The organism is Erwinia sp. 1181_3, from assembly GCF_052824965.1.
In genome coordinates, this window is record NZ_VTDE01000009.1 from 115,344 (window position 1) to 164,668 (window position 49,325).

Annotated in this window: 39 protein-coding genes and 1 riboswitch (1 of these 40 only partly in view); of the genes, 9 read left to right on the forward strand and 30 right to left on the reverse strand. The window is 54.0% G+C overall.

The features are described from left to right. A protein-coding gene (locus FY046_RS18925) for a transporter substrate-binding domain-containing protein (RefSeq protein WP_133846977.1) crosses the window boundary here: on the forward strand, window positions 1–47 show its 3' end. The gene continues 709 nt to the left of window position 1, outside the view; only the last 47 of its 756 coding nucleotides appear in the window; its start codon lies beyond the left edge, outside the window; the stop codon is at window positions 45–47. A 79-nt stretch (window positions 48–126) separates the two neighbouring features. Here FY046_RS18925 and ssb1 read toward each other — a convergent pair whose 3' ends face one another. Beyond that, window positions 127–687: a single-stranded DNA-binding protein SSB1 gene (gene ssb1 / locus FY046_RS18930; RefSeq protein WP_133846976.1), complete on the reverse strand. Its 561-nt coding sequence runs from the start codon at window positions 685–687 to the stop codon at window positions 127–129. Between the two features lie 251 nt (window positions 688–938). Between ssb1 and uvrA the strand changes: the two genes are divergently transcribed. Together uvrA and FY046_RS18940 are read left to right on the forward strand one after the other, a co-directional pair. Beyond that, window positions 939–3,767, forward strand: coding sequence for an excinuclease ABC subunit UvrA (gene uvrA, locus FY046_RS18935; protein WP_133846975.1), 2,829 nt, complete (start codon window positions 939–941; stop codon window positions 3,765–3,767). Window positions 3,768–4,230: 463 nt separating this feature from the next. Then, a complete protein-coding gene (locus FY046_RS18940; protein ID WP_133846974.1) occupies window positions 4,231–5,283 on the forward strand; it encodes an NAD(P)-dependent alcohol dehydrogenase in 1,053 nt (350 codons plus the stop codon). Window positions 5,284–5,336: 53 nt separating this feature from the next. Here FY046_RS18940 and FY046_RS18945 read toward each other — a convergent pair whose 3' ends face one another. From FY046_RS18945 to dnaB, 7 genes are all read right to left on the reverse strand, one after another. Beyond that, window positions 5,337–8,186 carry an autotransporter outer membrane beta-barrel domain-containing protein gene (locus FY046_RS18945; protein ID WP_446186375.1) on the reverse strand — a complete coding sequence of 950 codons (2,850 nt, stop codon included), beginning with the start codon at window positions 8,184–8,186 and terminating at the stop codon, window positions 5,337–5,339. Window positions 8,187–8,766: 580 nt separating this feature from the next. Continuing rightward, a complete protein-coding gene (locus FY046_RS18950; RefSeq protein WP_133846972.1) occupies window positions 8,767–9,084 on the reverse strand; it encodes an MmcQ/YjbR family DNA-binding protein in 318 nt (105 codons plus the stop codon). Between the two features lie 2 nt (window positions 9,085–9,086). Then, window positions 9,087–9,506 carry a secondary thiamine-phosphate synthase enzyme YjbQ gene (locus FY046_RS18955; protein WP_133846971.1) on the reverse strand — a complete coding sequence of 140 codons (420 nt, stop codon included), beginning with the start codon at window positions 9,504–9,506 and terminating at the stop codon, window positions 9,087–9,089. A gap of 114 nt (window positions 9,507–9,620) precedes the next feature. Beyond that, window positions 9,621–10,814: an amino acid aminotransferase gene (locus FY046_RS18960; RefSeq protein ID WP_171149316.1), complete on the reverse strand. Its 1,194-nt coding sequence runs from the start codon at window positions 10,812–10,814 to the stop codon at window positions 9,621–9,623. A gap of 74 nt (window positions 10,815–10,888) precedes the next feature. Beyond that, on the reverse strand, window positions 10,889–11,506 hold the full coding sequence (locus FY046_RS18965; protein WP_133846970.1) for a YitT family protein: 618 nt from the start codon (window positions 11,504–11,506) through the stop codon (window positions 10,889–10,891). A gap of 255 nt (window positions 11,507–11,761) precedes the next feature. Continuing rightward, on the reverse strand, window positions 11,762–12,241 hold the full coding sequence (locus tag FY046_RS18970; protein WP_133846969.1) for an Lrp/AsnC family transcriptional regulator: 480 nt from the start codon (window positions 12,239–12,241) through the stop codon (window positions 11,762–11,764). A 179-nt stretch (window positions 12,242–12,420) separates the two neighbouring features. Beyond that, the gene (gene dnaB / locus FY046_RS18975; RefSeq protein WP_133846968.1) at window positions 12,421–13,836 is read right to left on the reverse strand and encodes a replicative DNA helicase; all 1,416 of its coding nucleotides are present in this window, start codon (window positions 13,834–13,836) and stop codon (window positions 12,421–12,423) included. A gap of 101 nt (window positions 13,837–13,937) precedes the next feature. On the opposite strand from dnaB, the gene FY046_RS18980 reads away from it, so the two are divergent. Then, window positions 13,938–14,918, forward strand: coding sequence for a quinone oxidoreductase (locus FY046_RS18980; protein WP_171149318.1), 981 nt, complete (start codon window positions 13,938–13,940; stop codon window positions 14,916–14,918). 239 nt (window positions 14,919–15,157) lie between these two features. Here the strand turns inward: FY046_RS18980 and pspG are convergent, their stop codons facing one another. The 4 genes from pspG to FY046_RS19000 all read right to left on the reverse strand — a co-directional run bounded on the left by pspG (window position 15,158) and on the right by FY046_RS19000 (window position 18,448). Continuing rightward, window positions 15,158–15,391: an envelope stress response protein PspG gene (pspG, locus tag FY046_RS18985; protein WP_133846966.1), complete on the reverse strand. Its 234-nt coding sequence runs from the start codon at window positions 15,389–15,391 to the stop codon at window positions 15,158–15,160. A gap of 157 nt (window positions 15,392–15,548) precedes the next feature. After that, window positions 15,549–16,544, reverse strand: coding sequence for a tRNA dihydrouridine(20/20a) synthase DusA (gene dusA, locus FY046_RS18990; protein ID WP_171149319.1), 996 nt, complete (start codon window positions 16,542–16,544; stop codon window positions 15,549–15,551). Window positions 16,545–16,734: 190 nt separating this feature from the next. Next, window positions 16,735–17,025, reverse strand: coding sequence for a hypothetical protein (locus tag FY046_RS18995; protein ID WP_238337024.1), 291 nt, complete (start codon window positions 17,023–17,025; stop codon window positions 16,735–16,737). A gap of 181 nt (window positions 17,026–17,206) precedes the next feature. Beyond that, window positions 17,207–18,448, reverse strand: coding sequence for a conjugal transfer protein TraF (locus tag FY046_RS19000; protein ID WP_446186376.1), 1,242 nt, complete (start codon window positions 18,446–18,448; stop codon window positions 17,207–17,209). Between the two features lie 461 nt (window positions 18,449–18,909). Here FY046_RS19000 and zur point away from each other — a divergent pair, with 461 nt between their 5' ends. After that, complete coding sequence (gene zur, locus FY046_RS19005) at window positions 18,910–19,419, forward strand: zinc uptake transcriptional repressor Zur (protein WP_133846982.1); 510 nt, start codon at window positions 18,910–18,912, stop codon at window positions 19,417–19,419. Between the two features lie 86 nt (window positions 19,420–19,505). On the opposite strand, the gene FY046_RS19010 is transcribed toward zur, so the two are convergent. The 4 genes from FY046_RS19010 to FY046_RS19025 all read right to left on the reverse strand — a co-directional run bounded on the left by FY046_RS19010 (window position 19,506) and on the right by FY046_RS19025 (window position 22,419). Further along, on the reverse strand, window positions 19,506–19,715 hold the full coding sequence (locus tag FY046_RS19010; RefSeq protein ID WP_133846962.1) for a CsbD family protein: 210 nt from the start codon (window positions 19,713–19,715) through the stop codon (window positions 19,506–19,508). Between the two features lie 215 nt (window positions 19,716–19,930). Then, entirely contained in the window at window positions 19,931–21,253 is a 1,323-nt protein-coding gene (dinF, locus tag FY046_RS19015) for an MATE family efflux transporter DinF (RefSeq protein ID WP_446186377.1), read from the reverse strand. 82 nt (window positions 21,254–21,335) lie between these two features. Continuing rightward, window positions 21,336–21,944 (reverse strand): transcriptional repressor LexA, encoded by a 609-nt coding sequence (gene lexA, locus FY046_RS19020; protein ID WP_062748337.1) that lies wholly within the window; start codon window positions 21,942–21,944, stop codon window positions 21,336–21,338. Window positions 21,945–22,050: 106 nt separating this feature from the next. Continuing rightward, the gene (locus FY046_RS19025) at window positions 22,051–22,419 is read right to left on the reverse strand and encodes a diacylglycerol kinase (protein WP_133846960.1); all 369 of its coding nucleotides are present in this window, start codon (window positions 22,417–22,419) and stop codon (window positions 22,051–22,053) included. Between the two features lie 127 nt (window positions 22,420–22,546). Between FY046_RS19025 and plsB the strand changes: the two genes are divergently transcribed. Further along, window positions 22,547–24,970, forward strand: a complete 2,424-nt coding sequence (gene plsB / locus FY046_RS19030; RefSeq protein ID WP_133846981.1) for a glycerol-3-phosphate 1-O-acyltransferase PlsB — start codon at window positions 22,547–22,549, stop codon at window positions 24,968–24,970. Window positions 24,971–25,018: 48 nt separating this feature from the next. Here the strand turns inward: plsB and ubiA are convergent, their stop codons facing one another. The 8 genes from ubiA to pgi all read right to left on the reverse strand — a co-directional run bounded on the left by ubiA (window position 25,019) and on the right by pgi (window position 33,242). After that, on the reverse strand, window positions 25,019–25,867 hold the full coding sequence (ubiA, locus tag FY046_RS19035; RefSeq protein WP_192933176.1) for a 4-hydroxybenzoate octaprenyltransferase: 849 nt from the start codon (window positions 25,865–25,867) through the stop codon (window positions 25,019–25,021). Window positions 25,868–25,886: 19 nt separating this feature from the next. After that, window positions 25,887–26,414, reverse strand: a complete 528-nt coding sequence (gene ubiC / locus FY046_RS19040) for a chorismate lyase (protein ID WP_159336736.1) — start codon at window positions 26,412–26,414, stop codon at window positions 25,887–25,889. Window positions 26,415–26,519: 105 nt separating this feature from the next. Next, window positions 26,520–26,936 carry a phosphate-starvation-inducible protein PsiE gene (gene psiE / locus FY046_RS19045; RefSeq protein ID WP_062748345.1) on the reverse strand — a complete coding sequence of 139 codons (417 nt, stop codon included), beginning with the start codon at window positions 26,934–26,936 and terminating at the stop codon, window positions 26,520–26,522. A 174-nt stretch (window positions 26,937–27,110) separates the two neighbouring features. Beyond that, window positions 27,111–29,204 (reverse strand): YjbH domain-containing protein, encoded by a 2,094-nt coding sequence (locus FY046_RS19050; protein WP_133846957.1) that lies wholly within the window; start codon window positions 29,202–29,204, stop codon window positions 27,111–27,113. Next, window positions 29,204–29,959, reverse strand: a complete 756-nt coding sequence (locus FY046_RS19055; protein ID WP_446186378.1) for a capsule biosynthesis GfcC D2 domain-containing protein — start codon at window positions 29,957–29,959, stop codon at window positions 29,204–29,206. The genes FY046_RS19050 and FY046_RS19055 overlap by 1 nt, the downstream gene beginning before the upstream one ends. After that, window positions 29,956–30,603: a YjbF family lipoprotein gene (locus tag FY046_RS19060; protein WP_446186379.1), complete on the reverse strand. Its 648-nt coding sequence runs from the start codon at window positions 30,601–30,603 to the stop codon at window positions 29,956–29,958. Before FY046_RS19060 ends, FY046_RS19055 begins: the two co-directional genes overlap by 4 nt. Window positions 30,604–30,680: 77 nt before the next feature. After that, window positions 30,681–30,950, reverse strand: a complete 270-nt coding sequence (gene yjbE, locus FY046_RS19065) for an exopolysaccharide production protein YjbE (protein ID WP_133846954.1) — start codon at window positions 30,948–30,950, stop codon at window positions 30,681–30,683. 648 nt (window positions 30,951–31,598) lie between these two features. Beyond that, the gene (pgi, locus tag FY046_RS19070) at window positions 31,599–33,242 is read right to left on the reverse strand and encodes a glucose-6-phosphate isomerase (protein ID WP_133846953.1); all 1,644 of its coding nucleotides are present in this window, start codon (window positions 33,240–33,242) and stop codon (window positions 31,599–31,601) included. Window positions 33,243–33,613: 371 nt separating this feature from the next. Continuing rightward, window positions 33,614–33,803: riboswitch (Lysine riboswitch) on the forward strand. A 92-nt stretch (window positions 33,804–33,895) separates the two neighbouring features. Here pgi and lysC point away from each other — a divergent pair. Beyond that, a complete protein-coding gene (gene lysC, locus FY046_RS19075) occupies window positions 33,896–35,248 on the forward strand; it encodes a lysine-sensitive aspartokinase 3 (protein WP_159336734.1) in 1,353 nt (450 codons plus the stop codon). 248 nt (window positions 35,249–35,496) lie between these two features. Then, entirely contained in the window at window positions 35,497–36,414 is a 918-nt protein-coding gene (gene panS / locus FY046_RS19080; RefSeq protein ID WP_133846951.1) for a ketopantoate/pantoate/pantothenate transporter PanS, read from the forward strand. A gap of 53 nt (window positions 36,415–36,467) precedes the next feature. On the opposite strand, the gene FY046_RS19085 is transcribed toward panS, so the two are convergent. Further along, window positions 36,468–38,117 (reverse strand): Na/Pi cotransporter family protein, encoded by a 1,650-nt coding sequence (locus tag FY046_RS19085; RefSeq protein ID WP_133846950.1) that lies wholly within the window; start codon window positions 38,115–38,117, stop codon window positions 36,468–36,470. Between the two features lie 126 nt (window positions 38,118–38,243). Continuing rightward, the gene (metH, locus tag FY046_RS19090; protein ID WP_133846949.1) at window positions 38,244–41,927 is read right to left on the reverse strand and encodes a methionine synthase; all 3,684 of its coding nucleotides are present in this window, start codon (window positions 41,925–41,927) and stop codon (window positions 38,244–38,246) included. 185 nt (window positions 41,928–42,112) lie between these two features. Here metH and iclR point away from each other — a divergent pair, with 185 nt between their 5' ends. Continuing rightward, window positions 42,113–42,946: a glyoxylate bypass operon transcriptional repressor IclR gene (gene iclR / locus FY046_RS19095; RefSeq protein ID WP_133846948.1), complete on the forward strand. Its 834-nt coding sequence runs from the start codon at window positions 42,113–42,115 to the stop codon at window positions 42,944–42,946. On the opposite strand, the gene aceK is transcribed toward iclR, so the two are convergent. The 4 genes from aceK to metA all read right to left on the reverse strand — a co-directional run bounded on the left by aceK (window position 42,943) and on the right by metA (window position 49,075). Beyond that, window positions 42,943–44,682, reverse strand: a complete 1,740-nt coding sequence (gene aceK / locus FY046_RS19100) for a bifunctional isocitrate dehydrogenase kinase/phosphatase (RefSeq protein WP_133846947.1) — start codon at window positions 44,680–44,682, stop codon at window positions 42,943–42,945. The two genes, iclR and aceK, sit on opposite strands and share 4 nt — an antisense overlap. Window positions 44,683–44,906: 224 nt before the next feature. After that, window positions 44,907–46,211, reverse strand: a complete 1,305-nt coding sequence (aceA, locus tag FY046_RS19105; protein WP_133846946.1) for an isocitrate lyase — start codon at window positions 46,209–46,211, stop codon at window positions 44,907–44,909. 21 nt (window positions 46,212–46,232) lie between these two features. Next, window positions 46,233–47,831: a malate synthase A gene (gene aceB / locus FY046_RS19110; protein WP_167864284.1), complete on the reverse strand. Its 1,599-nt coding sequence runs from the start codon at window positions 47,829–47,831 to the stop codon at window positions 46,233–46,235. 314 nt (window positions 47,832–48,145) lie between these two features. Further along, window positions 48,146–49,075 carry a homoserine O-acetyltransferase MetA gene (gene metA, locus FY046_RS19115; RefSeq protein ID WP_133846944.1) on the reverse strand — a complete coding sequence of 310 codons (930 nt, stop codon included), beginning with the start codon at window positions 49,073–49,075 and terminating at the stop codon, window positions 48,146–48,148. Window positions 49,076–49,325 lie beyond the last annotated feature (250 nt).

The following is a 49,325-nucleotide window of genomic DNA, read 5'->3' on the forward strand; positions in this document are numbered from 1 at the left end:
CCCGCGCCACCGGTGAGTATCCCGCCATCGTCGCCCACTGGATGTGACGAATGCGCTGATTGCGTGCATAAAAAAAGAGGCCATCAGGCCTCTTTTTTTATGCTTTAAGCAACATACATTCCGTATTTAGAAAGGAATGTCGTCGTCAAAGTCCATTGGGGGTTCATTGTTGGCAGGCGCACTGTTCTGCTGTGGTGCCTGCTGCGGGCGAGACTGCTGCGCGCCGCCGCTGAACTGGTTGCCGCCCGGTGCGCCGCCCTGTGGCTGCTGTGGCTGGCCCCAGCCGTTGTTGCTGCCGCCGCCCTGACCGCCACCTGCTGGTGCGCCGCCGCCCTGAGCACGACCGCCCAGCATCTGCATGGTGCCGCCAACGTTAACCACGACTTCGGTGGTGTACTTCTCAACGCCAGCCTGGTCAGTCCATTTACGGGTCTGCAGTGCGCCTTCGATATAAACCTGAGAACCCTTACGCAGGTATTCACCCGCCACTTCGGCCAGTTTTCCGAACAGCACAACACGGTGCCACTCAGTCTTCTCTTTGGTTTCACCGGTTTGCTTGTCACGCCAGCTTTCGGAGGTGGCCAGAGTAATGTTGGCAACGGCACCGCCATTTGGCATGTAGCGAACTTCCGGGTCCTGACCCAGATTTCCGACTAAAATTACTTTGTTTACGCCTCTGCTGGCCATGTTGCTGTCTCCGGTTAAATGTTCTGACTTAAGTCTAAGCGCAAAATTCTATCATGGCATACCCCCAGATCCTACATTTAGGAGATGCCTCGAAAAACACCGCTGTTCGTTGCAGTATTACATCGCTCTGTATGGCATTCTACGCCAAAACACTGGTTATCCATTCAGGTTTTTTTGTGCCATACTAACGCGTTTCTTTCTGGCCGTGCCGGGCAGGCATGGTGAGGTTTGTGCTAATCCGGGAATTGTGAATGGATAAGATCGAAGTACGGGGTGCCCGCACCCACAATTTGAAAAACATTAACCTGACCATCCCGCGCGACAAACTGATCGTCGTTACGGGCCTGTCAGGCTCTGGCAAGTCCTCGCTGGCGTTTGATACGCTGTACGCAGAAGGGCAACGCCGCTATGTCGAGTCGCTATCGGCCTATGCGCGCCAGTTCCTTTCCTTGATGGAAAAACCAGACGTCGACCATATCGAAGGGCTGTCACCGGCGATTTCGATTGAACAAAAATCGACCTCGCACAACCCGCGTTCCACCGTCGGCACCATCACCGAAATTCATGACTATCTGCGCCTGCTGTTTGCTCGCGTGGGTGAGCCTCGCTGCCCGGACCACGATGTCACGCTGGCAGCACAAACCGTCAGTCAGATGGTCGATAATGTGCTGGCGCAGCCTGAAGGCCGCCGTCTGATGCTGCTGGCACCGATCGTGAAAGATCGTAAGGGTGAACACACCAAAACGCTGGAAAACCTGGCAAGCCAGGGCTACATCCGTGCGCGTATCGACGGTGAAGTCTGCGATCTGTCCGATCCGCCGAAGCTGGAACTGCAGAAGAAACACACCATTGAAGTGGTGGTTGACCGCTTTAAGGTGCGTGACGATCTGGCCCAGCGCCTGGCAGAGTCGTTTGAAACTGCGCTCGAACTGTCCGGTGGTAGTGCGGTCGTCGCGGATATGGATGACACCAGCGCCGAAGAACTGCTGTTCTCAGCCAACTTTGCCTGCCCGATTTGTGGCTACAGTATGAATGAGCTGGAACCGCGCCTGTTCTCCTTCAACAACCCGGCCGGGGCTTGCCCGACCTGTGACGGGCTGGGCGTTCAGCAGTATTTTGATCCTGACCGCGTGGTGCAGAACCCTGAGCTGTCACTGGCGGGTGGTGCCATTCGCGGCTGGGATCGCCGTAACTTCTACTATTTCCAGATGCTGCGCTCGCTGGCTGAGCATCTGGAATTTGATATCGAAGCGCCGTTCAGCTCGCTCAGCGACTACAACCGCAAAGTGATCCTGTACGGCTCAGGCAAAGAGAACATCGAATTTAAGTACGTCAACGACCGGGGCGATACCTCGGTGCGCCGCCATCCGTTCGAAGGCGTACTGCACAATATGGAACGCCGCTATAAAGAGACGGAATCGTCCGCGGTGCGCGAAGAACTGGCGAAATATATCAGCAACCGCTCCTGTACCAGCTGCGGCGGTACACGTCTGCGTCGTGAAGCACGCCACGTCTTCCTGGAGAACACCACGCTACCGACCATCTCAGATATGAGCATCGGCCATGCGATGGAGTTTTTCCAGAATATGAAACTCAGCGGCCAGCGCGCGCAAATCGCTGAGAAAGTGCTGAAAGAGATTGGCGACCGCCTGAAGTTCCTGGTGAACGTTGGCCTGAACTATCTGTCGATGTCGCGTTCGGCGGAAACCCTCTCCGGCGGTGAAGCGCAGCGTATCCGTCTTGCCAGCCAGATCGGTGCGGGCCTGGTGGGCGTGATGTACGTGCTGGATGAGCCCTCTATCGGCCTGCATCAGCGTGACAACGAGCGTCTGCTGGAAACCCTGGTGCATCTGCGCAATCTGGGCAATACCGTGATTGTGGTTGAGCACGATGAAGATGCCATCCGCGCGGCCGACCATGTGATTGATATCGGCCCCGGTGCCGGGGTGCATGGCGGACAGATCGTCGCAGAAGGGACGGTGGATGACATCATGGCGGTGGAGTCGTCCCTGACCGGGCAGTACCTCAGCGGCAAGCGTGGCATCGCCATCCCGAAACAGCGCGTTAAGGGCGATCCGGCGAAGGTGCTGAAGCTGACCGGCGCCAGCGGTAACAACCTGAAGGACGTCACACTGACACTGCCTGTCGGGCTGTTTACCTGCGTGACCGGCGTGTCCGGCTCCGGGAAATCGACGCTGATCAACGATACTCTGTTCCCGATTGCCCAGCGCCAGTTGAACGGCGCCACTATTGCCGAAGCTGCACCGTACCGTGATATCTCTGGGATGGAGCATTTCGATAAGGTGATCGACATCGATCAAAGCCCTATCGGGCGTACGCCGCGTTCAAACCCGGCCACCTATACCGGGATCTTCACCCCAGTGCGTGAACTGTTTGCCGGGGTGCCGGAGTCACGTACACGCGGCTATACGCCGGGGCGCTTCAGCTTTAACGTGCGCGGTGGGCGCTGTGAAGCCTGTCAGGGTGATGGCGTGATCAAGGTGGAGATGCACTTCCTGCCGGATATCTACGTGCCCTGTGACCAGTGCAAAGGCAAACGCTATAACCGTGAAACACTGGAAGTGAAATACAAGGGTAAGAGCATTCACGAAGTGCTGGAGATGACCATTGAAGAAGCCCGTGAGTTTTTCGATGCCGTTCCTGCGCTGGCGCGTAAGCTGCAAACCCTGATGGATGTCGGCCTGTCCTATATTCGTCTCGGGCAGTCGGCCACCACGCTCTCCGGTGGTGAAGCGCAGCGCGTGAAGCTGGCGCGTGAGCTGTCGAAACGCGGCACAGGTCAGACGCTGTACATCCTTGATGAACCCACCACCGGCCTGCACTTTGCCGATATAGAGCAACTGCTGGAAGTGCTGCACCAGCTGCGCGACCAGGGCAACACCATCGTGGTGATTGAGCACAACCTTGATGTGATCAAAACCGCTGACTGGATTGTTGACCTCGGGCCGGAAGGCGGCAGCGGTGGCGGCGAGATCCTCGTGTCCGGTACGCCGGAAACAGTGGCAGAGTGCGAACGTTCGCACACCGCGCGCTTCCTGAAGCCGCTGTTACAGCGTTAATTATTTGGGCGAGGCATCGGACAATGCATCGGGCGAGGCGTGCCTCGCCCCTACGATTACGATTACGATTACGGTTTTACGGTTTTACGGTTTTACGGTTTTACGGTTTTACGGTTTTACGGTTTTACGGTTGTACGGTTTTACGGTTGTACGGTTGTACGGTTGTACGGTTGTACGGTTGTACGGTTGTACGGTTGTACGGTTGTACGGTTTTCGTAGGGGTCGGGCATGCCCGACCCGCTATCACGAACGGTATTTTTCTCCGTGGTTTGCTGCATTTTTCTTACAATCGCCACAAAATCTTGCAGAAACAGGCAAGACTTAGCGAGTTTTGGATATACCCCCTTCACCATTATCTGACTATGCTTAACCTTCATCATTTTGCGGAGAAGGTGACGCTATTCCACTGCCTGCTCCCACCCTCACGGCCACTGCGCCACATCATCAATAACTGGAGAGACCAATGAATATTACGCATGCTTATGCCGCCCAGGACGCGAAATCGAAACTGGCTCCGTTTGAGTTTCAGCCACGCGAACTGCGTGAACATGATGTGCAGATCGAGGTGTTGTTCTGCGGCGTTTGCCACTCTGACCTGCACCAGGCACGCAACGAATGGCGCAACACCATTTTCCCGGTCGTGCCAGGCCATGAGATTGTGGGTCGCGTGACGGCAGTCGGCGCACACGGCCATAAATACAAGGTGGGCGATCTGGTTGGCGTGGGCTGTATGGTCGACAGTTGTCGTACCTGTGACAGCTGTAAAGAGGACCTGGAGCAGTACTGCGAAGAAGGCTTTGTTGGCACCTATAACGGCGAAGACCGCATCAACGGCGATATCACCTTTGGGGGTTATTCCACCCAAGTAGTAGTGCATGAAGACTTCGTACTGCGCGTGCCTGAAAATCTCGATCCGGCCGGTGCCGCGCCACTGCTGTGTGCCGGGATCACCACCTTCTCGCCACTGCACCACTGGGGCGTGGGCCCGGGTAAAAAAGTCGGTATCGTAGGCCTGGGCGGCCTCGGCCATATGGGCGTAAAAATTGCGCATGCCATGGGCGCGCACGTCGTACTGTTCACCACCTCGCCATCTAAAATTGAAGACGGTAAGCGCCTGGGCGCAGATGAAGTCGTGATCTCGAAAGATGCCGACCAGATGGCGCAACATGCCAACAGTTTTGACTTCATTCTTAACACGGTTGCTGCACAGCATGATCTGAACCCGTTTATCACCCTGCTGCGCCGCGATGGCACCATGACGCTGGTCGGTGCGCCGGAACATGATCATCCGTCACCGCAGGTGTTTAATCTGATCTTTAAACGCCGCAGCATTGCGGGTTCACTGATTGGCGGGATTAAAGAGACTCAGGAGATGCTGGATTTCTGCGGTAAGCACAACATCACCTCCGATATTGAGATGATCAATATTAATCAGATCAACGAAGCCTATGAGCGTATGCTGAAAAGCGATGTGAAGTACCGTTTCGTGATTGATATCGATACATTGCGCGCGTAACCAGAAGACAAAGCGGGCGGCCCTGTTCAGGGCCGCCCGCTTAATGTTGACGATTAGAAATTGTATTTCACGCCAACCATTGCGGCATTATCGTTGTAACCCGCATCGCCCATCTGCACGCCAATGTTCCCCCACAGATTCAGACGTGGGTTCACTTTCCCTTCCAGCCCAACTTTCACTTCCGCCAGGTTGGTTGCGCCGTTCTGGCTGACACGAACGTCATCCATTTTGGTCGCAAAGTTGCGTGTGTTATGCAGCCAGTTCACCTGAAGGAAAGGCTGGAACTCGCGCTGCTTATTGTTATCAATAGCACTGTGACCTTTCAGGTAGGTTTTCACCCCCAGACGCGTCAACAGGTTGCCGTCGCCCTCACCTTTCACCTTCGTACCATTCGCTTCCTGAACGTTATTTGCCTTTACACCCATCCAGACAACCTGAGCCTGAGGTTGAATAAACCATTCATTGAGCGATCCCTGGCTCCCAGAGAACTGGCCGAGTTTCCAGGTGTAGCCGCCTTCCAGTGAAGCTGAAACCCCATGGGATTTATAGCTTTCGGTCGCCAGTTCTTCACCTTTAACGTCGTTATCAAACCAGCCATACTGCAGCCAGGTATCCAGGTGCGCACCGGTATGGTTTTCAGTATTGCCATACCAGGTCGCATAACCGCCCACGCTGTAACCATTAACGGAACCTTTTGAACGGTAACCGCTGTGCTGGTTTCGGGTGGTGCTGTGGCTGTCACCATAGCCAGCCATAATGCCAACATGCCAGCGGTCTAGCCCATCCGTACTCCAGCGGGCAACATCACCACCGATCTGCGCCACATAGCGATTGCTCTGGGTTTTCAACTGTCCACTGTCGTCGTGCCATGAATTATGTCCGCCAACCTGGCGTAACCACATGCTGGTGACTTCCTTCTGGCCCGTTAGCGCATCAATGAACTGTGTTTCACCCAACCTGTCATGCAGGGTCAGAAGGAACAGGGTGTTTGCTGTTGCCAGGTTAGCCGTGTAGCTTCCACCTTCAGGGCGAATGACTGAGGGGCGCAGAGTATGACCTGGGTTTGGATCAGTTGGATCTGTTGGATCTGTTGGATCGGGAACCACTGGAGTGAGCAGACTGGTCAGATACCAGTTTTCGCCTTTCTGAACGAGGTCGTAATCATAGGCTCCTGCAACCATACGCCCCGATTTCTCGAAAGTCCCTGTCGAGGTTCCACCCACCTCAACAATTTCAATACCTTCCACGGTCTGTGCGCCCTGGCCGCCAAGGTTATTGATCGTGACGCTGGTTGTTCCTGCCAGTACATCTCCGCCGACAATCAGCTTATTGGTTTGTGAGCTGTCATCACCCAGTACGCTGTTCATCACCAGCGATCCACCGTCACCGGCGTAATCGCCCGTTATCGTCAAGGTGTCAAACTTGCTTTGATCGGAGAAAGTAATCGTACCGTTATTGGTCAACTGGCCGACATCGGAATTGTTGTTCATGTTCCATTCGCTGCTGGCATCGAGCGACAGCGAGGTGGCTTTCGTGACGGCACCGTTGAGCACAGACGCGGAGGACAGATCGACCGCCACGATATTGCCAATATTACTCACCACAATATCGCCATTTAAGGTGCTGCCTGTGGCATTGAAAGTGAGATTACTGTACGCATTATTGGCTTTATTATCTGCAACGGTTAATGCCTGCCCGTTACCGCCGGTCAGCACGGAATTTTTCACATTCATCACCGCGCTGGCGGTATCAAACTCAATTGCCTGAGCCTGCCGGGCATCGATAGTCACCGTATCCAGCAAAACAGAGTTGTCTCCAGCCCCCAAACCGCCGACATACATCCCACTCGCCAGCTCACCTGCGGTGGAAATATCGCTGTTACGGATATCCAGCGTACTTCCGCTGCTCGATATGCCGTAACTCTGCTTACCCATCGTTTTAATCTGTACATCATCAGCAGTAATTGCTGCGCCTTCGCCTACATCAATGGCTGAAGAAGAATCACCATAGGTATCAACGGTACTTCTCAGCAGCACACCTTCGGCACTCTGTTGGACATCCAACGCCACAGAAGCTTCACCCCGGGTGGTTATTGCCAGATTCTCACCCCGAATGTTGTCTTCAGTGTAAAGGGCATGACTTCCGCCCCCCTCTGTCTCAATCTTGCTATTAGTCAGAACCATGGTTCCGCTTTCAGCTTTAACGCCCATGGAAACATCACCTTTGGTGGTGATAGTCACATCATTCAGGGTAGCCGTGGGGTTTAACCCATGTATCCACACGGCAGAACTTTCCTCCTCTTCGGTGGAAAAACTTCCACCATCAGCGATGACGCTAGCCTCTGAAGTCACCTCTAACGCATAGTTATTCGTCCCCTGAGTACTGGCCGACACGTTATTCAGGGTAAGTACACCCGAGGAGGCATTGATCGCAGTGCCTTTGTTGGTGCTAATGGTACCGGTATTAATCTCCGCGCTGTTCCCCTTGAACACCAGCCCCTTCGCAGTGTCATCGCCTGTAATGTTAAGGTCTTTCAATACAACCTCTGCACCAGCGCCCAGCATCAGCCCGGTACTGCCACTCCCCGACACATTGACAATTAAGTCCTGCGCATTAAATTTGCCGTTTTGAACCGATACCCCCGAACTCCTCGCCCCCGTGCTATTAAGCGTGACACCGTTTGCCGTGAGATCTCCGCCATTCGTCACTGCAAGGATGTTTTTACTGAGGGAGCCGTTCGAATATATTTCATTCTCAATGAGGCGCGCCTCATTATTGGTCACCAGAATCGCTGTATCTTCCGCCCAAACAGGCATGCAAGGAGCAAAAATTAAAGGCACGACACACATTGGAGTTTTCAGTAACTTCCCAATATTCCATTTCTTATTCAAATCAACATCCATTATCAATTCCTTTTAAGCCAACCATTACAAATATAAAGTCGTATTGCGATGCACCACACCCCGCATAAAAATCATCATTATCAAGACCTTTGCGATTTAACACTGCAGCCAGCCCTTCGCGCCACAATAATATTTATTAATATATTGTGGTGAAAAATTGAGAGTTTTTAATGGGTTCGCTACCTTTGCCTTCAGTTTTAACCGCGATGTTTTAGCATGTTCATCGTAAAAATGATGTTAGTGTTTTTCTTATTTTTTCCTGGAAATGAAAAAAAACAATGTGTGCTCGTAGCAGAAAAATATTTTTTACAATCAATAAATGAATGAAATTAAATAGATAACAAGCCATAAAACACAATCGTCACCGCCCTTGTTAACATAATTTAACAAGGGTGAGATACGTTTTAATTTAGATATGTATTAGAAAAATAAAATAGCAATGCATTAAATTACGATATTTTTATTCCTCTGTCCTTTAATATAACGTTGATGTGTCGCTAATGAGCATCTCGTTTAGTGGAAATATTCGGTAAAGCAGGATAACGACCAGCCCGCACCAGGCATTCTGGCCGTTTCATCTTTATTTCTGCACCTGTTGATAAGACGCATCCACCAGGTAGTAAATTTGTGAATCTTTCAGTGATCCGTCCAGCAACACGGCGTTCCAGTGTGAGGGATTCAGATGCTCGCAGGGCTGCACATCACTGTGCTGCTCTCGAATAAGATCGGCCAAGGCAGGGGTGCTTTTCAGCGCCACCGCAGGACGTCCACCCACATCGTAGAGCATGGCAAACAGCACTCCTTTGGCTTTGATCTGTGTAGCCTGCCACTCATCGTGTTCACTTTGCTCTGCACCGTTTTTCGCCATGCAGTATGACAACAGCTCAGATATCTTCATGCTTAATCATCCCCCTGTAGGGTTGCCACGATACGTCGGGCACCACCGCGAATCCGGTGTTCACCCAGGTAAATTCCCTGCCATGTCCCCAGCATCAGCCGACCACGGCTGATCGGCAGCAACAGTGAGGTGCCCAGCAGCGAGGACTTAATATGGGCAGGCATATCATCCGCACCTTCATAGTCGTGCTGGTAGGGCGCATTGTCCGGCACCGAACGCAGAAAATGTTGCTCCATATCGGTTCTCACCGTGGGATCGCAGTTTTCGTTCAGCGTCAGGGAAGCAGATGTATGCTGCAACAGCAGATGCAGCAGCCCGGTCTGCACATCACTTAATCGACGTAGTTCACCGAGGATCTCATCCGTTATCAGATGAAAGCCACGCGGTTTTTCGTTCAGAGTGAGCGTTTGCTGATACCACATAGTAGGACTCCTTAACGCAATAGATGCGTTAAGTGTGCAGCAAGTGGCGAAAAGGTAAACCTGAAAAGTGAAAAAGCAGGAATAGCTGGCCGGGAGAGTCCCGGCCAGAAATGATTACATAACAGCAGCCATCGCTTCCGCAACCTGACGCACATTGTTGTGGTTCAGGCCAGCGATGCAGATACGTCCGCTGGCAATCAGGTACACGCCAAACTCATTACGCAGGCGGTCGACCTGTGCTGCGCTCAGGCCGGTGTAGCTGAACATGCCGCGCTGCTTCAGCAAGTAGTCAAAGTTTTTACCCGGGACGGCGAGGGTCAGCCCTTCCACTAGCGCCTGGCGCATTTCCAGAATACGCACGCGCATCGCTTCTACTTCTGCCAGCCAACTGGCTTTCAGCTCAGGGTTATTCAGCACGCAGGAGACGACCTGCGCACCAAAGTTTGGTGGGCTGGAGTAGTTACGGCGCACAGTCGCTTTGAGCTGGCCAAGCACACGAGCGGCTTCATCCGCATCATCACAGACGATGGACAGGCCGCCCACGCGTTCGCCATACAGGGAGAAGATTTTAGAGAATGAGTTACTGACCAGCGCAGGCAGGCCCGCCGCGGCGATAGCGCGGATAGCATAGGCATCGTCTTCCATGCCAGCACCGAAGCCCTGATAGGCGATATCCAGGAACGGGATCAGCTCGCGTGCTTTCAGCACAGCGGTCACTTCATCCCACTGTGCGTTGGTCAGATCAGCCCCGGTTGGGTTATGGCAGCACGGATGCAGCAACACAATGCTCTGGGCAGGCAAGGTGTTCAGTTTTTCCAGCAACGCAGCGAACTTCACACCATTGCTTTCATCGTCATACCACGGGTACGTATTGACCGTGAAGCCGGCACCCGCAAAGATAGCAATGTGGTTTTCCCAGGTCGGATCGCTGACCCAGACCTGTGAATTCGGGAAGTAGTATTTCAGGAAGTCAGCACCAACTTTCAGCGCACCCGATCCCCCCAGGGTCTGAATTGTGGCGATACGCCCCGCTTTCAGTACCGGATGTTCTGCGCCAAACAGCAGTGGCGCAACCGCGCTGCGGTAAGGTGGCAGGCCTTCCATCGGCAGATAGAGAGAGGCACTCTGTGGCTGTGCATTCAGCAAAGCTTCCGCTGCGGCAACCGCCCTCATCTGTGGGATCACACCCTGTGCGTCGTAATACAGGCCGATGCTCAGGTTCACCTTGTGCGCGCGGTTGTCCTGCTTGAAAGTTTCCATCAGGGAGAGAATCGGATCGCCAGCGTAGGCATCAACGTTTTGAAACACGGTGCAAGTCTCCATTAAATAATCAGTCATGTCCTGCAACGCCGCGGCGGGCGTTGCGGTAAATTCAGGCAGGGTTAAACGTAATAGCGGCCAGGGCGGTGGTTCATGGCAATAATCAGATTCAGCACTACCGCACCGGCAATAGAGGCCGCCAGCATCTCGCGCGAAACAACAAACAGCGAGGCCAACACCACGCAGGTATCCACCCCCATTTGCAGTTTTCCGGCGCGAATACCGTAACGGTCCTGCAACCACAACGCCAGGATATTGATCCCACCCAGGCTGGCCTTATGGCGAAATAACACTATAAACCCAATCCCCATGACCACGTTACCGAACAGTGTCGCATAAAAGGGATCCAGCGCGGAAAAATGGATGAATAATGGGTGCAGGTGGCTAAATGCAGAGACCAGTGCCACAGCAGAGAAGGTTTTCACAGTGAAAGCCCAACCCATGCGCTTCACGGCCAGCCAGTAAAATGGGATGTTGATCAGGAAAAATGCCAGCCCAAAGGAGGTTTTACTCAAGTAGCTGATCAGAAAGGCGATACCGGCAGTACTTCCGGTCAGCGCCCCGGCCTGTTTCAGCAGCGTGACACCAAAAGAGACCATCAACGTACCCAGCAGAATAGCCAGCACATCTTCCAGCAGGGTATGGGGGATTTTTACAGGTTGTTGCACGACGTTATCCATTGGATTGATTCTCGGGTGATTATTGCTTTATTGATTGCCCAATATATAGCAAAAATCGCACCAATCCGGCGGCCCCTGGAGCCACCGGATGGTGCCAGCGAATTAACCCATTGAATACAAGGCGCTTTGTTGCTCGTTTTTGTGCATGAAATTGCCATTTAAGCATCACATCACGCACTTAAGTTGATTTTATCGCACACATTCCGCATGAAAGATCGCTTTGATGCACAAGCATGGTGCGCGACATGCACTGTTTTAGCGCAGCAGCGTCTCACTCACCGACATCAGGCCATTCTCTTTCAGGCGGTTCAGGACCACTGACGTCTTCACATGCGAAACGCTTTGATGCCCTGCCACCAACTGGCTAATCAGCGCGCTCAGCCCGGCGAGATCGGCCACCGCCACTTTCAGCAGGTAATCAGCGTCACCCGTGGTTTTATAGGCATCCACGATAGCCGACTGCTCGGATACCATGCGGTGAAAACTCTCAACGTATTCTGTCGTGTGGCTGATCAGCCGCACTTCAATCAGACCGATCATCCCCAGGCCGACGGCATCCGGGGACAACCGCGCGTGATAGCCAAGGATCAATCCAGCCTGTTCCAGGTTAATACGGCGGCGTGAGCACTGTGAGGCGGACAGCTTCACAATATCGCTCAATTCCTGGTTAGTCAGGCGACCATTCGCTTCCAGTAAAGTCAGTATCTTAAGGTCAAAATCATCAATCTGGGTCATCGTTCATCCGTGCTGGTGTCTGGATACAGCTGACAGACAGATAACCGCATTCATTGCAGTGTTGTCCAACACTATTTTGTGATGACAGGCGTTGAAAGCGGGTCGGGCATGCCCGCCCCCTACAAGCGTCGGAAGCGAGGGATAAATCGTAGGGGTCGGGCATGCCCGACCCGAAAAGATTACTCGTCGTCGTACTGCGGACCCGCATAGTTGTCGAAGCGCGACCACTGACCATTAAAGGTCAGGCGTACAGTCCCGATGGGGCCGTTACGCTGCTTACCGATGATGATCTCAGCGATGCCTTTATGCTCGCTGTTTTCTTCATAAACCTCATCACGGTAGATAAACATGATCAAGTCGGCATCCTGCTCGATGGAGCCGGATTCACGCAGGTCGGAGTTAATCGGGCGTTTATTACTGCGTTGCTCCAGAGAGCGGTTAAGCTGCGACAGCGCCACAACCGGCACCTGAAGCTCTTTCGCGAGCGCCTTAAGCGAACGTGATATCTCAGCAATTTCCAGGGTACGGTTATCGGACAGTGCCGGTACGCGCATCAATTGCAGGTAGTCGATCATGATCAGACTTAAGCCGCCGTGCTCACGGAAAATACGGCGCGCACGCGAACGAACATCGGTCGGGGTGAGGCCGGAAGAATCATCAATGTACATGTTCTTCTTCTCCATCATGATCCCCATAGTGCTGGAGATGCGCGCCCAATCCTCATCATCAAGCTGACCGGTACGAATACGGGTCTGGTCAACGCGGGACATCGATGCCAGCATACGCATCATGATCTGCTCGCCGGGCATCTCCAGGCTGAAGATCAGCACCGGTTTATCCTGTTCCATCGCTGCGTTTTCACACAGGTTCATGGCAAAGGTGGTTTTACCCATCGACGGACGGGCCGCGACGATAATCAGGTCAGAACGCTGAAGCCCGGCAGTTTTCTTATTCAGATCGCCGTAGCCCGTATCCACCCCGGTGACACCATTCTGCGGCGTCTGATAGAGGGCCTCGATACGCTCGATTGTTGATTCGAGGATCTGATCAACACTCTTCGGCCCTTCATCTTTATTGGCACGGCTTTCGGCGATCTGGAACACGCGGGTTTCCGCCAGATCGAGCAGATCTTCACTGGTGCGCCCCTGAGGATCATAACCGGCATCCGCAATTTCGTTAGCAACGGAAATCATCTCACGCACAACGGCACGTTCACGGACGATATCCGCATAGGCGCCGATGTTTGCCGCACTTGGCGTATTTTTAGACAACTCAGCCAGATAGGCAAAACCGCCGACCATGCTCAGTTCGCCTTTGGTTTCCATCGATTCGGAAAGGGTAATCAGATCGATCGGTTTACCCAGTTCCAGCAGGCGCTGCATCTCCGCGAAGATCATCCGGTGCGGGCGGCTAAAGAAATCCTTTGCCACCACGCGCTCGGCAACGTTATCCCAGCGTTCGTTATCCAGCATTAAACCGCCCAACACCGACTGTTCAGCTTCCAGCGAGTGCGGGGGCAGCTTAAGACCTTCCATCTGGCGGTCACGCGGCTCGCGGTTTTCGAAGGATTTGTTGGTGGGTTTATTTCCTGCCATAGTGATGCGATACCAAAAATCTTGTGGGGGGACGCGCAAGTATACCCGTTTGCATGACTGACGTCCTCCCCCACATTACCGCGAAATCCACAGGAGTGAACATGGCGAAACGTATACAAATCAGCCAGCACGGTGCACCCGAAGTGATGCAGCTGGTGAGTTTTGAACCGACCGATCCGGCCCCCGGTGAGGTGCAGGTTGAGAACAAAGCCATCGGCATCAATTACATCGATACCTATGTGCGCAGCGGCCTGTACCCTGCTCCGCTTCCTGCCGGGCTGGGAACAGAAGCCGCCGGGATCGTCACTCGCGTTGGCGCTGGCGTCAGCGCCCTGAAACCAGGTGACCGTGTGGTTTACGCACAGTCGTCTCTGGGTGCCTACAGCGAAGTGCACAACGTTCCGGTCGATAAGGTGGCGCTGCTGCCGGATGCCATCTCCTATGAACAGGGCGCGGCATCCTTTCTTAAAGGTCTGACGGTGCATTATTTGCTGCGCCAGACCTATGTGGTGCAGCCCGATGAGGTGTTTCTGTTCCATGCCGCTGCAGGCGGCGTCGGGCTGATTGCCTGCCAGTGGGCAAAGGCGCTCGGGGCACATCTGATCGGCACGGTAGGCTCGGCGGAGAAAGCCGCGCTGGCAAAACGTGCGGGCGCCTGGGAAACCATTAACTATCGGGAAGAGGACATTGCCGCGCGCGTCAGCGAGCTGACCCATGGCAAAAAGCTGCGTGTGGTGTATGACTCGGTAGGGAAAGATACCTGGGAAGCATCGCTGGACTGCCTGCAGCGTCGTGGCCTGATGGTCAGCTTTGGCAACTCATCCGGCCCGGTGACGGGTGTGAATCTCAGCATCCTCAATCAAAAAGGATCACTGTATGTGACCCGCCCATCCCTCAATGGTTATATCACCACGCGTGAAGCGCTGCTTCAGGCCAGCAATGAGCTGTTCTCGCTGATGGCAAGTAATGCGATTAAGGTGGATGTGCCAGACACGCAGAAGTTTGCGCTGGCCGATGCAGCGCGGGCGCACCAGGTACTCGAAGGACGTGGTACACAGGGATCGAGTTTATTAATACCGTGATTTCTGGCGTACTGCACAAATAATCAGGGCCTCCCGAAGGAGGCCCTTTTTTCTTTCTTTTTTATAGTTCGCACTGAGTGTAGGGTCAGCGGCGATGAATACGTTTTGATTCAGTGAAACCATCCTGGCAGAATTCATAAGTAAAAAATATGTTTAATTGCGAAATGGTGCTTAGCAATTTGCCATGATGTGATCCAACCCGCATTAACACGCCAAAGACCTCAGGCAACTCATTGATATTATCGAGATAACCAGGGTTTATCCTTCGCAGAGGGTTTCCGAAAAGCCCGATATAACCAGACGCCAATCACCGCCAGCAGCAACCACGGTAACAATTTAATAACAACAGCGAACAATCCGCCAACGACCATCACTACGGTAGCCACCAGCAGCGCCGCAATGATGCCCAATAACGAAATACCGGTCAGCAACAGCATCATAAAAAAGCCGATGACAAACAGGATCTCTAACATGTCGATACGCTCCAGAATAAGGGACTCTGAAGGGACTATTACAAGAAGCGTGCCAGTACGGCGAGGATTTTAAGGTATTGATCTATAAGGAAGGCGCTCACCAGGGCCGTAACAACCCTGGTGAATTTCATCAAAGCTTAGTGAATATTTGACGATGTTATACGTTGGCAGGCACTTTATCCGCAACCAGTAGCAAGGCTTTTTCTACCACATCAACACCGGCACCCGCTTTATGGGCATTCTCACTCAGGTAACGACGCCACTGACGCGCGCCAGGAATGCCCTGGAACAGTCCCAGCATATGGCGGGTCACGTGGCCAAGGTAAGTACCGTTCGCCAGCTCGCGCTCAATATACGGGTACATCGCACGCACCACCGCAACAGGATCAACCATCGGCACGGTGCTGCCGAAGATCGTCTGGTCTACCTGCGCCAACAGTCCCGGGTTCTGATAGGCTTCGCGCCCCATCATCACCCCGTCCAGATGCTGTAAATGAGTGCGGGCTTCTTCCAGCGACTTGACGCCGCCGTTAAGCGACAGCGTAAGCTGCGGGAAATCACGCTTCAGCTGGTAAACGCGTTCATAGTCGAGCGGTGGAATTTCACGGTTCTCTTTCGGGCTGAGGCCAGAGAGCCAGGCTTTGCGGGCGTGAATAATAAATGTCTCGCATCCCCCCTGCTCTGCGACGCGCTGAATGAAATCACAGAGGAATTCGTAGCTGTCCTGATCGTCGATGCCAATTCGGGTTTTCACGGTAACCGGAATAGAGACCACATCGCGCATCGCTTTGATGCAATCCGCCACCAGTTGGGCTTCACCCATCAGGCAGGCACCGAAGCGGCCATTCTGCACACGGTCAGACGGGCAGCCCACATTGAGGTTGACCTCATTGTAGCCACGCTCTTCTGCCAGTTTTGCACACTGTGCCAGTGCTGCCGGATCGCTGCCGCCCAGTTGCAGCGCCACGGGCTGCTCTTCAGAACTCCAGGCCAGGTAATCGCCTTTGCCGTGGATAATCGCCCCGGTAGTCACCATTTCGGTGTACAGCAACGTCTGACGCGTCAACTGACGATGAAAGTAACGACAGTGGCGATCGGTCCAGTCGAGCATCGGGGCAATGGAAAAGCGATGTGCAGGGAAATTATCGGTCATGAAAAGCGTTAACTCTGTATCAGAAAGGGAGTGTCGATATTGTGCGCAATCATAGCACGGCGGGCCGCGAGGATACAGGATCAGGGAAAGGTGATTGCCAGCAGCCGTGAGGTGACTGCTGGGAAAAATCAGAAAATAACGTTCCGCTTCAAAGCGCAGTGACTTGAATGAATTATTAAGTTATTCAATATCAGCTAAAGTCATAACGGTTTAAAATATTTTCAACTGCAGGGTCATTTTCATATTTTATTTTCAGTTTTTCTTTCTGCTCTTTCGCTTTACCGCAATAATTATCAACAGATTTTTCAATTTCCACCTGCCGTTCTTTAGGGAGGTTACTATCCCATTCTCCCGACATATGGATGCAGTTATCAGCATTATCGGTAAATGCTTTGATATCCCTGGATGGCGCAGTCGTGATGTTAGACGCACACCCACTGATTACCAGACACAACAAAACCATTCCATTCATTACCCGCATTGTTATCTTCCCTGTATTTTCCCCTATGAGTTTACTCAGTCTGCCAGTATTGGAGAAAACCATCCAGGGTATGTCTGTTCGATTGAGTGAGCAAAGATGAATATCAGGAAAAGTGCGAGGAAAAACCAGTAAGGGTGAGGACAACCCCTTAGGGTTGCCCTCCTAAAGACCATCCGGACTATCAGAAAGTGAAGTTCAACTGGGCAACGGCGCCCCAGGTATTGTCTTTCCCCACCATCCCGGCAAGGTCCAGATGTACTTTGTTAAACGGTGACAGGCCAAAACCGCCCGTGAAGACATCAGTGTCATTGGACTTCACATCAGCACGGTAACCGGCGCGCAGTTGCAGCCAGTCCAGTAAACGATACTCCGCACCCACGGCAGCATACTGGCTGTCCTGTTGCGTTTTAAAGCGCTTAGTCGGGGTCAGGTCCACATCCAGTGCCGTTGTCAGGCGCTCGGTATGGTATGCCACGCCGGAGGTGACCAGCGGACGGATTTGATAGGTATCCTTGTAGCCGCTGACCTCTTTGGTATCAATATCACGTGAGATCAGGTTCTGCGCGCTCAGGCCCAGCGTCCAGTTTTCACCGAGGTCGGTTGAGGCGCCCGCATCCAGGTTAAACCCGGTGTTGGTATTTTTATAATTGCCGTTGGTGAAGTCTGACTTGTCATAGCTGTATACCGAGGCGCTGTAGTTATACAGCGTGGTTTTTTGCAGCTTTGGCGTGATGCCCAGCGACACCGGCTGACCACCGAAATCGAACTCATGCGCGACGGCGATCCCCATATCGTAAACCACCGCTGCACGTCCCAGTCCGGCAGAAGTCAGGCTGTTCAGTCCCGCCGTCGTCGGAATGTTATTGCCATCGGCAATACCTTGCAGATAATCGATGTCGCTTTGCGTGACATCGGTTACCACGGAAGCCGTACCGTAAGCTTTGGTGACAAACGCGAAAGGCAGAACCTCATTCGGAACCGTCACTGCAAATGCAGCACCGGCATTTGCCCATGCCTTCTGCCCTTTGATCTCGCGCAGACGATCGGCTAGATCACCGGCAGCCGACTGGGCGCGGGGGATATCCGTGGGGAAGACGAAGTTATTCGCCAGGTCTTTGTAACTGTCGACAGCATTGGTCAGGTCATCCACCTTATCGACCAGTTTTCCTTTGTCGCTGATCTGCGCACCGACGGCTGGCAGGATAATACTGACGCTGTCTTCCGGTTTTGCTTTGGTCATCAGCGCCGGGTTCGCCAGCACCGCCGAACCGTAGCTGGAAGAGGCAACCCCCACCCCGCCCATCGCATCATTGCGGGCATCGAAATAGTTACCGGCGGCAAGCGCACTCAGCGGAGTAAACAACAGAGCGGGTAATACCACTGGTGCGGAAAAACCGATTAATTTATTGAATTTATTTGCCATTGACCCCAAACCCACCATAAAAAAATGAAAAAGCGAATGCGCAAAGACACGCATAACCGAATGCCTGAATAATGAACATAAAGGCACCATTTCATTGCTGTGAATTGAGAGAAGATGAGTGGGCTTATCAGGTCATTGCCATTTTATTAATCTGTTATCACGCTAACAGTTGAACGTTTTGCATCTGTTTATTTCAGTACCAAACGCACACAGCCCTTTGCAAAAGGTAGTCATGAACCTTAAGCCCTGCAAATCAGATTAACGATACTGCATTAAAAAATAATGGCCCTGGTGCACTCAAAACAATGATTAAATTTTTTTTACCTTCTGCACTTATCAGCAATACCAGTAAAGGGTTGAGTCTGTGCACGTGACAGAGGGCCGCCTGAAGGTGAACTCGGCGTTTTGTTGCAGACGTGATAAAATAACATCCTGATATGGCCTGAGGGGGAACAATGAATATGACCAGTGCTGAAAAAATCCTGTCGCAGGCGGAAGTTATCTGTCAGCAACGCAGCGTGCGACTCACGCCGCAGCGTCTTGAAGTTCTGCGTTTGATGAGTGAGCAGAATGGGGCCATCAGCGCCTACGATCTGCTGGACTTACTGCGTGCCTCTGAACCTCAGGCAAAGCCTCCTACCATCTACCGTGCGCTGGACTTCCTGCTGGAGCAGGGCTTTATCCATCGCGTGGAGTCCACCAACAGCTATGTGGTTTGTCATCACTTTGAAGAACCGTCACACACCTCAGCCATGCTGATTTGTGACCGCTGCGGTTCAGTGGCCGAGCAGCATGCTAATGGCGTGGAAGATATTTTGAAATCGCTGGCCCTGAAGTCCGGTTTTACCCTGGGACATAGCGTGATTGAGGCGCATGGTTTCTGTGAAAAATGCGGGGAGATTGAAGCCTGCACCCATCAGGATGCGTGCCAGCACGATCATAGTGTGCAGAGTAAAAAACGCGGGCGTTAGTCAAATTTTGTGAGGGAGGAGAAAGAGGTGAGTGGCACTGTCCTTGTGCCTGGGTAGGAGCATCGTCCTGAAAGGGTCCGCTGTTTTTACCAGCGGTGGTTGTTACGGGTTTCCCAATCACTCAGCTCTTTTTCGGCCTGATCTTTCTGATAGCCGTAGCGTTCCTGAATTTTACCCACCAACTGATCGCGTTTACCTTCAACGACCGTCAGGTCATCATCGGTCAGCTTACCCCATTGTTCTTTCACTTTACCTTTAAACTGTTTCCAGTTACCGCCGGCTTCGTCTTTATTCATAATGTGATTCCTCTACCTTGGGTTAAAACAGCTTTAATGCCTCAAAAACCAACTGTTAAACCAGACAATCATCTGGTTATTTGCCTGAGACAAAGATAATTGTAGTAGAGAAACCACGCACTGGCCGTTAACCCGCTGGCAAAAGCGGTAGAAATCACTAAAAACACCTAGAATTCAGTGAACTAGCGAAGCGGCGCGTTACGTAACCAAATGTGTCACTGCGCGAACCAGGTTCCCTTACGCCAGTGACGACGCCAGATGACCCACAGGGAGACACCGCGCAGCAGCAGGAACAACGTGACTGCCAGCCACAGACCATGGTTACCCAGCCACGGCACGCTAAACAGCGCCAAACCAAAGCCCAGTGCTGCGACGGCCATACTGTTGCGCATCTCACTGGCGCGGGTGGCACCGATAAACATCCCATCCAGCAAATAACAGCCCACACCCGCTAATGGCATCAGCACCTGCCACCATAAATACCGATCGGCAAGCTGGCGAAGCGGTTCCAGAGACGTCAGCAGCGCGATAATTTGCTCACCAAACAGGGCATAAAATAGAGAAAACCCTGCTGCAACTAGTAACGACTGCCGACAGGCAGCATGCCAGACGCTGAGTAACTGCTTACTGTCGCGCGCGCCATAGGCTTCTCCAGAACAGGCCTCAACCGCATAGGCGAAGCCATCCAGTGCATAGGCGGTAAAGGTGAGGAACATCAGCAATACCGCGTTGACCGCCACCACATCATTCCCCATACGGGCACCAAAGATAGTCAGCGACGCAAAGCAGATTTGCAACAACAGAGAACGCAGCATGATGTCGCGATTTAAGCGCAGCAGGCGCCCCACATCACCGCGCCAGGCACTCAGCATCAACCTTACTGACAGACCACGCAGTTTCATCACCCGCCATACCAGCAGCAGACCAACAATAAAACTGACATATTCAGCTATTGCGGTAGCCGCTGCCGCGCCCTGTACACCCCACTTCAGGCCAATAACAAACCACAGATCCAGCAGGATATTGACCAGATTACCCACCACCAGCAGGATCACAGGGGCACGCGCATACTGCACCCCAAGGAGCCAGCCAAGCAGCACGAGATTGGCCAACGTTGCGGGAGCACTGAGCCAGCGCACCTGCATAAACAGTGCCGCCTGGTGCAGAACGTCTTCGCTGCCACCGGTCAGGCCCAGAGCAAAGTGAGTGATGGGTGTTCTTAGCAGGATAAACAGCAGGCCGGCCAGCAAAGCGAGCAGCAGCGGCTGCATCAATGCACGTGCCAGTGCGGATTTATCACTGGCTCCAAATGCCTGGGCAGTCAGCCCGGTGGTGCTCATGCGTAGAAACAGTAGCAGCATAAACAGGAAGCTGGTTACGGTTGTGCCGATCGCCACCCCACCAAGATACGTCGGGCTATCAAGATGGCCGATCACGGCGGTATCGACCAGACCAAGCAGTGGCACGGTAATATTAGAAAGGATCATCGGCAGCGCCAGCCGCCAGAGGCTTTTATCCGCAGAGGTGAGCAGTTTCATCAGAACCCATCAGAGCTAAAGCGATTACAGATGATAATACGCGCCACAGAAGCAGCGCGCAGGATTTAGCGGGGAGTAACGATTACAGCCAGTTGCCGTTGCGAATAACGCCGACAGCAAGACCTTCAATAGTCAGCGTTTGCTGACGCAGGTCGACAATGATAGGTTTGAAGTCCGGGTTTTCTGGTAAAAGTTGCACCGTATTACCCTGCCTTTTCAGGCGTTTCACTGTCACTTCGTCATCAATGCGCGCAACCACAACCTGCCCATTACGCACATCTTCCGTTTTATGTACCGCTAACAGATCGCCGTCCATAATACCGATGTCTTTCATCGACATCCCACTGACGCGCAACAGAAAATCAGCGCCAGGCTTGAACAGGTCAGGGTCAACTTTGTAGTGCCCTTCAATGTGCTGCTCTGCCAACAGTGGCTCACCGGCGGCAACCCGGCCAATCAGTGGAAGACCGTCTTCTTCTTCCATCATCAGGCGAATACCGCGGGAAGCACCAGAAACGATCTCAATCACGCCTTTACGGGCTAAGGCCTTCAGGTGTTCTTCAGCCGCATTCGGGGAACGGAAACCAAGTTGCGCAGCGATCTCTGCGCGCGTCGGCGGCATACCAGTTTGATTAATGTGGTCGCGAATCAGGTCATAAACCTGCTGCTGCCTCGCCGTTAGTGCTTTCATTCCGCCCCCTGGTTGTTTATACAGTCGACTGTGAGTATATACAGGTATTTAGACATTGAAAACCTAAAGTTGGGCGAAATGCAGTTTGTGGCGATTTTTGGAAAACTCATCGCAAATGTGGCACTAACAGCATGATCCAAACAAAAATTGCCAGCAAGATAGTCAACAGCACGGCCGCAGAACCCATATCTTTGGCCCGGCCTGCAAGGGGGTGTATTTCACTGCCGATACGGTCGACGACCGCTTCGATGGCACTGTTGAGTATTTCGACAATGATGACCAGCATGACCGAGCCAATCAGCAGCACACGGGTAATGGCATCTACGTCCAGCCAGCAGGCAATGATAATCGCAATGATCGCCGCGACGGCTTCCTGACGAAAAGCGGCTTCATGCTGCCACGCGCTGCGGATGCCTTTCCACGAATACCCGGCTGCTTTTATGATTCGCGTCAGTCCGGTGACATTATTTGCCATAATCAGGGAACCCTTTGAGAAGTTTAACGTCAATGAGTGGAACTACAGGTTTTTTAACACCACAGATTCTGTTGGCGCTTTCTGGTATGCTTGCGGCGCTTTGCTAACAAGAGGCTTCATGTTGTCTATGTCAGGTTGGCGTAAATTATATTATAACTTATTGAATCTTCCAGTAAAACTACTGGTAAAAAGTAAAGCAATTCCGGCTGAGCCGGTTGCCGAACTCGGGCTTGATACGTCGCGCCCTATTATGTATGTGCTGCCTTATGATTCAAAGGCCGATCTCCTTGCACTGCGTGAGCAGTGTCGCAAACAAGACCTGCCCGATCCTCTGGAACCTCTGGAGATCGACGGTACGGTATTGCCACGCCATGTGTTTATTCATGATGGCCCGCGCTTGTTCCCGTACTTTGTTCCGAATCTTGAGTCGGTCAAGCTGTTCCACGATTATCTCGATCTGCACCGCAATCATCCCGATCTGGATGTGCAAATGGTGCCGGTATCAGTGATGTTTGGTCGTGCGCCGGGCCGTGAGGTACAGGGTGACGAACAGCCGCATCTGCGCATGTTGAATGGTATCCAGAAATTCTTTGCCGTCATCTGGCTGGGACGTGACAGTTTTGTGCGCTTCTCACCGATGGTATCGCTGCGCCATATGGCCACCGAGCACGGTACAGATAAAATCATCGCGCAGAAGCTGGCCCGTGTGGCGCGTATGCACTTTGCCCGCCAGCGTTTAGCGGCCGTGGGGCCGCGTCTGCCTGTGCGCCAGGACTTGTTCAACAAGCTGTTGCAGTCTAAAGCGATCGCCAAAGCGGTTGAAGACGAAGCACGCAGCAAAAAAATCTCCCATGAAAAAGCCCAGCAGAATGCCGTTGAGCTGATGGAAGAGATCGCCGCTGACTTCTCTTACGAAGCGATTCGTCTGACCGACCGTATCATGGGTTGGACCTGGAGCAAGCTGTATCAGGGGATTAACGTTAACGGCGGTGAGCGCGTGCGCCAGCTGGCACAGGACGGACATGAGATTGTCTACGTGCCCTGCCATCGCAGCCATATGGACTACCTGCTGCTCTCCTATGTGCTGTATCACCAGGGTCTGGTGCCGCCGCATATTGCAGCCGGGATCAACCTGAACTTCTGGCCAGCGGGCCCGATTTTCCGTCGCCTGGGCGCTTTCTTTATTCGTCGTACCTTCAAGGGCAATAAGCTCTACTCCACGGTGTTCCGTGAATACCTTGGTGAGCTGTTCACCCGTGGCTATTCCGTCGAATACTTCGTGGAAGGCGGCCGTTCACGTACAGGCCGCCTGCTGGATCCGAAAACCGGCACCCTGTCGATGACGATTCAGGCGATGCTGCGTGGAGGTAACCGCCCTATTACGCTGGTACCGATTTACATCGGTTACGAACACGTGATGGAAGTGGGAACTTACGCCAAAGAGCTGCGCGGTGCGACCAAAGAGAAAGAAGGCTTTATGTCGATGGTGCGCGGGCTGCGTAAGCTGCGTAATCTCGGTCAGGGCTATGTGAACTTTGGTGAGCCGCTGCCGCTGGTCGCGTATCTGAATCAGCAGGTACCAGAGTGGCGTGAGGCTATCGATCCTATTGAAGCTCAGCGTCCAGCCTGGTTAACCCCGGCCGTGAACGACATCGCGCAGAAAGTCATGGTGCGGATTAACAATGCAGGGGCAGCCAATGCCATGAACCTGTGTGTGACTGCGCTGCTGGCATCACGCCAGCGTTCGATGACCCGCGAGCAGCTGACCGAACAGCTCGACTGTTATGTGCAACTGCTGCGCAATGTGCCGTACTCGCCTGATTCCACCGTGCCGGATATGACGCCAGAGGCACTGCTGGAACATGCGCTGAGCATGAACAAATTCGAGCTGGAGCAGGATAGCATCGGCGAGATCGTGGTACTGCCGCGTGAGCAGGCCGTGCTGATGACCTACTATCGCAACAACATTCATCACATGCTGGTGATGCCGTCGCTGATTGCCGCCATTCTGATGCAGCACCGTGAAATCACCCGCGCCGAGCTTCTGCGCCAGGTCACGGTGATCTACCCAATGCTGAAGAGTGAGCTTTTCCTGCGCTGGAGCACCGATGAACTGGGCCAGGTACTCGACTCACTGGTGGCTGAAATGGCCCGTCAGGGGCTGTTGATTGCTGAAGAGAGTAGTCTGCGTCTGAGTGCCGGTCGTTTCCGTACCCTGCAACTGCTGGCTGCCGGCGTGCGCGAAACCCTGCAACGTTACTCGATTACCTTCTCTATCCTCAGCGCGAAACCCGCAATTAACCGTGGCACGCTGGAAAAAGAGAGCCGTACCATGGCACAGCGTCTGTCCGTGCTGCATGGTATTAACGCGCCGGAGTTCTTCGACAAAGCGGTGTTTACATCGCTGGTGTTAACGCTGCGTGATGAAGGCTATATCAGCGATTCCGGTGATGCTCAGGTTGAGCAGACACAGCAGGTTTATCAACTGCTGGCAGAGCTGATAACTCAGGATGTGAGAATGACCATTGAGAGTGCCGTAGAGCACGATTGATGTCAGTGTGGTGGGCCGATCGAAACAGATGATCGGCCCCTACGCGTTTTATCCGATCCCCAGTACCACGCCAACGAACAGCACCAACCCTACCCAGTTATTATTCAGGAAGGCCTGGAAACAGCGATCGCGCTGACGTCCGGCAATCAGCTTCTGCTGATGGACAAAAAACACACCCGCCACCAGCACCGCCCAATAGAATACGCCGCTGAGATGCAGTTGCCAGCCCACCAGCGTCATCAGGCCAAGCGTTGCCAGCTGTAACAGCCCCACAATCAGCTTATCGAAACGTCCAAACAGAATGGCGGTGGATTTCACGCCGATTTTCAAATCATCATCACGATCAACCATCGCATAAAGCGTGTCGTACGCCACCGTCCAGCAAATATTCGCCAGGAACAGCAGCCAGCAGGTTAATGGGACCGTTTCACTTACCGCCGCCCAGCCCATCGGAATAGCCCAGCCAAACGCCGCCCCGAGCACCACCTGCGGCAGATGCGTGTAACGTTTCATAAACGGATAGAGCCAGGCCAGCCCCAACCCACCAAGCGACAGCCAGATGGTCATGTTATTCATGGTCAGCACCAGCCCAAAGGAAACCAGTACCAGCCCGGCGAACAGCAGTTTTGCCTCTAGCGTGGTCACCGCACCGCTGGGGAGCGGGCGCTCCCGGGTACGCTTCACAAAACCATCGATTTTGCGGTCAGCAAAATCATTGACCACACAACCTGCTGCACGCATAAAAAATACGCCCAGCACAAAGACCAGCAGCACATTGAGCGGCGGGATGCTCATGCCAGCCAGCCAGAGCGCCCAAAGCGTTGGCCACAGCAGCAGCAACGAACCAATCGGTTTATCAATACGCATCAGACGGCTATAGGCCGAAAGCTTACTCATTTGCAGACTTCTCTCCACGCTACTGTCCCCCTTCTGCCGCCACGCTGGCATAGAGCGGGGAAGCGGGTAAAAACAGTTCGGTCAATAATAGCGGCTTGCCCGATAAACGCAGGCGTGAACGCCGCCCCCACAGTTCAGCACTGTGGCCGACATCAATAAAATCACGCGTTAAGGTAGACGTGGCAAACAGGTAACGACCCAGAGGGACGGTGCCCAGCTGTTGCAGCTTCTGCTCCGGGCCGTTCAGGGTCGACTCCGGGACCAGCGTGCGCGCCACCAGCCAGGGAACCCCGTCACCGCACAGTTCGATTTCCCGCAACCAGTAACGTGGTTCTGTTGGCAGCAGGGCGATATCCTCTGCTGCGTCCTGGGCACTGACAAATCCTTCACGCAGCAGGTTAACCGTCACCTGTTGGCAGTGACGCTCAAAACGACGGGTCATGGAATCGACTTCCAGCAGCCAGTCCAGCAGGGGGGCGGTTAACAGGGGTGATGAATCTGGTAGCCAGTTGATCGCGCGCAATAGCGACAGCGCGTTCTCAGCCATAACACTTCTCCGCAAAATCTTCGATGCGTCAGTGTAACGCAGACCCTGGCGGCAAACCTATCAAAGCTCGGCAAAAAGCCACGATTTTGTGGCTGGTTTGGCGAGTTATTCCCGCTTCAGGCGGTTGCTGTTCGCCAGCCAAAGGGTGATAACCAGGATGAGAATGGCAATGGCGTAGGCCAGGGTATCGAACGGGTTTTTATGGTCGACGATAATCAGACGAATGATCGCCGTGATCCCGATGTAGACAAAGTAGCGCAGCGGGAAGTGATAGCCTGACTGAAAATACTTAATGATCAGTGCGATAAACTCAAAATAGAGGAAGTAGATCACGATACCTTCGATCAGCAGATAAGACGATGTCTGCTCTCCGGTATTCAGCAGCACGTTACCAAGATGGATGGTCTCTTTACCAAGAAAGATGATCAGAATACAGGCCAGCACGATCAGGCCTGTGTTTAATACCATTTGCAGGGCAAAGGCCAGCCGGGTGGCGGGCGTGTTACGTTCCTGGGACGTCATGGTGTGCCTCAAAGTCATTGTTATCCGTCGTGAATGCCGACGGATAACAATATGCTTGAGCGTGATGCAGATCACAACATTTCGATGATGGATAACGCATGCATTGTACTGGCTGCGGGCCGGGCGTGCCCGACCCTTACATTTCGTAGGGGCCAGGCATGCCTGGCCCGGCGGTTAACGGTAATTGCGGTCGCGATCGGTTGTCATATCGTACAGCTGGTATTTACGGCCCAGCATCTGGCCGCCATCACGCGTCAGCGGCGTCCAGTTGACCTGCGCACGACCACGGGTTGGTGAAACACTAAAGACATCCATCGGTACGGAGATGTAGAAGCCTTTGGTGAAATCGCCTTCGCCATACTCTTCTGCTGAGACGTTGGTTTTCGTGGCGTAAGCGCCCACGATAATCCCGCTGTCAAAGCGTTTCGAAACGTCAACGGTAACCCCTTTGTCTTCAGCCAGATATTGCCCGACGCTGGCTTTCACCAGAACATTACGCATGAACCACGGCTGCCAGTATCCGGTAATATTGCCCACCTTCGCCGAATAGTCGTTGAACTTCATCATATTGTCCCAGTCACGCTGTTTGACGTAGTTCGCATCCACGCCAATCGCCCAGCTGGAATCCAGTGGGCGGTACAATACTTCGCCCCCCGCTCCGCCGTACATGGTTTCCAGATACCCGCCATACACCTGACCATAGAAGCCGTTGCCGAGTTCACGCATGTAGTTGGCCTGCAGGTTATTCACGTAAACGTTATTTTCAACGTAGTCGCGAATATGGGTACGTACGCGGGGAAGCGTGGAGTCTGCCGGTGCGCCGTTGTAGTTGAACTTGTCATAATTATTGGCAAGGTTGCCGAACAGGCTGCCATCGACCAGCAAATGATCCGTCAGCCAGAAGCTGGCATTCGCCATCACGCCCAGCTGATACAGGTAGAAGCTTTCCGGGCCACCGACTGACTGATTGAGCACTGGCGACAAACTGTAGTTCAGGCGATCGCCATCGATAAAGAAGCCCTGTTCGGTGCGCCCCGGGTCAACCGGATTGACACGTTGCTGCTGTAGCGTCTCTTCACGCCCCAGCGGGTATCCCGCCAGCTGACGTTGCAGACTTGCCACATTAGTCTCCGTCGTCACCTGCGGCATATGGCTGCGCGTCTGCGTCACCTTCAGGGTATCAATCCCCTCTGGCAGGTGGTTCACCATGATGATGTTGGCGCGATCAACGCCGCGGGTGGTATCGCGATATTTCGCCTGCTCACCGCTCACGTATAGCGTGCTGCCTTCTACCTGAATACTTGGTGCATTCAGCCCGGCGTTGTATTTCAGATCGGTCAACTGATTGGCCGTCACCGTTGGATCGAGGAAGCGCTCCTGCGGCTGCGGGTTATATTCCGGTTTCGGCGTATCACGCTGGGTCTGATGCAGATCGTTGAAGTTAGTGCGCAGGGTGAAGCCTGCCATAAAGGTGTTGCCACGCTCGTAGCTGACGTTCACATCTGCCCAGTCTGTAATGCGATAGATCGCCCCGACGTTAAACTTGCTCTTCTGCTCGAGACGACCGGCGAAATCATCCTGATAGTCGTTACCTTCGTACTCCATTTTCAGGCGCAGCGGCTGCCACGGCGTCTGATATTCAATCCCGCCGAAGATAGCGGTCGGCCCTTTGAACATATCGCTACCGCTGACGGAACCGGCGGTGCCGCTACCCTCGGTGCGGTAGCAATATTTTTCACTGGCGGAGCAGAACGGATTTTTCACCGTGCCGCTGTTACCGATATAGCCCCAGCCCATACCGAGGGTGAAATCAAATGGCCCCCAGGCTTTGGTGGCAACCAGATATTCACTGTCAAACAGGCCCGTACCGCCGAGATCACGTGTCCCCACGGAGACTTCCGGTAGCCAGAAGCCCTCTTCCCACAGGCGCAGTTTGAGGTCGAAGGCTTTGTCTTTGTAGGTTTGATCTCCCGAGAAGCTCGACACCGCACTGTACTCACGCGTTTTCACATCGGTGTAGCGGATGGTCGCTTCCAGCCACGGGAACAGCTGCACCGAGGAGGAGTAGAAGTGATACTGATCGTTATAACGATAGTTAAGGCTGAACTCGCCCTCTTTGGCCATACGCGCAGTCGGTACCTGCATCAGGCCGACGCCACCGAAGTCAGACTGTGACGGGCCAATCGGGTCCGGATAACCGGCAGCCTGAACCTGACAGGCACAGGCGACAGAGAGTGACAGCAGGCTGAGAAGATAACGTTTTTTCATCAGTCAGGGATCCGGTGCGTCAGAACAGAAACGATCTGCTGGTTAAGATCGGCATAGGCGCTCGGCAGCGTCCAGGAAGAGAAGCCCACAAACAGGATGCTGCCCGGCTGCGGCTCATAGTGACGACGGTTCCAGTACGCCACCGGCACTTCTGTCACCTCGCCTGCCGGAGAGATCACCTGCGCGTTGTTGCGTTCACCGCCTTCCCTTCGCGGGTGCGCATCAAGATACTCAACCACAGATCGTCCTGCTGCCCACGGTGTTTTTCCAGCATTTTCCACCACGCCAGCCAGCGTAATGGAAGTGGGTTCTGCCAGGGTATAGAGGCTGTATTCCCCTTCCAGCGTGCGGTTAGCCTGCGGTCGTAAACGCACCCAGTCCGGGTCCAGATTCACGATCTGACGCCCTGTGACTTTCATTCCGGCAATCTGCTGACGGACGTTTTCCACCACGGCGGCCTGTTCACCGTCACCGTCACTTTTGAGTTCATCGCGCCATGCCTGCAAGCGTGTCAGCAGCTGCTGTTGCTGCTGTACCGCCACGGCCGTCGCCAGTTTTTCGCCGATCACCGTTCCCGGCCACCAGGTTTTCTGCGTCAGTGCCGGGTTGGTCACCAGTTGCGCCAGATTGGCCGCTCCGCTGATCACTACCGGTTGTGTCTGTCCAGGGTAAAAGACATTGACCCGACCATCGGCCTGGGCGTGCAGCGACAGTGATGCCACTATGCCTGCGAGAATAATGGTTATTTTTTTCATGATTTCGCAGGCTTCAGGATGGTGGATTCAACAGGGATATAGTCTGCCCCCAGCATTTGCAGTGACTGGCGCACCTGCCCGGTGGAGATATCCACCCAGAAGGTATTACGCCAGGATTCGCCACTTTCCGCTATCGACGCCTCTTCCTGCCAGACGCGGCATGCCACCGACTGACCCGCCAGTTGCAGTACTTCATCCTTCTGGCGCGAGAAGTGGGAAACCGCCGTGCCCGCCTCCGGCTTACCGCCCTCGGTCCAGCGCAGGGTGCGGGTCCAGCTCGCGCCATCGGTCAGATGCAGGGCATCTCGCAGCGGATCGTTATCCAGGTTACTGACACCGTTGAGGTTATCTGCCAGGCCGAGCGTTTTCACCAGACGACCATGCTGAGTGACCACCATGGCTTTATCGCGGGTGATCCACTTTTGCTGACCATTTTCGTTGAAGCCCAGCACCACAAAGATTTGCTGGCCGCCGTTGACGCGCAGATACATGCTGGCGTAAGGCATCGTGTCGATTTGTTCGTTAGTCATCTGGATGTCGTCGACGCCAAGAAAAGCCAGCTTGACGGTTTCACCCAATCCTTTTTGCGTTTGTGTACAGGCCTGAAGCAGCAGGCAGAGCAGCAGAAGTGGTAGGTTTCGCAACTGTGTGTGTCCCTGAGCAAAGTAGAACAAGGCTGAAAATAACCACACAAATGTGTGGTTATGATTAATTTTTGAACTTAGCGGGTTGTACTTGTGGTGGTGGTGGTCGTTGTTCCGGTATTAGAACCATTTCCACCGCTGCTTGCTGCCAGCACCACGCCAGCCAGTGCGCCAACAGCGCCAATACCAACAGCGGTGGTGACACCGGTTGACATCGCACCTGCTTCAGCACCAGCAGCCGCACCCGTTTCAACCTCTGGCGCACCAGTGGCTTCAACGGCGGCAAACGCGCCTGTTGCACTCGCTAAGTACACTATGGCTGCAGTAGCCCATATGACTTTTTTCATCACACTTTCCCTTCATTAAATGAATGGATGCCCGGGCCTGGATGGCACCTGGCGACTCCAGTATGGGGAATTAATTTCCAGAAAGCAGCGCATCGGGCGAGGTGTCGAAGCAAGAGATACAGCGATGATAAAAGACTGAAAATGTGGTGTATTAAGATATTTTTACCTACCAAACGCATTTATACAGCGTTTAATGCCAATAATCACTTTATTATCGATATGAAAAGTTGAAAAAGGGATGCAGCGAGGGGAATAATGACGTAGCGGTAGTAAATGACAAAATATCGACAGCAAAACGATAAAAATCAATTAAATAACAAATTAGTTCTTAACATTTATTAGGTTTTAACGAGCGTTTATTTAAGAATTATCTGTCTCAAATTGGTACGGTTTACGTGATTTTTAGGATTATGCCCACCCTCCTTACGGCCACTTTATTCATCTTTGGGGTGAAAAATAGCCGTGTAATCAGAGTGCCTACAGGCTGCCAACGCCTGTACGCGGCTGTTAAGAGAAAGGGCGCGCTGTCAACCAGGTCCAGTTATTTCCAGAAAATAAAAAACCCCCAGAAACTGGGGGCCGCATAGAGCATCGCAGGGGTCAGAAACGCCTGCCCTGGGCGAGGCGTGCCTCGCCCAGGCGGGTAGATTAACGCCAGGATTTATAGCGATTAATCAGACCATTCGTCGAGCTGTCATGACTGCTGACCGGTTCGCCACTCGCCAGTTCTGGCAGGATGCGGTTAGCCAGCTGTTTGCCCAGCTCCACGCCCCACTGATCGAAGGTGAAGATGTTGAGGATCACGCCCTGGGTGAAGATTTTGTGCTCATACAGTGCAATCAGCGCACCGAGGCTGTACGGGGTGATATCACGCAGCAGGATGGAGTTGGTTGGACGGTTGCCTTCAAACACTTTGTACGGCACCACGTGCTCAACGGCTTTCGCGTCCAGGCCGGCATCCGCGAACTCTTTTTCCACAACATCACGTGCTTTACCAAACGCCAGAGCTTCCGTCTGAGCAAAGAAGTTAGACAGCAGCTTACTGTGGTGATCGCCCAGTTTGTTATGCGATACCGCTGGCGCGATAAAGTCGCATGGCACCAGCTTGGTACCCTGGTGGATCAACTGGTAGAACGCGTGCTGACCATTGGTGCCTGGCTCGCCCCAGATAATCGGGCCAGTCTGGTAAGAGACCGGGTTACCGGCACGGTCCACATATTTGCCGTTAGACTCCATGTTGCCCTGCTGGAAGTAAGCAGCAAAGCGATGCATATACTGATCGTAAGGCAGGATCGCTTCGGTTTCTGCGCCGAAGAAGTTGTTGTACCAGATGCCGATCAGCGCCAGCAGAACCGGCAGGTTTTTCTCTTCCGGGGTATCCGCAAAATGGCGATCCATGGCGTGGGCACCGTCCAGCAGCTTCTCGAAGTTGTCGAAACCGATAGAGAGGATGATCGACAGACCAATCGCTGACCACAGAGAATAACGCCCCCCCACCCAATCCCAGAACTCGAACATGTTAGCGGTGTCGATACCGAACTCTGCCACCGCTTTACCGTTGGTCGACAGCGCGGCAAAGTGCTTCGCCACATCCTCCTGATGACCCGAGGTCAGGAACCAGTCACGCGCGCTGTGGGCGTTGGTCATGGTTTCCTGCGTGGTGAAGGTTTTTGACGCCACCAGGAACAGGGTGGTTTCCGGGCTCAGTGTTTTCAGCGTTTCAGCAATATGGGTGCCGTCAACGTTAGAAACGAAGTGCATATTCAGATGATTTTTATACGGACGCAACGCTTCGGTGACCATAAACGGCCCCAGGTCCGAACCGCCGATACCGATGTTTACCACGTCAGTGATCGGTTTCCCGGTAAAGCCTTTCCACTCACCGCCGATGATGCGCTCAGAGAAACCTTTCATCTTCTCCAGCACCGCGTTCACTTCCGGCATCACATCTTTACCGTCGACGACGATTGGCGTGTTGCTACGGTTACGCAGCGCCACGTGCAGTACGGCACGATCTTCAGTACGGTTGATTTTCTCGCCGGAGAACATGGATTTGATCGCGCCCTGCAGATCGGTCTCTTTAGCCAGCGCCTGCAGTTTTTCCAGGGTTTCGCTGGTGATGCGGTTTTTGGAGAAATCCACCAGCATCTGATCGTCGAACGTGGCAGAGAAGGCAGCAAACCGGTTGGCATCTTTGGCGAACAGGTCAGCAATTTGCACATCTTTCATTTGTTCAAAATGCTGAAGCAGCGCCTGCCAGGCAGCGGTTTGTGTCGGATTGATATTTTTCATAGCAACACACTCTTTTTATTTAAGAACTGTCATTCAGACCGGACGATATATTACCTGTTACGGGCGTTCGGCTCCCCTCTTCCTGCAACAGGTTACAGCTATCATCCCGCCACGATTTTGTCTCCGCCAGTGCGAATGATTCGCATGGAGGGTTTCAGTATGACTATTCATACCCTTTTACGAGAAAAAATTATAGCCCGGACCGTGCTTATAAGAATTGACGCTTATGGTCTAAACGATGATTTTTGATCCAAAAGTGATTAGCACGAGTGATACCTTCCCGGGTATAACGAAAATGAATAATCATTAGCCGACAAGCGTTGACAGCCGCGCCATAACCCGATATTTCTATGCGCAACTTACGCAATGTGTAAGCCAGAAGAGGCGCGTCGCCCAGGCAGTGTATTGGAGGAACCGAATCCTTTGATAATGCATGATGGGGAGCGACGCCGAGGTATCAACCACGCGGAGTGGGGCGTATCGACCGCAGGGGCTGAATCCTCTGGGTTGTCACCAGCAACGTCCGGTAGTCGGGCGGCGAGGTGGGGCGCTTCTGGGTGACTCGTAGCCTTCATTCTACGTCCTCCCCTGTTGTGCTCCTTCCCTTGTGCCAAGCTGATGGAATAAATCCTGACACGAAGGTAGTCATCGTAATGTCTCAAAATCTGATCGTGGCGAAATTTGGCGGCACCAGTGTGGCCGACTTTACCGCTATGAACCGCAGCGCTGATGTGGTGCTGTCCAATCCCGATGTGCGTCTGGTTGTCTTATCCGCCTCTGCGGGTGTGACCAATCTGCTGGTTGCGCTGGCTGAAGGCCAGCAGCCAAAACAGCGTGCTTCCCTGCTCGACGACATTCGCCGTATTCAGTACGCGATCATTGACGCACTGGATCAACCGACGGTCATCCGTGACGAAATCGACCGCATGCTGGACAACATCAGTATGCTGTCCGAAGCGGCAGCACTGTCGCCCTCTACCGCCCTGACCGATGAACTGGTCAGCCACGGTGAACTGATGTCCACCCTGCTGTTTGTTGAGATCCTGCGCCAGCGTCAGGTCGCCGCAGAGTGGTTCGATGTGCGTAAAGTGATGCGCACTAACGACCGCTTTGGCCGCGCAGAACCAAACGTCACGCTGCTGAACGAACTGGTTAACACCCAGCTGAAATCCCGCACTGACGAAGCGCTGGTGGTGACACAGGGCTTTATCGGGAGTGAAGCACAGGGCCGCACCACCACGCTAGGCCGTGGCGGCAGTGACTATACGGCTGCCCTGCTGGGTGAAGCGCTGCATGCCAGCCGCATTGATATCTGGACTGACGTGCCGGGTATCTACACCACCGATCCGCGCGTGGTGCATACTGCCCATCGTATCGATGAGATCACCTTCGAAGAAGCTGCTGAAATGGCGACATTTGGCGCGAAAGTGCTGCATCCGGCGACGCTGTTGCCTGCGGTCCGCAGTGATATTCCGGTGTTTGTCGGTTCCAGCAAAGATCCGTCAGCCGGTGGCACCATGGTGTGCAATAAAACCGAGAACCCGCCGCTGTTCCGCGCCCTTGCGTTGCGCCGTAAACAGACGCTGCTGACGCTGCACAGCCTGAATATGCTGCATGCACGCGGGTTCCTTGCCGAAGTCTTCAACATTCTGGCGCGTCACAATATCTCCGTTGACCTGATCACCACCTCTGAAGTGAGCGTGGCGCTGACGCTGGATACCACCGGTTCAACCTCGACCGGAGAAAGCCTGCTGACACAGGCGTTGCTGACGGAACTCTCCTCCCTGTGCCGGGTAGAAGTGGAAGAGAATCTCGCGCTGGTTGCGATTATCGGCAACAAACTTTCTCAGGCCTGTGGCGTGGGCAAAGAAGTGTTTGGCGTGCTGGAGCCGTTCAATCTGCGCATGATCTGTTACGGTGCCAGCAGCTACAATCTCTGCTTCCTTGTCCCTGGACAGGATGCAGAGAAAATTGTCCAAACGCTGCACCGCAACCTGTTTGAATGATGATGAAACCGGGCCTTGCCCGGTTTTTTCGTCGGCGGCAGAAGAAGTATGCTGTGCTGCCTGAACCCCACTCCGGTGGGGTTTTCTGCTTTATATCCGCCGGAACTTGCTGACTTTTCACCCCATTTTTAATGCTATGATCTTCGACGTCTTATCCTTCGGGATGAGCGTTGTTTTGCTATGGCAATTTGGCATCATCTGCATACTCGCTGAAAGAAAAAATGCGATTCTAAAAAGGAAGTCTCTCTATGCTCGCCACTGTTACCCGACTGTTTCCTCTCTGGGCAGTCCTGCTCTCTGTTGCCGCGTATTACACGCCCACGACCTTCACCGGCATGGGACCTTATGTGCCTTACCTGCTGATGCTGATTATGTTCGGTATGGGTGTGACGCTAAACGTCGGCGATTTCAAACGGGTACTGACCCGCCCGGCACCGGTGATTGCCGGTACCTTCCTGCACTATCTGGTGATGCCACTGGCAGCCTGGGGCCTGGCAAAGCTGTTCCATATGCCGCCTGACCTGGCAGCAGGTATGATTCTGGTGGGCAGCGTGGCCAGCGGGACCGCCTCTAACGTGATGATCTATCTGGCCAAGGGCGATGTTGCCCTGTCCGTAACCATCTCCTCCGTGTCGGCGCTGGTGGGGGTCTTCGCTACGCCGCTGCTGACTAAATTCTATGTCGATACCCATATTCAGGTGGATGTGGTGGGCATGCTGCTGAGTATTGTGAAAATTGTCGTCGTGCCGATCAGCCTCGGCCTGGTGATCCACCACACCATGAACGGCCTGGTGAAACGCGTAGAGCCTTACCTGCCTGCATTTTCCATGGTCTGCATTCTGTTGATCATCAGTGCGGTGGTGGCAGGCAGCCAGGGCTTTATCGGTTCAGTGGGGCTGATGGTGATTGTCGCTGTGATCCTGCATAACGCCATTGGTCTGCTGGGCGGCTACTGGGGCGGCAAGCTGTTTGGCTTCGACGAATCCACCTGCCGCACGCTGGCGCTGGAAGTGGGCATGCAGAACTCCGGTCTGGCCGCGGCGCTGGGGAAAATGTACTTTTCCCCACTGGCAGCATTGCCAGGCGCGCTGTTCTCCGTGTGGCATAACCTGTCCGGGTCACTGCTGGCGGGTTACTGGTCTGGCAAAGCGATTAAGAAAAAATAACCTGCTGTTGGGGTTTGTTTTAACATTCGTAGCGGGTCAGGCGTGCCTGGCCCCTACACCTTCCTGACTCTGCTACTTTCCTCATCATCTCTGTCATCATCCGCCTGCTCCAGCACGCTGTATGCCACCGCGCAGAACAGAGAGTTAAGGCGCTTCATATCCCCCAGTAACCCCAGATGCAGCGAACTGGTTTCGATGCTCTGAACATTATGCTGATGCAGACGATCAACATGAGCATGCGAGTAGCGACGGTTGGTGATGCGAAAACGGTGCTTGGAACGACGCAGGCGTTTCGCACTGGTCATGTCGCGGGATAAAAATACCGACAGGCTCAGGCGCAGGTTGTTGGTCAGCAGCTCTAACTGAGCATCCAGCTCCTGTAAACCTTCCACCGAGAATGCGCGCCGCGCGGCCAGTGATTTATCGGCCACATCGCCACTCATCCGTTCAAGAATATCTCCGGCCTGCTCCAGGTTCAGGGCCATCTCAATAATTTCTGCCCAGCGCCGTGAATCCTCTTCCGGCAGGTCTTCTTTTGGCATCTGTGCCAGATAGAGTTTGATGGCGGTGTACAACACATCGACATCATCATCCAACTTGCGAATTTCGCGATCTTCCCGCAGTTCACCGTGCACAACTTTGCTAAAGGTCGCCAGCATTTGTTCCATCACATCCCCCATTCGCAGGGTTTCACGTGAGGCATTAGCCAGCGCCAGCGCAGGCGTATCCAGTGAGCCGGGATCAAGATGGCGTGGCTTCAGACGCAGGTCGGTTTCCGGCTCCTCACGGATCAGCCGACGACACAGCGCAGCCATCGGTTCGGCAAAGGGCACCATGACAACGCAGCGGATCAGGTTGTAAAACACATGGAAGAAAATCACTAACTCTTCGTCGTTGACCGGCAATTTCTCCAGCCATCCCGCCAGCGGCTCAATAAACGGCAGCACCAGCAGCGAGCCGATAAATTTAAACAGCAGGCTGCCGAGCGCCACCCGTTTGCCGGAAGCGTTCGACGCGCTGTTATTCAGCATCGCCAGCAGCCCACTGCCGAGGTTAGCCCCAACCACCAGACAGAGGGCGACTTTGAAGGAGATCACCCCGGTGGCCGTCAGCGTGGCGGTCAGCAGAACGGCCGCGAGGCTGGAATAGCTGATAATCGCGAACAGCGCACCGATCAGTGAATCAAGCATCACATCACCGGTCAGTGATGAGAACAGCACTTTTACCCCGGCGGCCTGGGTGATCGGCGTGGCAGCAGCAACAATCAGCTGTAAGGCCAGAAGAATTAACCCCAGCCCGATGCTGGCACGCCCTATCTGCCCCGCACGGGTCTGTTTGCGGCCAAGGAAAAACACCACGCCAAAGAAGATAAACAACGGCGACAGCCAGGAGAGATCAAACGTGAGGATACGCGCCATCAGCGCCGTACCGACATCCGCACCGAGGATGATCACCAGCGCAGGTGTCAGCCCCACCAGCTCCTGGGCGACAAATGACGTCACCAGCATGGTGGTGGCATTGCTGCTCTGCACCAGGGCGGTAACACCAATGCCCGCCAGAAACGCCATCGGTTTTTTTGCCACGCTGCGGCTGAGTACCCGCCGCAGATCGGCACCGTAGACGCGCATAATGCCGGTACGCACGATGTGCGTCCCCCACACCAGCAACGCCACGGCAGAAAGAAGATTAAGCAGGGTTAACACAGATATCGACCTCATCACTCAGAAAGACTGACTATGCACAGCAGTAACAACATCCGCTGTGCTGATAGTGTTAGTTTAGCCGATGATTACCTTATCAATTCTCAATGAAGAGCAATGAACACGTTTTTAATCAGCGTCATATCCCAGATTAGGCGCTAACCAGCGTTCAACGTCGGTGACCGACATCCCTTTACGCCGGGCGTAGTCTTCAATCTGGTCACGCTGTAGCTGGGCCACGGCAAAGTATTTACTCTCCGGATGGCTGAAGTACCAGCCGGACACCGCCGCCCCCGGCCACATGGCGAAGGACTCCGTCAGTTTCATTCCGGTGTGGGATTCCACATCGAGCAGTTCCCAGATGGTGGCTTTCTCCGTGTGCTCCGGGCAGGCAGGGTAGCCAGGCGCAGGACGGATCCCCTGGTAGTTTTCCCGAATCAACTCGTCGTTGCTGAGGTTTTCCGTGGCGGCAAAGCCCCATATCACTTTACGCACCCGCTCATGCAGATATTCGGCAAAACCTTCCGCCAGGCGATCTGACAATGCTTTGACCATGATTTTGTTGTAGTCGTCGTGCTGTGCATCCCAGGCGTCTGCCAGGGCATCTTCTTCGAGGCCTGCGGTGACGGCAAATGCGCCCAGATAGTCGGCTTTACCGCTCGACTTCGGCGCGACAAAATCGGCGAGACAATAGTTAGCAAAGCCCTTTTTTTCGGTCTGCTGGCGTAAGTGATGACTCACTTGCAAAATTTCAGTACGCGATTCGTCGCTGTAAATTTCGATATCATCCCCGACGCGGTTCGCCGGGAAAATGCCCACTACACCGCGCGGATTGAGTGAACCGTCGCGGCTTAGCTGATCCAGCATCGCGTTGGCATCGGCGAACAGCCGTTTGGCTTCTTCACCGACCACCTCATCTTCCAGAATGCGCGGATATTTGCCGGCCAGCGACCAGGTCATAAAGAATGGCGTCCAGTCGATATAGTTGCGCAGCGTTTCGATGTTAGCACTCACTTCGCTCACACCCAGCCTGTGTGCTCTCGGTGGTGTGTAATTCTCCCAGTCGAAGGAAAAATCGTTGTCACGTGCCACCTGTAAAGTCACCGGCGGCGTACGCGGTTTTTTACGGGCATGCTGAATACGTACGGTGTCGTACTCTTTGCGGGTGCGGGTGACAAAGTCATCGTACTGGGTCGCAGACAGCAGCGCAGAGACCACGCCCACGGTGCGCGAGGCGTTCTGCACATATACCGTCGGGCCGCTGTAATTCTGTTCGATTTTTACCGCAGTGTGCGCTTTAGACGTGGTAGCCCCACCAATCAACAGCGGTATTGTAAAGCCCTGGCGCTCCATCTCTTTCGCCACGTTGACCATCTCGTCCAGTGACGGGGTGATCAGGCCAGACAGGCCGATAATATCGGCGTTGTGTTCGCGGGCGGTTTTCAGGATCTTATCGCTGGGCACCATCACGCCCAGGTCAATGATTTCGTAATTATTACACTGCAACACCACGCCAACGATATTTTTGCCGATATCGTGCACATCGCCTTTTACCGTCGCCAGAACGATTTTACCGTTGGTGCTGCCCTTCTCTTTGCTGGCTTCAATATAGGGTTCCAGCCAGGCCACCGCCTGTTTCATCACACGCGCTGATTTCACCACCTGTGGCAGAAACATTTTACCCTCGCCAAACAGGTCACCGACCACGTTCATACCGGCCATCAGTGGCCCTTCAATCACTTCGATCGGACGGGCGGCCAACAGGCGTGCGGCTTCCGTATCGACTTCAATAAATTCGGTAATCCCTTTAACCAGCGAGTATTCCAGGCGTTTTGCCACGTCCCAGCTGCGCCATTCGGCCTGCGGTTTGGTGCTGTCATCATCGGCTTTGCTGCCACGATATTTCTCTGCCAGCTCCAGCAGACGTTCGGTGCCGTCGTCGCGACGGTTTTGCACCACGTCCTCTACCGCATCACGCAGGTCGGCAGGCAGGTCGTCATAGATTGCCAGCTGCCCGGCATTCACGATCCCCATATCCATGCCGTTACGGATAGCGTGGTAGAGGAAGACCGCGTGAATCGCTTCACGCACCGGGTCGTTACCCCGGAAGGAAAACGACACGTTGGACACCCCGCCCGAAATCATCGCATGCGGCAGTTCGCGTTTGATGTCTTCACAGGCGCCGATAAAGTCCATCGCGTAGTTGTTGTGCTCTTCAATGCCGGTGGCGACCGCGAAGATATTCGGGTCAAAAATAATATCTTCCGGCGGGAAGCCGACCTCTTCCGTCAGCAGCTTGTAGGCGCGGCGGCAGATCTCGATTTTACGCGCACGGGTATCCGCCTGGCCCACTTCATCAAAGGCCATCACCACCATTGCCGCACCGTAACGCCGCACCAGGCGGGCATGACGCAGGAACTGATCGACGCCCTCTTTCATGGAGATCGAGTTAACGATGCCCTTGCCCTGGATACATTGCAGACCTTTCTCGATCACCTCCCATTTCGAGGAGTCGATCATAATGGGCACACGCGCAATATCCGGTTCCCCGGCAATCAGGTTGAGAAAACGCACCATCGCTGCTTCAGCGTCGAGCATCCCCTCATCCATATTAATATCAATAATCTGTGCGCCGCTTTGCACCTGTTGCAAAGCCACTTCCAGCGCTTCGTTATACTTTTCTTCTTTGATCAGTCGTTTAAATTTCGCCGAGCCGGTGACGTTAGTCCGTTCCCCCACGTTGACAAACAGGCTTTCTGCGCTGATGTTCAGCGGCTCCAGCCCGGCAAGGCGGCAGGCAACGGGCAGCGTTGGTAGCGGACGCGGGGCAACGCCCTCAACCGCTTTCGCCATCGCCGCGATATGCTCTGGCGTGGTACCGCAGCAGCCGCCGACAATGTTCAGGAAGCCGGCCTGCGCCCATTCACCAATCTGTTCGGCCATGATCTGCGCATCCAGATCGTATTCACCAAAAGCGTTGGGTAACCCGGCATTCGGGTGTGCGGTGACATACCCTTCGGCAATACGCGCCAGCTCCGCTACGTACTGACGTAACTCGTCTGGACCAAGAGCACAGTTCAGGCCAAAGGAGAGCGGTTCCGCGTGGCGCAGTGAGTTATAGAAGGCTTCCGTCGTCTGGCCAGAGAGCGTTCGGCCTGAAGCATCGGTGATGGTACCGGAGATCATCAGCGGCAGCTCAACCCCCAGCGCTTCAAATTCCTCTTTAACGGCAAAGATCGCCGCTTTGGCATTCAGGGTATCGAACACCGTTTCAATCATGATGATGTCAGCGCCCCCCTCCACCAGCGCGCGGGTGGATTCGCGGTAAGCTTCCACCAGTTGGTTAAAGGTGACATTACGAAATGCGGGATCGTTGACATCAGGAGAAATGGAGCAGGTGCGGTTAGTGGGCCCTAACACACCTGCGACATAGCGTGGACGATCCGGGGTGCGTGCCGTCCACTCGTCGGCACAGGCCCGCGCCAGTTTCGCGGCGACGTAGTTGATCTCGGCCGACAGGGATTCCATCTGGTAATCGGCCATCGCGATGGTGGTGGAGTTGAAGGTGTTAGTTTCGAGGATATCTGCACCTGCGGCGAGGTAGCCGTTGTGGATTTCGCTAATCATCTCGGGTTTCGTCAGCACCAGCAGATCGTTGTTGCCTTTGAGATCGCTCGGCCAGTCGGCAAAACGCGCACCGCGAAAATCCTCTTCTTCCAGTCTGTAGCTCTGGATCATGGTTCCCATGCCGCCATCCAGCAGCATAATGCGTTTTTTCAACTGCTGATGCAGCGCTTCAATCCGGTTACTCACCACTCTTCCCCTTCAGCATCTCACCCAGGCACCACTGCCAGCACGTCATACTGGCACAACTTTTGTGCGGGTAACAGTGATGCCAGGTGAGACATTTTCAGTCTGATGACAAATGCAGAAGCAGCTTGAAGTATGACGGGTATAGAACGAAAATGATTTCCATAATGCGCAAAAAGGAGTCAGGTATGGTCACCCCCGTCGTCGTGAAACGCGGCAAGAAGCCGCGTGCCGCCGCTGCATCTACTGCTGCGCCTGCCGGGCAGGTTCAGTCGTTAACCCGTGGTCTGAAGCTGCTGGAATTTATTGCTGAGTCCCACGGTAATGTGGCGCTCACTGAACTGGCACAGCAGGCCGGGTTACCTAACTCCACCACACATCGCTTGTTGACCACTATGCAGCAACAGGGATTTGTGCGGCAGGTCGGGGATTTAGGGCTGTGGACTATTGGGGCGCACGCGTTTGTGGTCGGCAGTAGCTTTTTGCAAAGCCGTAACCTGCTGGCACTGGTCCATCCGATGCTACGCACACTGATGGAGGCCTCCGGCGAAACGGTGAATCTGGCGGTGTTAGACATCAGCGATCACCAGGCGGTGATTATCGATCAGGTGCAATGCACTCAGCTAATGCGCATGTCAGCGCCGATTGGCGGCAAACTGCCGATGCACGCCTCCGGTGCAGGTAAGGCATTTCTCGCCAACCTTGATGATAAGCAGGTGAGCGAACTACTGCATCGTCAGGGGCTACATCACTACACGCCGAAAACGTTGATGTCACCACACAGCCTGAAAGAGAACCTTGCGCAGGTACGCAAGGCCGGTTATTCGTTTGATGATGAAGAACACGCGCTGGGTCTGCGTTGCATTGCCGCCTGCATCTACGACGAACACCGCGAACCTTTCGCAGCGATTTCCATCTCCGGCCCGATCTCACGCATTACCGACGACCGTGTTACCGAAATCGGTGCACTGGTGATCAAAGCGGCGAAAGAGATCACCCGTGAATACGGCGGATCGCGCTAACCTGCCGTTTGCAGTGAACGATAACGCTGACTGAAGCGCTGGCGGCGGCGGTAGGCGAACACATCTTCAATGTGACCCGCGCGGATACGCTGCTGTAGCCCGCGCCAGAAGTCGGCGTGAAACAGCTCCGCGTGCATTTCATCAAACAGTGTGGCGATGGCCGGATCGGCGCACAGGTAGTGACGAAACTCTTCCGGAAACACGTCTTCTGGCGACACGCTATACCAGGGCTCGTGGCTTAATTCATCTTCCGGGTAGCGTGCGGCGGGGATATCGCGGAAGTTCACTTCAGTCATATAGCTGATTTCATCGTAGTCATAGAACACCACCCGCCCGTGACGGGTGACGCCAAAATTTTTATACAGCATATCGCCGGGGAAGATATTGGCCGCCGCCAGCTGCTTCACCGCATTGCCGTACTCTTCTATCGCCTCTCGTCGTTGCTGCGCACTGGCTTGCTCCAGCCACAGGTTAAGCGGGGTCATACGCCGTTCCATATACAGATGGCTGATGGTCAGCATCTCCCCGTTCCGTTGCAATTTCTCCGGCACCTCTTGCTCCAGCAGCGCCAGCAGCGCCGGGCTGATGCGCTTCTCTTCGATAGCAAAATTTTCGAATTCCTGGGTATCCGCCATTCTGCCCACGCGGTCATGCTCTTTGACCAGCTGATAGCACTGACGCACCCGCTCTGGCGTCACCTCTTTCTGCGGCGCAAAGCGATCTTTAATCACTTTAAATACCCGATCAAAGCCCGGCAGGGTAAACACCAGCATCACCAGCCCTGGTACGCCGGGCGCCACGACAAACTGCTCGGTTGTTGCGGTCATATAGTGGAGATATTCGCGATACGTTTCGGTTTTGCCATGCTTCTGGCAGCCAATCGCCATATAGAGTTCAGCCGTGGTTTTGCCCGGCAGGATCTCACGCAGCCATTCAACCAGCGCCGCAGGCAACGGGGCATACACCATAAAGTAGGAGCGGGCGAAGCCAAAGACGATGCTGGCCTCACGGTTGCGCGTCAGGCAGGTATCAATAAACAATGTGCCTTCGTCACTGCGGTGAATCGGCAGCAGGAAGGCGCAGACTCCTGAAGGCGTGCGCAGTTTGGCAACCAGCCAGGCAGCCTTATTCCGGTAAAACAGTTCATTGGCGACCTGTAAATTCGCCTGTTGCAGCTCACTGGCGCTAAAGTTTTCCCGCAGATGCGCAATGATATACTGGATATCTCGCGCCATATCCTGCCAAGGCAGGCGCAACGGCAGATCGTGCAGTAAACGGCTCAGCAAAGACTGCCAGCCATCGGCCGCACTGAAGTTTTTTGCCAGTGGGCGTGGAATGGTGCGAAATCGCTGCTCTGGTTGTGAACTGAAGATAAACAGTCGTTCCGGCGTCAGAGCCTGGTGGCTGAACAGACGGCAGTAGACGGAATTAAAGAAGCTTTCGGCTATTTCAAAACGCGGGTAGTCCGGCAGCAAATCGGTGTAGATGGCCTTTACCCGTTGCAAAAAATCACGGTCTTCCGACTGCGAGGCGGTAATACAGCGCAGCTGTTCTACCACCAGACCCACATGGTGATCGTAGAGATGGATACGCGCTTTCATCGCCAGTTGCACCGCCTGCCAGTCGGCCTGTTCAAAACGCTGTTGCGCCCCGCCAGTGACTTCCAGAAAACGTCCATACTGCGCGTCAAATCCCTGCAGGATGGTGCGGGCAATCAGGGTTTCCAGTATCGGCATGATTCACCTCAGGCGTCAGCATGAAGAAGGGACGGGCATGCCCGTCCCCTACAGAAGTCTGTGGAGGTCGGACAGGCCCAGAATAGGTGTCGGGTCGGACATATCCGGGATACGTGTCGGGTCGGACATGCCCGGGATACGTGTCGGGTCGGACATACCCGGGATACGTGTCGGGTCGGACATGCCCCGGATACGTGTAGGGGTCGGGCATGCCCGACCCAGGATCAGAACTGTTCTTCTTCCGTCGATCCCGTCAGTGCCGTCACCGATGACACCCCGCCCTGGATGATGGTGGTGACATGATCAAAGTATCCCGTTCCGACCTCCTGCTGATGCGAGGAGAAAGTGTAGCCCTGTTTAATCGCGGCAAACTCCGGCTGCTGTACTTTCTCTACATAGTGGCGCATGCCTTCCCCCTGTGCGTAAGCCTGTGCGAGGTCGAACATGTTGAACCACATGCTGTGGATGCCCGCCAGGGTAATGAACTGGTATTTGTAGCCCATCTCTGACAGCGCCTGCTGGAAGCGGGCAATGGTGTTGTCGTCGAGGTTCTTCTTCCAGTTAAATGACGGCGAGCAGTTATAGGCCAGCAGTTTACCCGGGAAGCGCGCGTGAATGGCTTCGGCAAAGCGCCGCGCCTGCTCAAGATCCGGCTTTGAGGTTTCACACCAGATCACATCAGCATAAGGTGCGTACGCCAGACCCCGGCTGATCGCCTGCTCAATACCGGCATGGGTGCGGAAGAAACCTTCCGGTGTGCGTTCTCCGCTAATAAATTCACGGTCATAATCATCGCAGTCGGAGGTGATCAGGTCTGCTGCATCCGCATCCGTGCGGGCAATCAACACCGTAGGCACGCCCATCACATCAGCCGCCAGACGTGCAGCCACCAGTTTTTGAATCGCTTCCTGAGTCGGCACCAGCACTTTGCCGCCCATATGACCGCACTTCTTCACTGATGCCAGCTGGTCTTCAAAGTGCACGCCCGCCGCGCCGGCCTGAATCATCGACTTCATCAGTTCAAAGGCATTGAGTACACCGCCAAATCCGGCTTCCGCATCGGCCACGATCGGCAGGAAATAGTCCACATAGCGCGGATCGCCAGGCTCAATATTCGATGACCACTGAATCTGATCGGCACGCTGGAAGGTGTTATTGATGCGTTCCACCACCGACGGGACGGAGTTAGCCGGATACAGCGACTGGTCCGGGTACATGCTGGCGGCGAGGTTAGCATCGGCCGCCACCTGCCAGCCGGAGAGGTAGATCGCCTCAATCCCCGCTTTCGCCTGTTGCAGTGCCTGCCCGCCCGTCAGTGCGCCCAGGCTATTGATATAACCTTTCTTTGCGCCGCCATTAAGCAGCGCCCAGAGTTTTTCTGCTCCATTTTGGGCCAGCGTACAGACCGGGTTAACCGAGCCACGCAGTTTGACCACCTCTTCAGCGCTGTACGGACGGGTGATGCCATCCCAGCGTGCATCGCGCCAGGATTGTTCTGTCTGCTGAATCTGTTGGGTACGAGAAGTCATGATGGAGCTCCTTGTCAGGGTTCAGGGAAGTAAGCGGTAGCCCGGCAGAGTCAGAAACTCAACCAGTTCGGATTCAGTGGTAATGCGTTCCATCAGTGAAGCGGCCTCATCGAAGCGCCCTTCGTGATAGCGTAAGTCACCCAGCTCTTGCCGGATCACCTGCAACTCTTCTGTCAGCATCTTGCGGAACAGGGCTTCAGTGACCACTTCACCGCTTTGCAGCGTTTTGCGGTGATGAATCCATTGCCAGATTGAGGTACGTGAGATTTCAGCGGTGGCGGCATCTTCCATCAGTCCATAGATAGGCACGCAGCCGTTGCCGTTGATCCAGGCTTCGATGTACTGCACAGCCACCCGAATATTGGCGCGCATACCCTCTTCAGTACGCTCACCCGCACAGGGGGCCAGCAACTGTTCTGCGGTGATGTCTGCATCCTGTTCACGCATCACCTGGAGTTGGTTTGGACGTTCACCCAGCACCTGGTCAAAAATGGTCATCACCGTATCGGCCAGACCGGGGTGAGCAATCCAGGTGCCATCGTGACCGTTAGCCGCTTCACGCTGTTTGTCGGCCTGTACTTTGTCCAGCACCCACCGATTGCGCTCTGCGTCTTTGCTGGGAATAAACGCTGCCATTCCCCCCATCGCGAACGCGCCGCGCCGGTGACAGGTTTTGATCAGCAGGCGTGAATACGCATCCAGGAAACCCTGATCCATCGTCACGGACTGGCGATCGGGTAAAACACGATCGGGATGATTTTTCAGGGTTTTGATGTAGCTGAAGATGTAATCCCAGCGGCCGCAGTTCAGGCCAACAATATGATCGCGCAGGTGCCAGAGGATCTCGTCCATCTGGAAAACGGCCGGTAAGGTTTCGATCAGCAAGGTCGCTTTGATCGTCCCACGCGGGAGATCGAAACGATCTTCGGTGTAGCTGAACACATCACTCCACCAGGCCGCTTCCTGATACGACTGGGTTTTCGGCAGATAGAAGTAAGGCCCGCTTCCCTTTGCCAGCAGCGCATTCACGTTGTGGAAAAAGTAGAGCGCAAAATCAAACAGGCTGCCCGGGATCGGCTCATCGCGCCATGTGACATGCTTTTCAGGCAGGTGCAGGCCGCGAACACGGCAGATCAGTACTGCCGGATCGGGCTTCAGCTGATAGATCTTCCCGGCCTCATTGGTGTAGCTGATGGTGCCGTTGATCGCATCGCGCAGATTGATCTGTCCGGCGATCACTTTGTCCCATGCAGGGGCCAACGAGTCTTCAAAGTCAGCCATAAACACATTCACGTTAGCATTGAGCGCATTGATGACCATCTTGCGCTCTACCGGGCCGGTGATCTCGACTCTGCGGTTCTGCAAATCTGCTGGAATACCGCGGATTGTCCACTCGCCATTTTTAATGGAATCCATTTCCGAAATAAAACATGGGAGCTCTCCCCCATCAATCCGGCACTGTATCCGTGCACGTTCTGATAGCAGTGCCTGGCGGCGCGGCGTGAACTTCACCACCAGATCGCTAAGAAAATCGACGGCTTCATCGGTGAGAATCTGCTGTTCATCCTCACCAAATGCGCGCTGGAAGGCCAGTTCCCTGCTAATTACCTGCTGTGTCATCTGTTTGCTCCTGTCATCGATGCTACCGGGTATGCAATGTGTTACCCGGCGATCTTCTTTGAACAATCTTTGAACTGCAGGATCAAAATAGCATCAGTTAAATTTCAAAATCAAAAACTATTTCCATTTTAAACTCAATATGAACTCAATGAATTGATTTATATATAATTAAAATTACAAATCAACAGGAAGTTGTTTTCACAGAATAATGAGATCGCGATCGGGTGACTGGATTCAGCAAAATGAGAGAGGGGGGAGTGGGCGGTGTTTAAGGTGGATCGATGATCCACCTGGTAACAGAACAGGGGGAGTGTTTACTCGAGTGTTGGGTTCATATGACGCAGATCGAACGGTGTGATCTGGTATACGTAGTAGTTCAGCCAGTTGGAGAACAGCAGGTTACCGTGACTACGCCAGCTGGCACGCGGTGGCAATGCCGGGTTGTCATTCGGGAAGTAGTTAAAGGGCACTTCCGGATTCAGGCCCGCATCAAAATCACGGTGGAATTCACCGGACAGCGTCAGTGCATCATATTCAGGATGGCCGGTGACAAAGGCCAGGCGTTTGTCTTTGCTGGCAAACAGATATGCACCGGTCTGGTCCGACTCAGCAAAAATTTCCAGGTCAGTATAGTCACGCAGTAGCTGAGTGGGGAAGTCAGCATAACGTGAATGTGGCGCCAGGAAGGTATCGTCAAAGCCGCGCGTTAACAGTGCGTGAGGATGTAAGATTTGATGCTCAAACACACCTGATAATTTGTTTTCGCGGGTCTGTTTTGGAATGCCATACAGAATATTCAGTGCCGCCTGTACAGCCCAACAGACAAATAACGTGGAAGTCACGTGCTCTTTTGCCCAGTGCAAAACCTTCTGGATTTGCGGCCAGTACGCGACATCGCAGAAGTCGACCAGCCCGAGCGGGGCACCTGTCACGATCAGTCCATCGTAGTTATCATTCTGAATGTCTTCGAAATTACAGTAGAAGTTATTCAGATGTTCCGATGGCGTATTGCGTGACTCGCGGCTGTCGATGCGCAGTAGCTGGATGTCGATCTGCAGCGGGGAGTTAGAAAGCAGACGCAAAAATTGGTTTTCAGTTTCGATCTTCTTTGGCATCAAATTCAGTACCAGCACTTTCAGCGGGCGAATATTCTGCGTGCTGGCACGCGTGGACGTCATAACAAAGACGTTCTCGTCGCGCAAAAAACTTACGGCTGGTAATTCATCGGGTACCCTGATCGGCATGACCTGCTTCCTCACTACATACGCTTATACGTTTAGACATCCAGACAGCCAAAGATAACGTGCCTCTGCCCGAATGTCGAGTACTCATCCGATTATTGAAAATGTTTCATCTCATTGCTCAGTATAGAGTAACGATCGACTCATTAGTGGTGAGGAAACAGGCAATGCAGAGGAGGATTGCTTCGATTCAGCAACTATTAACGTTCTGATTTTGTTCTAAATAGGGGACATACATGGCAATGGTTAAATC

Excerpts from the sequence above, each read along its gene's own strand:
- aceA (WP_133846946.1), bottom strand. The coding sequence starts at position 46,211 with ATGACTTCTCGTACCCAACAGATTCAGCAGACAGAACAATCCTGGCGC.
- FY046_RS18950 (WP_133846972.1), bottom strand. The coding sequence starts at position 9,084 with ATGAAGATATCTGAGCTGTTGTCATACTGCATGGCGAAAAACGGTGCA.
- FY046_RS18945 (WP_446186375.1), bottom strand. The coding sequence starts at position 8,186 with ATGGATGTTGATTTGAATAAGAAATGGAATATTGGGAAGTTACTGAAA.
- FY046_RS19055 (WP_446186378.1), bottom strand. The coding sequence starts at position 29,959 with ATGAAAAAAATAACCATTATTCTCGCAGGCATAGTGGCATCACTGTCG.
- aceK (WP_133846947.1), bottom strand. The coding sequence starts at position 44,682 with ATGCCGATACTGGAAACCCTGATTGCCCGCACCATCCTGCAGGGATTT.
- FY046_RS19000 (WP_446186376.1), bottom strand. The coding sequence starts at position 18,448 with ATGGCAAATAAATTCAATAAATTAATCGGTTTTTCCGCACCAGTGGTA.
- FY046_RS18955 (WP_133846971.1), bottom strand. The coding sequence starts at position 9,506 with ATGTGGTATCAGCAAACGCTCACTCTGAACGAAAAACCGCGTGGCTTT.
- FY046_RS18940 (WP_133846974.1), top strand. The coding sequence starts at position 4,231 with ATGAATATTACGCATGCTTATGCCGCCCAGGACGCGAAATCGAAACTG.
- pgi (WP_133846953.1), bottom strand. The coding sequence starts at position 33,242 with ATGAAAAATATCAATCCGACACAAACCGCTGCCTGGCAGGCGCTGCTT.
- FY046_RS18995 (WP_238337024.1), bottom strand. The coding sequence starts at position 17,025 with ATGCGGGTAATGAATGGAATGGTTTTGTTGTGTCTGGTAATCAGTGGG.
- FY046_RS19025 (WP_133846960.1), bottom strand. The coding sequence starts at position 22,419 with ATGGCAAATAATGTCACCGGACTGACGCGAATCATAAAAGCAGCCGGG.
- aceB (WP_167864284.1), bottom strand. The coding sequence starts at position 47,831 with ATGACACAGCAGGTAATTAGCAGGGAACTGGCCTTCCAGCGCGCATTT.
- plsB (WP_133846981.1), top strand. The coding sequence starts at position 22,547 with ATGTCAGGTTGGCGTAAATTATATTATAACTTATTGAATCTTCCAGTA.
- pspG (WP_133846966.1), bottom strand. The coding sequence starts at position 15,391 with ATGTTAGAGATCCTGTTTGTCATCGGCTTTTTTATGATGCTGTTGCTG.
- FY046_RS18965 (WP_133846970.1), bottom strand. The coding sequence starts at position 11,506 with ATGGATAACGTCGTGCAACAACCTGTAAAAATCCCCCATACCCTGCTG.
- ubiC (WP_159336736.1), bottom strand. The coding sequence starts at position 26,414 with ATGGCTGAGAACGCGCTGTCGCTATTGCGCGCGATCAACTGGCTACCA.
- lysC (WP_159336734.1), top strand. The coding sequence starts at position 33,896 with ATGTCTCAAAATCTGATCGTGGCGAAATTTGGCGGCACCAGTGTGGCC.
- panS (WP_133846951.1), top strand. The coding sequence starts at position 35,497 with ATGCTCGCCACTGTTACCCGACTGTTTCCTCTCTGGGCAGTCCTGCTC.
- uvrA (WP_133846975.1), top strand. The coding sequence starts at position 939 with ATGGATAAGATCGAAGTACGGGGTGCCCGCACCCACAATTTGAAAAAC.
- zur (WP_133846982.1), top strand. The coding sequence starts at position 18,910 with ATGACCAGTGCTGAAAAAATCCTGTCGCAGGCGGAAGTTATCTGTCAG.
- dinF (WP_446186377.1), bottom strand. The coding sequence starts at position 21,253 with ATGAAACTGCTCACCTCTGCGGATAAAAGCCTCTGGCGGCTGGCGCTG.
- FY046_RS18980 (WP_171149318.1), top strand. The coding sequence starts at position 13,938 with ATGGCGAAACGTATACAAATCAGCCAGCACGGTGCACCCGAAGTGATG.
- dnaB (WP_133846968.1), bottom strand. The coding sequence starts at position 13,836 with ATGGCAGGAAATAAACCCACCAACAAATCCTTCGAAAACCGCGAGCCG.
- ubiA (WP_192933176.1), bottom strand. The coding sequence starts at position 25,867 with ATGAGTAAGCTTTCGGCCTATAGCCGTCTGATGCGTATTGATAAACCG.
- iclR (WP_133846948.1), top strand. The coding sequence starts at position 42,113 with ATGGTCACCCCCGTCGTCGTGAAACGCGGCAAGAAGCCGCGTGCCGCC.
- FY046_RS19010 (WP_133846962.1), bottom strand. The coding sequence starts at position 19,715 with ATGAATAAAGACGAAGCCGGCGGTAACTGGAAACAGTTTAAAGGTAAA.
- FY046_RS18970 (WP_133846969.1), bottom strand. The coding sequence starts at position 12,241 with ATGACCCAGATTGATGATTTTGACCTTAAGATACTGACTTTACTGGAA.
- psiE (WP_062748345.1), bottom strand. The coding sequence starts at position 26,936 with ATGACGTCCCAGGAACGTAACACGCCCGCCACCCGGCTGGCCTTTGCC.
- FY046_RS19050 (WP_133846957.1), bottom strand. The coding sequence starts at position 29,204 with ATGAAAAAACGTTATCTTCTCAGCCTGCTGTCACTCTCTGTCGCCTGT.
- yjbE (WP_133846954.1), bottom strand. The coding sequence starts at position 30,950 with ATGAAAAAAGTCATATGGGCTACTGCAGCCATAGTGTACTTAGCGAGT.
- metA (WP_133846944.1), bottom strand. The coding sequence starts at position 49,075 with ATGCCGATCAGGGTACCCGATGAATTACCAGCCGTAAGTTTTTTGCGC.
- dusA (WP_171149319.1), bottom strand. The coding sequence starts at position 16,544 with ATGACCGATAATTTCCCTGCACATCGCTTTTCCATTGCCCCGATGCTC.
- ssb1 (WP_133846976.1), bottom strand. The coding sequence starts at position 687 with ATGGCCAGCAGAGGCGTAAACAAAGTAATTTTAGTCGGAAATCTGGGT.
- lexA (WP_062748337.1), bottom strand. The coding sequence starts at position 21,944 with ATGAAAGCACTAACGGCGAGGCAGCAGCAGGTTTATGACCTGATTCGC.